The organism is Wenzhouxiangella sp. XN201 (genome assembly GCF_011008905.1).
In the GTDB taxonomy this organism is placed as follows: domain Bacteria; phylum Pseudomonadota; class Gammaproteobacteria; order Xanthomonadales; family Wenzhouxiangellaceae; genus Wenzhouxiangella.
In genome coordinates this window covers 1279750-1337420 of sequence record NZ_JAAIVI010000017.1, presented here as the reverse complement: position 1 = coordinate 1337420, position 57671 = coordinate 1279750, and the positions used below count along the sequence as shown (strand labels likewise).

Sequence of the window (57671 nt, the reverse complement as noted above, 5' to 3'; positions counted from 1 at the left end):
TCGGGCTGAAACTGCTACCCACCTCGACCCTGCATCATCAGCGCATGGGCGAGATCATCATCGCCGTGCTGCTGCTGCAAGATATCATTGCGATCGCGCTGATCCTGTTCATCCAGGGCTTTGCGGGCAGCGCCGACCCCTTGTTCGACGTTGCCGTGCTGCTGATCAGCGCGCCGTTGCTGTTCCTGCTGTCATTTGGCATTGCACGCTACGCGCTCATGCCGCTGATGCGGCGCTTCGATCGCATCCAGGAATATATTTTCCTGCTGACCATCGGCTGGTGTCTGGCAATTGCCTATATCGGGCACCTGCTCGGCTTGTCCTATGAGATCGCTGCATTTCTGGCCGGCGTGAGCATTGCCACCAACCCGGTCTCGCGGTTTATCGCCGAGACCCTCAAGCCCTTGCGTGACTTTTTCCTGATCATCTTTTTCGTCGCACTCGGTGCCGGCTTCGACATGGGGATGTTGCCGCAGGTCGCACTTCCGGCCGCGGTGCTTGCAGCTGCCATGTTGCTGCTCAAACCCCTGGTGTTCGGTTGGGTGCTTTCTCGCCATCGCGAGCGGCCGAAAGTGGCGCGTGAAATCGGACTGCGACTGGGCCAGGTCAGCGAGTTCTCCCTGCTGGTCGCTGTCGTCGGCTTGCAGAGTGGGCTGATGACCGAAGAAGCCTCCTACATCATCCAGGCCGCTACGGTCTTCACCTTCATGGTGTCCAGCTACTGGATCGTCATGCGCGTACCGACGCCGGTAGCCACGAGTGACGCCCTTCGCAAGGACTGAAGCGACCGGCCGTCATTAATGCCGCCAATCCTTACCTGTTCGAAACGGTATCCGCCGCATTCAGCACGAGTTGCCAGGCCGACTCGACGTGGCGGCGCTCGACCCGGGTCTGTCCGGGCACGATACGCAAGACGTAGCGACCGTCAAGGCGCGTGTGCGTGAGATACAGCTCACCACCGTCCTGGATTTCGGCCAGCAGGGCCTGGTTGGCTTTTTCGATCGTCGCCTCGTCGTGAGTGCCGGGCGGCAACCAGCGGAAGCATACGCAGTTGAGCGGTGCCGGCGCGAGGCGTTCGAAAGCCGGGTGGGCGTCGAGGGTTTCGGCCAGCCATCGTCCGTACTCGATATGCCGGCGCAGCATCGTCTGCAGACCTTCCAGCCCGAATGAACGCATCACGAACCACAGCTTCAGTGCACGGAAACGGCGTCCGAGCTGGATGCCCCAATCGCGATAATTACGCACGTGCTCGTCGGCCCGGGTCTTCAGATATTCGGGCTGAATCTCGAAGGTCCGCACCAGGGACTCGACGTTGCGCACGAAGTAAGCCGTGCAATCGAAATTGGTGGCCATCCACTTGTGCGGGTTGACGACAAAGGAATCGACGTGCTCGGCGGAACCCAGCATCCAGCGACATTCCGGCAGCAGCAGTGCCGTTCCGGCGTAGGCCGCGTCGACGTGCAGCCAGATGCCCTGATCGGCACAGATCTCGCCGATCGCCTCGATCGGGTCGATGGCAGTGGAGCTGGTCGTGCCCAGTGCGGCGATCACACACAGCGGCGTGACGCCTTCGGCCCGGTCGGCGGCTATCCGCTCGGCCAGTGCATCGGCACGCATGGCAAAGTCGCCATCAACCGCGATTTTCCTGAGCGCCGCCGAACCAAACCCGGCAATCCGGACGTCCTTCTCGATCGACGAGTGCGCCTCGGTCGAACAGTAAATGGCGAAGCGCCGGTCACCCTGCCCGGCGAAGCCGCGATTGTTGACGGCAAATCCGGTCGCACGCTCGCGGGCACTCAGCAGGGCGCACAGGGTCGCCGTGGAGGCCGTGTCCTGGATCACCCCCTCGAATTCCGCCGGCAATCCCAGCCACTCGCGCAGCCAGCGCATCACGCGGCCTTCCAGCTCGGCCGCCGCTGGCGAGGTCTCCCAACTCATGCATTGTGCACCCAGTGTGGCGGTCAGCATTTCGGCCAGCACGGAAGCATACGAACTGTTGGCCGGGAAGTAGGCCATGAACATCGGATGCTGCCAATGCGTCATGCCCGGCAGAATGATCTCGCGGAAGTCTTCGAGAATGGTGTCCATGCTCTCACCGGCTTCCGGGCCACTGGCTGGCAGCCGCCCGGCGATTTCACCGGGTGCGACGCTGGCCTTGACCGGACGGTCTTCTATGGATTCGACATAGTCCGCCATCCAGTCGACCAGGGCATGAGCCTGACGACGAAACTCCTTGCTATTCATATTGGCTGAGTCCGTATTGCGGTTTCGGCTACGATGCAGCGGCGCGACGCCACCATGGCTGTCGTGCCAGACGCGGCTGGCCGGTCCGAAGATAGTGCACAACGTCGGGATCGACCGCCACTGCCCAGATCAGCTCGGCCGAACGCGGGGTGCCGCAGAACAGGATGCGATCGCCCATGGCCAGCGGCAAGTCTTCGTCCGGCAGCAGGATCGCCTCCTCGTCACGACCAATCATCAGCACCAGAGCATCCAGCTGCTCACTGCGATTGTGGGGATCGCGCGTGAGCATGCCCACCGTTATTGCCTCGCCCGTCTCGATCGCGGCGGCAATCGGGGGCGTGCGTTTGTCACTGACACGACTGCTCCAGAACTGCAGTCGTCCCTCGCCGATGCGATCGCCGATACGCTGCAGACACTCTTGCAGCCAGCCATCATCCTGTTGCATTGCGCCGGACATGAACTCTGGCACCAGGGGCGCCTCCAGCGCCGGGCGAATGGCCGAGGACACCATGCGGCTGACCGAGCTGGCCAGTTGCGTGCCAGCCTCCTCGAACAGGGTCCGGTTGTGCAGGTGGTTCTCACGCGCAATGACCAGCAAATCCGGATTGATCATGCGCGCGGTCATGATGGTCGACAGATTCTCCGTGTCGCTGTCGTGAGCGGCGACCAGGCCGACTGCCGTTTCGACGCCCGCCGCCTCGAGTGTGGCGCCCTCGGAACTGCGTCCAACCACGCTGCCTTCCGGCCAATTGTCCTCCGACGCTTGTTCGGCGATCAGCCGGCAGTCGATACCGGACTGCTGCAGTTGCGCGGCGAGTAAGTGGGCATAGTCGTCCTGGCCGCAAATCAGCCAGGTGCCTGCGACATCACTGCCCGGATCCCAGCGCTTGGGAGCACCGGCTTCGGTCAATCGTTCGTAGAGACGGTAGGCTTCGGGACGCGTGATCGCCAGACTGATTCGACGCACGAACTCCTCGGCCGGCCGGATCACGAAATCCGTGTCGAACGACGCCAGGTTGCTGGCGGTCTCCTCGCTTTGCGCACGCGCCACGACATCCATCTGGGGATTGAATAGTCGCCCGGTCAGGGCGATCTGCAGGTTGGTTTCATCGCTGTCGGTCAGTGCAATGAGGCCAGAACACCAGCGATCTCGAAGCCCCGCCTCGACCAGGTTGTCCGGAATGGATGCGTCGAGCTGCAGGCCCGGCACCTGGACCCAGTAATCGCGCAGTTGCAGATCCCGGATGGCCAGCCTGGATTGGTCGATAACGACCACCCGGCGGCCATTGCGAACCAGGTTGTCGGTCAGGATTCGGCCGCTTCCACCGTATCCGCAGATCAGATAGAACGGTTCGCCAATCGAGCCAATCGCCCGCCTGAGCCGGCGCCGGGACAGGGCCGCACCAAAGGCATCATCCCGGGCCAGGGTGACCAGGCTACCAATGGCATACAGCCAGGCGAAGACCGTCATGTAGATGCAGACGATCGTCCACATTCGCTGGGCATCGCTGAACTCGGCCGGGATCTCGCCGAAACCGATGGTGCTGCCGGTATAGCTGACGACATAGAAAGCGTGCAGGAAATTCATGGTCCACGGCTCACCGCTCTCGTCATAACCGGGAACAAGCGTGAAGCCGACAGTGGCGATCGCATAGGCGCTGATCAGGACGATCAGCGGCGCCCGCATGCGTTCGAGCAACAGCGACAGCGGCGTGTTCACGTCAGCGCCGGAAGCGGCTGGTCTCGATAAGCACCACCACGGTGGATACGATGTTGGCCAGCAACGCGCCGCCCGACAGCGAGACGATGCTCGCCATCACCGCCGGCGTCAGCCCGACATCGGCGACATGAACGGCCACACCCCAGACCACCGCGGCGGCCAGCAGCTGGAGATCGGCAACCAGGCTGGACGCCAGCAGCACGGCTCCGATGTGCGTGCGCTCGCCGAGCTTCATCACGGTAGCGATCAGGCTGACGACAATCGCGGCAAACAGCTCATAGGCGTTGTGATGGTCGGGATTGTCCATTTCGCCGAGGAAAAAACCGAAGTTCAACGTCAGGGCGAGCAGGATGAAGAATGCGAAAATGACTTTTTCTGGATTCATGTCCTTGTCTCCGACCAACGGGCCCGTAAAGCCCGCACGTTAGCTGACCCTCCGAAGCGGGTCAATTCAGTCGCGGCCGCTTCTCCAGATCGAAATCAACAGCCACACACCCCCGAGCGCCGCGCCAACGAAGCCCAGAAAACCGAACAGCGGTAGCCCGAAGGCCTCTTTCTCGCCCTGGACGTTCATGACGATGGCCGAGCCGATGATGAGCGCCGCGGTCACGATACCCAGCGTCAGCCGGCTGGCCGCCTCATCAAGCTGGTTGCCGACTTCCTTGAGCGAGCGGATATCGACATGCACCTCGATACGACCTTTACTGGCATTGCGCAACAGTCGGCTAAGGTCGGCCGGCAGGTCGCCCAGGAGGCGCAGGGTCTGCGCCACGCTTTTGCGCATGCGTCGCGCCAGGTTGGCGGGCGAATAGTGGCGTCGCAACACTTCCTCGATGATGGGCGCAGCCTCGCCGGCCATGTCGAAGTCCGGATCCAGGCGACGTCCCATGCCCTCGAGCGTAATGAAAGCCTTGAGCATCAGCACCAGGTCGGCCGGCAAAACCAGGTGATGCTGGCGCAGCACGGCCGTGATGTCGCCGATCATCGCCGACAGATCGAGCTGCTGCAGCGGCACGCCGTGATAATGGTCGATAAATTCCTCAACGTCTTCGCGCAATTTCTCCTCGTCAACCTTGTCGTCCTCGCTCCACTCGAGCAGGATAGCCGCCGCGCTCTCGGCATCGCGGGAAACCAGGCCGTGCAGCAACTCGGCAACCTCGTGACGGCGCTGCTCCGAGAGCCGCCCGACCATGCCGAAGTCGAGCAGACCGATGCGATTGTCGGACAGATACAGGATATTGCCGGGATGCGGATCGGCGTGGAAAAAGCCTTCCTCGAGGATCATCAGCAAAATCGCCCGAGTGCCGCGCACGGCGATTTCATGCCGGTCGAGACCGGCCTCGTCGACCGCTTCCAGATCCCGGCCGGGGATCCCTTCCAGGCAGGCCTGTACGTTCAGGCGCTCACCGGTGAATTCCCAGAAGACCTCGGGGATCACGATGCCGGAATCCGGCTCGAGCGTTTCGGCAATGCGTTCGGCATTACGGCACTCGGCGACAAAGTCCAGTTCCAGACGCAGGGACCGGGCGAAATGCCGGACCAGCAAGCGAGGTCGGTAATGGCGCAGTTCGCTCGCCTCCGACTCGAGAATTTCCGCCAGGCGTCGGAGCAGACGCAAGTCCGCGTCGATGATCGAATTGATGCCGGGCCGGCGAACCTTCAACGCCACAGAAGTTCCGTCCTCGAGCCAGGCACGATGCACCTGGGCAAGTGAAGCTGCCGCCAGCGGCTCCCGCTCGACGCGCTCGAAAACTTCGCCGGGTGGCGCCCCGAGTTCCTCGGTCAGTTGCGCCTCGATCTTCTCCCACTCGACGGCCGGGGCATGATCCTGGAGCTTGCCGAACTCGTCCAGCCATTCCGGCCCGAACAGGTCGACACGCGTGGCCAACACCTGCCCGAGCTTGATGAAGGTCGGACCCAGTTCCTCGAGTACGCGGCGAACGCGCTCGGGGGGCTTGAGCTGGGCCAGTTCCTCGCCCTCCTTCCAGTGCAGCACCTTGCCGGCACGCTGCAAGGCACCCGCCATGCCAACACGCTGCACGATGTCGCCAAAACCGTAGCGGATCAGGACCGAAGCGATGTCCTGCATTCGACCGATATCGCGAGCTGCACTCAGTGCCTGCCAGAGCATTCTTTCCCTCCGTTGGAAGTCAGCACCTAGTGTACCCCGCCACTCATTCTGCAAGCTTGAGCACGTGCCTGAGTCGACCGTGCAAGGCGTGCCCCGCAAAACCTGAATCACCAACGCGCGGCGGGTTAGAATCGAGCCAATGCGTTCGTTGATCCAAATTCCTCTCGTCGCCGCGTCAGCACTGGTCCTGTTCGGCTGTGCCGCCACGCCGCCAGAGCGCCAGGACAACCTGTGCGAAATCTTCGAGCAGGAACCGGGCTGGTACGACGACGCCTACACAAGCGAGCGTCGCTGGGGCATCCCCATCAATATCCAGATGGCCATCGTCCAGCGCGAATCTTCCTTTCGGGCGCGCGTGCGACCTGCACGCACAAAGCTGCTGGGCTTCATCCCGTGGCGACGGCCTTCCTCGGCCGCCGGGTATGCCCAGGCACAGGATCCGGCCTGGCAGGACTACCTGGCCACGACCGGGCGATCACGCCTGTTCGCCAGCCGTGCGGACATGAGCGACGCGCTCGATTTTATCGGTTGGTACAACTACACCAGCCACCAGCGTCTGGGTATCGCTCGTGACGATCCCTACAACCTTTACCTGGCCTACCACGAGGGACACACCGGGTATCGCCGCGGCAGTTGGCGCGGCAAGCCCAAGGTGCAGCAGACCGCCCGCCAGGTGTCCGAACGGGCCGAGCGTTACGGACGGCAGTTGCCGGCCTGCGAAGATCAATTCCGCTGCGCTGCCTGGTGGAAGATCTGGCCCTTTTGCAGCTAGTGTCTAACGGCAGCCCCAGGCCAGACTACTCCCCCGGCTGCGGCCGCGACTTGTAGCGCTGATAGAGGCGGCGCTGTCGGTCGCGTGAGAAGTCATACTCCTCGCCGTCGATCCAGGCCCGTGTGATCTGCGTGGTCGCCTCCAGCGGCGAGCCGCTTGCGGCAAAGAAGGTCGCGCGCTTGCCCGCCTCCAGCGTGCCGAGTTGATCGCCCACGCCGATGATCTCCGCTGGCCACTGCGTCACCGACTTGAGCGCCGCCTCGCGATCCAGTCCGAAAGCCACCGCCATGCCGGCCTGAAAGGGAATGTGGCGGGCATTACCGGCGGTAAAGCCCGAGCCGCCATCGGTCATGGCAAAGCGCACGCCGGCTTCGTGGAGCGCCGCTGCGGCCACGTAGGCGGCATCGTAGGGCTCCCAGCCGCGCTGCGGCATGACGTGCGCGCCGGTCAGAATGACCGGCACATCGGCTGTCGCCAGACGCTCGGCCAGGTGCTGCAAATCCGGACCGCCAACCAGTACGACATCCTCGAAGCCCTGATGCTCGGCCCAGTCCAGCGCCGCGTGCATGTCGCGCTCGCGATCGGCGTGCAGGAACAGGCGGCCTTCACCTTCGATCAACGGCAACAGAGCAGCAAGCTGATCGTTGGGTGCCGGCTCGGGCGCACCCCCGTCGCGATGCGCACTCATGGCACGACCCCAGGCCCGGGCCGCGTCGAGAGTCTGGTCGATCAAGGCCAGATCTTCGTCTTCTTCATCATCGGCGGCGCCGCGTGGAAAGGCGATATGCATGCCCGCCGGTGCGTGCAAGGTCATGTCCTCCCAGTTCCACCCTGCCAGTCCGATCACCGCCGAGGAACCGCGGATCAAGCCCCCGCGCGGCACGACATGCGCGGTAAGCAAGCCGCCGGTCACATTCGGCGCAAACAGCATGGAGTCGTGATTGATGCCGATTTCCGCACGGATGGCGGCGTTGATCTGCCCGGTTTCGGTGGTGTCGTCGGTTCCGGCCACGCTGCCGATCTCGGTCAGGCCAAGCACGGTACCGGCATGTACCATCCCGGGGTAGAGATGCAGGCCGGACAGATCGATGATGCGTGCGTTCCCGGGCAGTTGGAGGTCGTCGCCGATCGCCGTGATTCGGCCATCTTCAACCAACACGGCTGCGTCCGCCATGGTTGGGCCGCTGACCGGATGCACGGTGGCACCAATATAGGCCACCGGTTCGGCCCGGGTCGTGAGGGCTGCGAGCAGCAGACAGGTGGCAAGCAGGATTCTTGTCGGCATCATGATCAGGCGCCTCCCAGCAGTTTACGCAGCACGTTCATTCCACGATCCGGATCTGGATCGGGATCCGACTCCGCTTCCGGAACGTCCGCATCCGGACTTTCCGGCTTTTCCTCGGCCTCGTCCTCTTCGTCTGCTTCTGATTCGGCACGCACCAGGGCGATCAGGCGCTGGCGTTCGTCTTCCCAGCGCTCGCGCGCCTCGAGGTCGCGCTGGCGGTCGAAGTAGCGCCGGCCGTCGATCCAGGTCTGATCGACACGACTGGTTACCGAAAGCGGCGATCCGTTCCAGATGACGATATCGGCATCCAGACCCTCGGCCAGGCGTCCGATACGCTCCGACAGGCCGAGTTGCCGGGCCGGATTGGCGGTGACCAGCTTGAGCGCCTCGTGCTCTTCCATGCCGCCATAGCGGACGGTCTTTGCAGCTTCCACGTTCATCCGCCGCGCCAGCTCGGGGTTGTCGGAATTGAGGCTGGTGAGCACGCCACGCTCGTGCATCAACGCGGCATTGTAGGGAATCGCGTCTCGCGCTTCGTACTTGAAGCCGTACCAGTCCGAGAACGTCGACCCGCCGGCACCGTGCTCGGCCATTTCGTCGGCCACCTTGTAACCTTCCAGCACGTGGTGCAGGGCCTTGATCCGGAAGCCATGGCGTTCGGCTGTCCTGAGCAGGGCAATGAACTCATCGGCCCGATAGCCGTGCGAGTGGACATCGATCTCACCTTCCAGGATGTCGACCAGAACATCCATCTCCAGGCTTGGCCGCGGCGGTACGCGGTCACGTCCCGACGGTTCAGCATGCTGTTCGGCATACTCTCGCGCCGTCTGGAACTTCTCGTCGATGATCTGGTTGACGCCCTGGCGGGAGTTCGGATAGCGCGGCGTATCCGGCTGCCAGTTGCTCTGCTTGGGATTCTCGCCGAGGGCAAACTTGATCACCCCGGGTTGGCCATCGATGATCATGTCGTCGGGGTCGGCGCCCCAGCGCAGCTTGACGATCACGTTCTGCCCGCCGATGGCATTGGCCGAGCCGTGCATCAGGTGCATGGTGGTCAGGCCACCGGCCATCTGTCGGTAAATGTTGATCGAATCCGCGTTGATCACATCACCGATATGCACCATCGCGGTGCTGATCAGGGACGATTCGTTGATCCCGCCGGTAATGGCCGCGTGAGAATGGGCATCGATCAGCCCCGGCGTGACGTGCCGGCCGCTCGCATCGATCTCGACCGCAGCGCGAGGCGCCCGGAGGTCCTCGCCGATGCGCTCGATCCGGCCACGGTGGATCAGCAGGTCGGCCTGCTCCAGGATTCCGGCCTCGTCGGCAGTCCACAGCGTGGCGTTCCGGATCAAGACATGCTCGGGCTGATCGGGGATGGCACTGTTCCAGGCTTCGATATCGTAGGCGGCCGCCGGGCCCGCCAGGGTCAGGACCGCCGCGAGGGTCAGGATCTTAATCATGTGTTTCATGCCGTCTCCTCAGTTTCGTCGGGTTCGCCCGTCCGTTGCCCGCGCACATCGAATTCACCCTGGGGGCTGGATCCGCTGCCCTTGCCGCGCTCGTCCTCGATCTCCAGGAAGAAGGTGATCGCACCGGGCATGCCCAGGCGCGCGCCGTCGATGCGCACGTCGAGGCGGCTGCCGGACACACGCGCTTCGGCCAGTGGCACTTTGCTGCCCATTATTTCGAAATTCCCTGACAGGCTCGGCGCCTTGCCGCTGAGCTCGAGCACGGCATCAAGATTACCCATACCAGACGTGGCCAATATGAGCTCCCAGGTTCCGGCCGGCTCAATCTCGGGCGGCTCGAGTTCCCTGAGCACATGCTGTCGCCCGTCGATCCAGACCTCGCGCAGGGCCGGTGACTCCACCAGCAGCTCCCCTTCGACCAGCAGGAAATTGGCCATGTAGCCCGGCGCCAGGCGGCCAGCCCGGTCGTCGATGCCGAGCAATTCGGCGGGAACGGTCGTCAAAGCGGCCAGCGCCCGGTCCGGATCGAGGCCGCGCTCGGTGGCCTTGAACAGGTTGGCATGGAGGGCCTCCGGACTGGAATGCGGGTGGCTGGTGAAAGCGACCTCCAGGCCGGAAGCCATCACCCGCCCGGGATTCTCCGGCGCCAGGTGCCAGTGCCGCAACTCTGGCAGGCTGATGTCGCGTTCGTGTTCATCGACATCCGGCGCATCAGGGAAATCCAGCGGCAGAATCTGCACGAGACCGGTCTCGGCCAGGCGCTCGAGGCGCTGATACTCGCGACCGTGCCCCACCAGCCAGGGCCGCAGCTCGAACTCCGCCGCCACGCTGGCCGCACGCAGGCTGTCGAGCATGTCGGCCGATTCGACGATCAGCTGCGAATCACCGGTGAAGAGTGGTTCGAGTGCGTCCAGATCCTCGAGGAACGCCGGCCGCGACTGCTCGGGGTTTCGCTGCCAGGCAGCCCGTGCCCGGGCCTGCCAGCGCGCATCCAGGAATGTTTGCCTGAGCAGGGCCATGGCGCCCATCTGCGAGTTGGGAAAACTCCGTCCATTGGTGGTTGCCTGAAGCGAGGCGAACTGGAAGCGGTCGGGGTCGAGCATGTTGGCTGCCAGGCCGCCGTCGCCGAGATTGACCAGGGCACCCTGCCCCCGCAGCAACCCATCTTCGGGCGCCAGTACCGCGGTGGTGAAACCGGCGCGGCGTAGCGCCTCGATGCGCTCACCCGGCCAGAGGTCATGGCTGATCCTGCGTTCCGGCGTCACTAGCGGGTGGGGATACTGCCCCGGTCTGAGGGTTTCTTCCTCGCCGCCTTCCTCTCCGTCGTCACCGTCGTCCTCGCGCGCCATCGGAACCGGTACGTAGGCGTCAATCAAGCCCGGGTAGATGCGTACTTCGGCGATTTCTGGGTCGAATTCATGGACACGGGCATCGGGCGGGATCTCGACCTCCGCACCAACCGCTTCGATCACACCGTCGCGAACGACCAGCGTGGCGTTTTCCACCGACTCGCCCGGCGCAGTCACCGCGGTGACGCCGGTAATGGCGTGTACGCCCGGTACCGGCTGGCGCAGATCCGGCTCCACAGCCAGGCCCGAGGCCGCCCACAGCAGGCATGCCGAGCACAACAGGAATCTGATCAAAACGGATTCTCCCCGATAGACAAAGCGCCTACCCTAAACGGGGTTGAGAAAAGCGGCAAGGGTCAAAGGTCATGGATGGCCTGCGGATTACCCAAGCGCAAGCCCGTGTGCTGCAGCGATGGTAGATTGGTGATCACAAGCACCCAACAAAGAACAAAAATGCAGAATATTTCGGCCCGCATGGCACACCGTCTGGTCTGGCTGATCGCGCTGCTGCCGGCCGGGCTGTTCCTGTTCACGGTAAGCCCCGGCGACCTGAATTCGACTGGCGCGGTCCTTCAAACCGCCGGCCGGCTGACCGGTGTGGCCGGTCTGTCCCTTCTGCTGGTTGCAGCCATTCTCAGCGCCCGGGTGCCCGGCTTCGACCGCCCCTTCGGCGGCCTGACGCGACTGTGGCGCACCCACCACCGGCTCGGCGCCTGCTCGCTGATCCTGCTGCTGCTCCACCCGTTGCTGCTGGCCTTTGCAGCCGCCGGTGATGGCGTTTCCTCGGCCGCGATGTTGCTGTTCCCGCCCCTGTCCGACCACGCGACCTGGAGTGGCTGGATCGCCCTCATCCTGATGATGGTCTTTCTGGCACCGAGCTTTTCGTTTTTCGGCCGGCCGCGCTACGAGCGCTGGAAAAGGTTGCATCGCCTGTCCGGCCCTGCCGTGGTCCTGGCCCTGGCCCACAATTTCTGGCTGTCGCGCGCCTTCCCGCCCTGGCTGGATATCACCCTGTGGAGTTTGCTGGCCCTGCTGGCCGTAGGCGCCGTGGCCTGGCGCTTCGCATTTTCGCGACATGCCGGTCGGCGTGCATATACGGTGCAGGCGGTCGAGCCGGTCACCAACAACGTCGTCGAGCTGGCGCTGGCCCCACTCGGTCGGCGACTCGAGCACGAAGCGGGCAATTTCGTCTACCTGACCCTCTACGATCAGACCCTGGCAATCGGTCGCGGTGAGGAACATCCATACACCATCTCCTCGGCGCCAGGTGAGGATCGAATGCGAATCGCCATCAAGGCTCTGGGTGATGCCAGCCGGGCCGTGCAGTCGCTCAAGCTCGGCGGCCGCGCCACCGTCGAAGGCCCCTACGGTCGCTTCTTCGTCTCGCCCGACCGGGTCGTGCGTCCTGAGATCTGGGTCGCCGGCGGGATCGGCATCACGCCCTTCCTGGCGCGCATGCGACACCTGCGGCAGACCGAGCAAGGCGCTGACGCCTGCCTGATCTACTGCGTACAGGACGAAGCGCGTGAAATTTTTGCCGGCGAGCTGCGGGATCTGGCGCAGGCGATCGAGGGCTTCGAACTGAACCTGCATTACTTCTATCGGGAAGGACCCCTTTCGTACGAGTATCTCGAGCAAGTCTGCCCCGACCTGGCCGAGCGCGAGATCTACATCTGCGGACCGGGCCCGCTCAACCGCCTGGTTCGCGACCACGCCAACAGGGCCGGCATTCCCGAATCACGTATCCACACCGAGGAGTTCGAATTGCTATGAAGAAATTCGTCTATTCAGTGTTTATCGCTTTCTGGGCCAGCGTAACGACCATCGCCATCCTGAATGGCGTGGCACCCGAAGCCAGCGCCGATATTGAGTCTGCCGAAAGCGCCTACACCCTGGCCGAAGTGGCCGAACACGACACGCTCGACGACTGCTGGATGGCCATCGAAGGCCAGGTCTACGATTTCAGCGACTATATCGAGCAACACCCGACACCACCGGCCGTGCTCGAACCCTGGTGCGGAAAGGAAGCCACCGAAGGCATGCGCACCAAGGGCTACGGTCGGGATCACTCCGATCGGGCCTGGCAGATGGCCAAAGCCTACCGCGTCGGCAGACTGGCCGACTGAGCGGGTTACGACACAACTATTCGTGCGACCGCCAGCCCAAGGCGGCGATCGACCGGTCAATTGAAGCGCTTCAGGCCTTCCTGGGCATAGAACTCCGCCAGGGCCTTCATTTCCTCATCACTGAGATCCATTTCCGGCTGCATCTTTTCCGGCTGCCAGCGCTTGTCGGCTTTGTAGTACTCGAACTGCTCGATCAGGTAGTGCTTCCATTGGCCCGCCAGGATACCGGCATCGTCAAGCGCCAGACTGCCACCGTCGCTGTGGCAACGTTCGCAATTGGCTTCATGAATTGAAGCGCCCTTTGCGGCCAATTCCCCGTCGACTTCCTGTTGTGCTGGCTTGAAGGGCTTGGCCGCAAAATAGGCCGCCACCTCGATCTGTTCATCCTCCGACAGATTAGACGCGATGACACAGTGATCCTCTGCGTCGACATCACTTTCCTGTTCGAAGTAGTCGGCCTCGCACGGACGTGCCTCCCCGCCGAACACGGCCAGCTGGTTTTCAAGGAAATAGTCAGATGCACCGGCAATCGTCGGCACCTCGGCCTCATCGCTGATGCCATTATCGTTATGGCATACGACACAATCACTGGCTGCATCCGGCGTACCGGCCATTGCGCCCTGGGCTCCGGCAAGCAAAAGGAACCCCAGGGCCAACGTTCCGGAATACTTGGTTGTCTTGTTCATGTGACCTCCTGCATGTGGTAGAAAACACTACTCGTACTGGTTAGAACGTGCCAGGTCCCGACCGTTCCAGAATCCGCTCATCTAAACTGATATCGCAACAGCACACTGACGACATGAATCGTGCCGCCCGGAGTCTGTTCGCCCAGGCTCAGCAGGGTTGGCACCGTGTCCGGCGCGACCTCGTCGCGGAAGAAATCATCCTCTGTCAGCTTGCCAACCAGGTAACCCAGACGCAGGTTGAGACTGTCTCCAAGCTCACGCTCTGCCGAAGCTTCCAGCGTTATCCGGTTGGTCTTCAGAGTTGGAAATTCTGGCGCCGAACCGCGCTTGTCGACCTGGATATCACCATCGGCCGACGAGTAGGAAAAATCGAGCCTACCCCGGATCCACTTGCCCGGGAGCTCGCCAAAATTAACTCCGAGGCCAGCAGTACGGGACTGATCGCTTTGATCGGCCTGCCAGGGCGCCCCCTCAATATTGTCCGCACCTAGAATTCGCCCGTCGAGCGATTCGCGTGCAACAAACGCGTGCAGAACGACGTGTTCGGCCAAAGTCGCCGACACATCCAATCCGTAACTTTCGGCGCGCGCGTCACTGAGGCCGATCAGCGTATCGGAAAACTCCTCATCGGCGAACTCGGCGAAAACACCGGCAGCCAGATTGCTGCGCAATGCGAAATCCGCCACCAAGCGAAGCATATCCCGCTGCTTCTCGGCAAAGTGAAACCGGCGCAGATCGGGATTTACCAGTGGACCAAGGCGCGCCGGATCGAGATCATTATCACGCTCCTCGCGGCTGATTTCCGCATTCACATTCAGGCGCGAAAAGGGCGTTGCCCGAAGCTTGAGCGAATAGAGTTCGGTGTCAGTTCTCTCGACCTCCTGCAGAGTCCGGTCCATCGTCTTGTGTGTTGCCGATGCAGTCAACTTGAAGTCCCGCAGCACGCGATAGTCGACCGTTGCGTTGATGCTGGTGCGCTCAAAGCTGTACGGTTCAAAGTCGCGTTCGTCTGCAACAAACGTATCCGAAACAACCTGAACGAAGGAGTCGGTCGGTGTAGCGTTGTCCCGCTCGTCGTACTTGAATTGCACCTTGGTGCGCAGCCTGTCTGTCAGGTTACTGGTCACCCGCAGATTCGCCAGGCGTGTATCGACACGCCCGTCGAGGCTGGTCCTTGGCATATCTGGGCTTGCCAGTTGCGTATTCAGTGTCGGCATCAGAAACTGTTCGTTCTGTTCGCTTCGCCCAACGGCGACTTGCCCCGCAAACATCAACCACCTGGATTGGTGCCAGGATCCCGACAGCATGAATTGGTGAAACTGGTTTTCCGGTGGCTGTGCCAATTCGCCCTGGTCGGCAAAGTTGATTCCGGTAAAGGGATTCTGCCAGCGGACCGACTGATTACCGTTGTCGAACCGCGAAAGTTGATAAGCTGCTTCCAGCTGCCAGCGATCCTTCACAAAACCGATCGCCGCGTCGACCCGCGTGGTTTCATAATCCACCGGAATTGCCAATTCGGCTGCTCGAAAAATGAAGCTCGCGCCCTTGATCAGGTTGCCGTCTTTGCGAGTCTGCTGCACATCGACGCGATAACGCCAGGGACTATTCCGGCTCAATTCCAGGCCCAGTTTCAGGGTCTTGCGTTTGTGCCCGATATCCACGCCACGTAGACTGCCGGCAAGCGCCGTCATTTCATCCGTAGTACCGCCGTGCACCCAGTCGATCGGCAGCGTCTGCTGTGCAGAACCTGCCCCCTCAAAAATCGTCCGGGTATCGTTCGCGCGCAAGTACTGGATTTCGTCGTAGTCGAGACTCAGACTGTAGCGGCCCTGCTTTCCACCCTCGACCGACAGGGTGCGGCTGTCGAGACCGAGCCGCTCGCCGTATATGTCCAGGTAGCGTGCATCCTCACTGCGATAGCGCAGGTCGACGCCTGCGGCCGCGAACAAACCCTCCTGTTCCAGCCCACGATAATTGCCGAATTCGAACAGCTCATCGGAAACATAGCCGAGACCGAATAGCACGGAGCCGCTCAGGCCATAGAAAAATGGGCAATCCTCACAGACCCACGCGCTGGTGTCAGGGCCCGTAGACTCAGCACCCTCTTCCGAAGACCCGTTCCGATCCTGGCCCCAAACCGGCGCACCCAGCGTGAGCAGAGCGAGCAGAGCGCCGACCCTGATATCAAGGCTCCGATAGCATCGACTGTTCGTCATGACTCGGCCTCCACTTTCTGTCTACCGGTTCAGAATGGCCCCTGAGGGATGATTGGATCCGTGTACCTGGGAATGACAACTCATGCAGCTGCCCGACAGCAGAAAGGTGGACGGCCGCCCGGACGGCAGGTCGTCGCCCGTACGCCCGATACTCGGGTGGCCCATCCGCGAGTGGCATTGCTGACACAACAGCGGCGCCCGTCGCGTCAACATGGCCGGGTTGTTCGATCCGTGTGCCTGGTGGCAAAGCGTGCAGTCCTCGGCGACCGGATCATGCTCCCAAAGGAACGGCCCGCGCAGCTCCGCGTGACACTGAAAGCAGTTCTGGTTGATCGTCGGACTGGTCAGCATGGCCTCATTGAGCCCGCCGTGGGGCTCATGACAGTCTGTGCAGCCCATCTCGCCAAAGCGGATGGGATGCCCATAGGCGCGATGGACTTCGGCGCGCTGCTGGACGTGGCAGTCGAGGCAGACTTGAGGCTGAGTCGAAGTGACCATTACCGGATCGCGGCGCGTATGCACGGTATGGCAGTCGGTACAAGCGACGTCCTGTGACTCATGCAAGCCTCCTTCCCAATCGTGCTGCTGCCCACTGTGGCAACCCAGGCACGTCTCGTTCTCGCGCCCTTGCGACCACGGGGAATTCGGCCCGAAGGCAGGCATCGGCGGCCGTTCCTGACCAAAGCGCACACGGCCGGCATGGTCGCCGCCGGGACCATGACAGGCCTCGCACTGATTGCCACCAAAAGGCGTCCGGTCATCGGCCCTGACAGCGTGGGGGCCTTCGAAGATCACCATCAGATGAGCGCTTTCCTCGTCGCCGTGGCAGCTCAGGCAGCTATCCGCGCCCTCACTGGTATAGGCGGGCATCGTCTCCCCTTCGTCACTTGCTTCATCTGCCGCCCCGACCGGACCGAACATGGCCAGCCCGGCCACACCCGCCATCACGAGGCCGCCGGCAAGGGCGAGCTCAACAATTTTTCGGCGATTCAGCAATCCCAGTCTCCCGAATTTTGATCGTATGCCCCTTTCCAGCATCCGACGTGCCGGCACCGGGCCGGCACGTCGGCAGACACGATCCGTGCGCTAATCGTCCAGACCGTGTGCTTCGGCAACCGGCACGAATCCCTCAACGCCGTGGCAGAAGCTGCAATTCTCCGGGCCGGCCATATCGATTCGTGCCTGGGTATCCGGATCCGAGAACGGGTCCGGGTTCATCAGGAACGCGTTGCCGAAGGAGATCGGGCTGTCGCTGCGCACCGACATGTGACTCATCGCAATCTCGGAATCATGGCAAGACGAACAAACTGCGGCCGTAGCACTGGCGTTGTTGTCGTCGGTCGGATCCGAAGCGGCGAAATCATCCGGGGCATACGCAGATGCACCGAAGCGACTTCCGGCGATCACCGTGGCATTTGAACTCAGCGTGGTCGCCAGCACATTTTCGCCCAACGGCAAATTGTAGGTGCCGTCGGTGTGGCAGGCGAGACAGTCGGACGGCGACCTCGGATAGCCGACCTGGCTGAAGTCGTGCGGCCTCGTACCGAAACCGTATGCGACGTACGGCATTTCGCGTTTGGAACTGCCGTGAATCGCATGGATCATGTACTTGAAGTCGATCGTACGATCCTCGAGAAAATCCGCGGCCTCGAGATTTTCACCATTGAGCACCCCGTCCGGATCCACCGGCCGCCTGAACAGATCGGTTGCATTGGGATTATGGCAAGCCGCGCAGGCCTGCGGATTGTCCGTGCGGTTGTTGCCATGGAACGCCAGCCCGTCATTCTCGCCGTGACAGTTCTGGCACTTTGCCATATCCACCACCATGCGGCGCGGCTGCGCTTCTGCATCGTTGATGGCGAAGGCCGCGGTCGCCGCGGTTACCGGCACCTGATCATCGTAACTGCCGTCGAAATCGAAGTCAGCGGCCGGGTGGCCTTCCATCACCACCGTTCCCGAGCCGAGCCCTTCGGTCGTCATCGGAATGATCAGCGGTGTGTTAGTCGCAAAAGTATCGACTGTGTAGGTGCCGTCACCGTTGTCGGTCACCCCTGCGGGCAGGATGCCGCTGCCGTTCGACAGCGAAATGCTGGCCGGCGTCGATACCGGCCGACCGGTCACCGATGTGCCTGCATTGTCAGCCACGTTGGTGTAGTCCGAATTGGGCCAGGCGATATCCATGTTGATGCTGGTCCCGCTGCCCGTGAACTCCGGATCGCTGGCCAGGTCGTAGGGCCTGTCGTCGTTGGTCGGGTCGGTGATCGAGAAGGTCACGACCGGTGACTGCCCTTCCCCGGTATTGGCGACATCCAGGATGTTGTACTGGAAGCGCCGTGCCGCGACCTGAGAATCGATCACATGGTAGGCAAGGTTACCCTGAAGGAATCCGCTGTCGGAATGGCAGGCCACGCAGGTCTCGTTGGGCTGGGCCAGGCCGATATGATTGCGATTGGCATTAGTCAGGCCGGTTTCATCGAATGCCAGGTTATCGTGGCACGAGGCACAGACTTCGGCGGTCGCCCGATTGTCGACCCAGTCAGCCTGCGGCGTCTCGGGATTGTCGGGATCGTGGCAGGTGGTGCAGTTCCGAACATCCTGGGGAAACGCGACATGGCTGAAGTTCTGCGGCGGAGAACCGAATCTCTCGCAGCCGAACCCGCAGATTTCGTAGGGTTCGGTGAGATTCTCACCGAAGTGGATCTTGTGGACCATGACCGAGAAATCCAGGGTATTACCCGTCCCACCGTCGAGTGAGTCAGGCTGGTGACAGGTCACGCAATAGCTGACATGCTGTCGCGGACCGCCGTGAAAGGCGAACTCCTCGGTTCCGTGACAACTTGCGCAGGCCTCCTGCGTGATGATGTGGCGTTGTGCGATATCTGTCGTTTCGCCCGTCGAGGGTTGCACGTCGAAGGTCGCGTCGCTGCCGGCAACGCTTGCTCCGAATACGACCGCATTGCGGATCTCCATGCCGACGCGATGGGTCAGCGTCGGCTCGAACAACACATCGGAGATGCTCTCCAGATCCTGATCGAAGGTAAATCTGTAATTGCCGTCGCCGGTATCTTCCAGGGTTCCGTCAGAATAGGTCGTGCCTTGAACCGCCGGCACCCCTTCGTCCTCTCCGCGTATATACGTCCCCCAGTTTCTGGTCTTGCCATTGCTGCCCGGGATCAGTTTGCTGACCGTGAAGCTGAAAGCGACGTTTTCACCCTGCTCGAGCCCGTCGATACCGATGCCGTACTCATCAACTACCCGGAACTCGATGATGGGAGCGTCGTTGAGATCCGCTCCCGTGATGACCGGAAACAGTTTCTCCGGCGGCGGTCGTGTTTTTATGTCGTGAGACTGGAGAGCCCCACCGACGGCCACCGGCGTTTTGGCGTAATCAGCCAACACCCCGGGCGGCAGGGGCTCGAAAAACCTTGAATAATCCTCGTTATCCTTATCCTTATCAGAGCCGAAAGACTGAGGCAACAGGAGAACACTCAATACGACTCCAGCAAAGAGCGTGCCCATCAGGCACAGTGTCCTCAATTTCGCATGGCAACTCATGTCGGACCTCCTTTATCGGACCGATTGTGTTTTTACTGCCTCTACATGGTCTCGGGTAATGTGTGAGCGATTCCTTTGTGGCAGTCGATGCAGGTCTTGCCCGTCTGTTCGCGGTACTCGACTGAATGCCTGCGCCGGGCAGTACGATCCTGCAGTTCTTCGGACATGGCCGTGTAGCTGTGACAGTCACGGCATTCACGAGAATTATTGGCCTGCATGCGCTCCCAGACGCGCTCGGCCAGTTCAAGCTTGTGCGAGTCGAACTTTTCCTGAGTATCGAGCTTGCCCATGAAGTGCCTGGGCACTTCCACCATCGTTGCCCGGATCTTTGCGTACATCTTGGGGCCGAAGCTCTTGGGCACGTGACAGTCCGCGCAGATGGCGCGAACTCCGCTGGAATTCGAGTAGTGAGTGCTTTCTGCGTAGTCCGGATAGACGTACGCTTCCATCTCGTGACAGGAAGTGCAGAATTCGAGGGAGCTGGTCTCGGCAACGACCACGTGAAATCCTTGCCAGGCAATCGCACCAACGACAACTCCGGCGAGCAGCAGAATGCCTACGCCGAATCGGGAGCTGGGTCGATTGAATGCGCGCCAGGATCGACGCAGGAAGCCGGGCCGGTCTTTGGTCCCGTTCGAATCGCTCGACATACACACCTCCTCAGCTTGGCACGCCTCGGTGAGCTGTGTGATCGGTCTCGTGGCCGTCTTCTTGGCCCGCAAGATCGGGCAACTCAAACCGAGGCTTTTCGGCCTTCGTTAGCACGATAGCATGGTGTTTAGCCGGCCTCACTTGACGTAGGTCAATAAGCCAGGCTTTGACCGCCGAAAGGGATGTGAGCGGACAAATTACCTTCGGTTGAGGACTCGAGGGTGGCTACAAATCCTTGCGCGCGACAGGCATGGTCATGCAGCGGCAACCGCCGCCACCGCGAGAGAGCTCGGCACCGCCGATGGTCACGACCACCCGTTCGTCCGGGCCGATCGCGCGATCGCCCTCGATCAGTTCCGGCGCGTCGATGACATTGAAACCGGCGGCCGACAGCGCCTCGACGGTATAGCGATTGTGGCGGTAGCCGAGGATCTGCCCCGGGCCGAAGGCAAAGAAGTTGGCGCCACTCGACCACTGCTCGCGCTCCTGCTGAAACTCCACGTCGCCGCCGCAATTGATCGGCGCCAGCTCGACCCCGAGCGCCGACAGCGCACTCAGTACATCGCGGTATTCTGTAATGTTCGCCTGCGGTCCACCGTTGAAGGCGCAATGATAGGCTCGCGAACGGTTGGGCCCGGTAATCAGGGGCGGAAAGACCACGCACTTGTCGTGATCGACCATGGTGAAGATCATGTCCAGGTGAATCGTCGCCCGGGTCTTGGGAATCTCGACCACGATAAAGTTGCTGATCGGCCCCTGCGAGGCGATCGAGCGCATCAGCTGGTCGACGCCGGCCACCGAGGTGCGTTCGCTGTAGCCGATAACCGCCAGGTCCTTGCGGATCACCAGCAGGTCACCGCCCTCAATGGTGACTTCCGAATTGCGGTTGTCCGTGCCGTCAAAGTAGAAGCCGCCGGAATGAATCTCGGGGTGGTATTTGAATACCGCCTTGAGCAAAAGCGCCTCGGCCATGCGCGCCCGGTAGGCCATCGAACCGATGATGATGCGGTCGTTGACGCACATCGTCGCGTCACGCGTAAAGAAGGTGTTTGGCAGGGGCGGAATAGCGTAGCGCGAGGGGCTGAGAAACTTCTCCAGGCTGGTCGGCTTCTTGGGCGTGCCCTCCACGAGTTGCCGGGCCAGATCCTTGGCTGACAGATCGAGCAGTTCGTCGCGCACTTCCGGCGAGTCGAACAGTTCACACAGCGCTTGAACCAGTGCTTCACACACGCGCCCGTCTTCGAGCACCTCGATCAGCAGATCCCTGAACTCGATGGTACGACTGACTTTCTGGAGCACGCCCTTGAGCTCGCGGTGCTCGCCGGTGGCCAACTCGAGGTTGAGAATGTCATCGTAGAGCACCTCGGCCGCCGTCTGTGGCGTCATGTTCTCGATTTCCTGGCCCGGGGAATGCACGACCACGGTCTTGAGCGGGCCGATTTCAGAATTGACGTTGATATCGATCGACATGAGTGCTCTGCCTGATTTCGGTGATTGGCGCGGCCGCTCACCTGTCGGCCGGAAGAAGGGCGAATTATACCTTCGCGGCAAGCCCGGGCAGAGAGTTGCATCCACCAGCAGGGCCTGCGAGTATTCCCCCACCCGACCCAACTGAGCATTTCAGCATGACCGACAAGGAGCTGGCGGCCTTTCCCGGACTGAGCCGCAATCAACTGTTATGGATTGCCGGCAGCCTGCTGGTGGCCGGCTGGCTTGTCTGGCTGTTGGGGCCAGTGCTGACACCGTTTTTCATCAGCATCCTGATCGCCTACATCGTCAATCCCCTGGTGGGCTGGCTCGAGGGATTCAAGCTGCGCCGCGACCTTGCGGTCAGCATCGTGTTCCTGCTGGCTTTGCTGCTGCTCGGTCTGGTGCTGCTGGTGATCATCCCGGTGCTCGTGCGCGAGTCCGCCGACTTTTTCGCCCGCCTGCCGGGCTACGTCGAATCCTTCCGCCAGACCGCACTGCCGTGGATCGAGGCTCAGCTCGGCATCGAACTGAACTTGCAAGGCCTGGACGTGGAGCGCGCCCGCGGCCTGATCCAGGAGTATTTCTCCAACATCGCTGGTGCCGCCGGCAATGTGCTCAGCGTCATGACCCAGTCGGGCGGACGCTTTCTGGTCTGGCTCAGCTCGATGGTGCTGGTGCCCCTGGTGACCTTCTACCTGTTGCGCGACTGGCGGCTGCTGATGGATACGCTGCGCGACATACTGCCGCGCAACATCGAACCGGTCGTAGTCCGACTCGTCGGCGACTGTGACGAAGCCCTGGGCGGCTTCCTGCGCGGGCAACTGATGGTGATGGTCAGCCTCGGCATCATCTATGCCCTGGGCCTGTGGATCGTCGGCCTGAATAACGCCATCGCCATCGGCATGATCGCCGGCCTGGTCAGCTTCGTCCCCTACCTTGGCGCGATTATCGGCATCCTGCTGGCCGGCACCACCGCCGTCATCCAGGATTTCAGCCTGGTGTTCCTGCTATCGGTGGCGATCGTGTTCGTCGTCGGGCAACTGATCGAAAGTTTCGTGCTGACGCCAAAGCTGGTCGGTGACCGCATCGGACTGCACCCGGTGCTCGTCATCTTCGCGGTCATGGCCGGTGGACAGCTGTTCGGTTTTGCCGGTGTCCTGCTGGCTCTGCCGGTCGCCGCAGCCGGCACGGTGATCGTTCGCTACGCCTACCTCAACTACAAACAGAGCGAAATCTATCACGCCAGTCAGCCGGCAGAGTGACCGTGGCCCCTGCGTCTTGCACCAACTTCGGGGAGTACGGTCAAGGAATCCTGGTGGATGCGTGAATGAATATGGTGCCCGGAGCCGGACTCGAACCGGCACGGAGTTTCCTCCGAGGGATTTTAAGTCCCTATTTTCGGCCTATTATCGGGTTACACGAAACCCGATGGAGCTTGCAAACGCAGGCAGTTAGGGCTATTCTGCGTCCCATGCGTTTGTATGTAATTCGACTGAGTTGGGTTACATATGGGTTACACGGCAAATCAAGGGACGCGGAATCCGATGAAGATCACCAACACCACAGTCAACAAACTGACCCCGCCCGAGTCCGGGTACAGGCTCGAATGGGATAGCGATTTACGCGGCTTCGGAGTCCGCGTCACGGCAGCCGGCGCGAAGTCCTACATTGCCCAGGCGAAGGTGAACGGCAAGACCAGGCGGGTCACTCTAGGAAGGCACGGCACGATCACTGCCGACAAGGCCCGCAATAAGGCCAAGATCAAATTAGGCCGCATGGCTGATGGAACAGACCTGTCCGCAGAGAAACAGCACCAGAAGGCACTGAGCGTCACTCTGCGAGAGGTGGCGGAGGACTACAAAGAAAACCGCCGCACGGCGAAGGGGCTGCCCCTGAAAGACTCCACCAAAGCCGACATAGAGAAACACCTGTGCGGCATTTTCTCGGACTGGCAGAAGCGGCCCATCGTCAAGATCAACCGAGAGCTGGTACAGCGCCGCTACTCGGAACACTGCAAGCGATCAGTCGCGCAAGCGAATCAGGCGATGCGCGTCCTACGCGCCCTCATCAATTACGCCGCCGCCAAGTACCGCGATCCCGAAGGCAACCCCATCATTCTCGACAACCCGGTGAAGGTGCTGCGGGATGCGTCCATTCTGCGAGGCGTGAAAGCCCGGACGAATGCCGTCCCGCTAGAGAAAGTCGGCGGCTGGTGGTCTGCCGTCCAAACGATGCGAAATGACCCCGCCCTCACGACCGTGAGCAAATCCGCCGCCGACCTGATTGCCCTACTCGCCCTCACAGGTCTGAGAGTTGGCGAGGCCCGATCCCTGAAATGGTCGCAAATCGACCTAGACGGCGAAAGCCTGGAACTGACCGACACCAAGAACCGGGAGAGCGTCACCTTGCCGCTATCCGGCCCCGCCGCCGCCATCATCCGAGAGCGCGGCAATGACGCCGGCTATGTTTTCCCGGCCCGGTCGGGCAAGGGGCATATCAACGATGTACGCGGCCAGCTAGAGCGGCTGGCAGAGGAAACCGGAATCACGGTCACGGCCCACGACATACGCCGCACCTTCCGCGCTGTCGCAGCCGCCTGTAACGTCGAATTGTGGCGCACCAAAGCACTGATGAACCATAAGCAGAACCACGACGTGACGTTGGCGAACTACACCGACCTTTCGGACGTGCGCTATCTGAAACCCGAAGCCGACCGGATAGCGGCATACTTCGAGGACCAGCGCCGCGTGTTCGAGGCCGATAACGTGGTGAGCATGGAGGGCAAGCGGGCATGAGCGACAACAGACACGATGAAAAGCTGTGGAAACGCGTCGAAGAATGGCGGGAGCGACTAGCCGACTGTGAGAACTACCCTGTCCTTTCTGCGCTGAAAGAATCTTGGGCAGTTCTACAGGAGGACCAGCCCGAATTTATGAAGAAGATTCACCGGGGCCGAATGTCCCACAACCCCATTGTTGCCCTAATGTTTTGTATTGAAACCGGGGAGTACCCAGCGCCAGAACTACTGCTTACGATGCTTGATTGCTATCGAGAATACATGAATGAAGAGGGCGACTTGGAACGACTATTCTTTGGCCGCCCAAAACAGAAGGTCGGCAACTATGCGAGACAAGAAGCCAAAGAGAACCTAGATATTGTAATCAAGGCGAGATTTAACAAGCACCTCAAAGATGGGCTTCCCAGGAAAGACGCGGCAGAGAGGGTCGTCAATGAACTTGGCTTGACCGTTGATGCCGATTCAATTCTTAGAAAGCTCCGGGGTTTTAACGGCTTCATGCAAACGACCCAACCGAAGGGCTAGTAGAGACAAGGATTTTCAAATGTCCAATGAAGAGCACAATGAGAAACTTTGGGATCGGTTGACGTACTGGCGTGAGCGACTAGAAAACCGTGAAGATTATCCAACCCTTGAAAGCCTGGAGCATTCGTGGCGATATGGTCATCAGCAAGACATAGATGATGGCTGGTACAAGCGAGACGATCAACCGTCCGACAATCCAATAAGCGCGGTTATGTTTTTCATCGAGATGGGCTTTTACCCGCCCCCGGAGTATATGCTCACGATGCTTGATTGCTTTGAGGCTTATAAGCGGGGAGCTGGCGACCTTGAAGAGCTGTTCTTTGGAAAGCCAAAACAACGAAGTGGAAACTACGCGGAGCGCAAGGCCAAGAGACTACGCGATTTTCGTATCAGTTGGGAGTTCTCGCGTCTACTGAAGAACGGCATATCCCGAAAGGAGGCTGCGGAGAGGATTGTTAATGACCTCGAATTGGATATAGATGCTGATTCAGTCTTGCGAATGCTCCGAGGCTTTAATGGATTTGGCACAGCTCAGAAACCGGAAAAATAAAGCCATTTTTATTCCTCGTATTGACTAGTCATATTTGGTGAAATCCTGTCCTAAGCAAACACGCTAGGACAGGAAATGACCAACACAACCTTTCTCGACACCATCGAAGCCGCCCGTTATCTCGGGCTACAAAAGACCACCCTTGAAGCATGGCGCAGCCGTGGCAAAGGCCCGCAGTTTGTAAAGCTGGGCCGAGCCGTCCGGTATCGCCGGCCCGATCTTGATGCCTGGATTGAAAGCCGCATCCGTCACAACACCATCGGCGGCGATGCGGCATGAAGTATCCAGAAAAACGAAGCCCGGCGCGTAGGAGGCGACCGGGCAACGAAGGGCTTTCACGTCTCGGCAGACGATGCGCTAATCCTACCACCCCGCGCCATTGCTCGCCATACCGCCCTGCACACTTCGCTGTGTGGCGGCAGAGGGGGCGCTGATGGGTAAGAACACAAACAACAAGGGGCGGCGCAAGACGGGCCGATTTACTCGGCTTCCCGAAGAGGTACTGCGTACCCGGAAGTACGCCTCACTGAGTGCGTATGCCGTCAAGCTGCTAGTTGACCTGGCCCGTCAATACAACGGCTTCAATAACGGCGACCTGTGCGCCGCCTTCTCGCTCATGAAGGGCAACGGCTGGCGTAGCAAGGGAACGCTGTCAGAGGCCGCGAGAGAGCTTCAGAGAGCCGGCTTCATAGAGCAGACCAGGACAGGCGGACGCAATGCCGGCCCGCACCTGTGGGCGCTCACTTGGGAGCCGATCCACGAATGCACAGACAAAGCTGGTCGCAGCAAGATCGACGTTAAGCCCACACAGATTCCGAGTCGCCTTTACCGAGACGAAAAACAGGAAGGCAGTTCGCTATCTGGGTCTGCCAGTTCGCAATACGGGTCAGCAGCATGACCACCAGACCCACATACAGAACTGACAGTTCGCAATACGGGTCTGAAACCGCCTTTTTTGACCCCCCACCAGTTCGGAATACGGGCACCTATGTAGTTAGCCATATAGGGGCGGTACTGCGGGGGCTTATCTACGCATCGAAAAAAGGCTCGAAACAGCGCGCGGCCCCAAACGAGCAATCCAATCGCACGAGGAATCCATCATGAGCAACCGCAAAGAACAGAACGCGCCAGCCGATCAGGCATGGCAACCCGACGAGCTGGCCGGCTTCCGTGTTGGCGACCTGGTACGGCTGCCAAGTGTAGCCGGTGCCCTGGAAGTGGTGGGAGTGAACCTGCCCAGCACTCTGGTACTACGCACGCCAAGCGGCCAAACGATCAAAGCCGGATACAAGGCTGTATCCCGCGCCAGTCTGAGACAGATAGCCAACCGGAGGAAGAACCCATGAGAGAACCTGAAATCTGTATGACGTTTCCGCAATCGCCCGGAGTGCAGGCCCAACTTGCCGAAGGGATCAAGGAGGCCATCGAGAAAGAGCAGAGCATCATCGTGGCGGCCTGGTGCCCTGAGACTGGCTTCATAGTCGCCTGCCATGTTGCGGAAGGCCGGCCATGCTACTGGGAATCGGCAGGCCCGATCACTGAACGGCAGGCTGATCAGTTTGCCGAGTCTCTGAAAGACAGCAACGCACGGTGCCGGGTACTGATGTGAGCCGGGCCGAGCGACAGCGCCGGTATCGGCAGCGTAAGGCTTTAGGGCTGAAGGTCTACCGCGTGGCCTTAGACGACTACCAGGTAAAGCAACTCGAAAAAGCCGGCCTGCTGACCGAACGCGCGAAAGAGGATCAGGAGTGTATGGCCGATGAGTTAGGCGATGCCATCGAGCTATTGCTTGCCAAGGCACAGGGGCGCGACACAAGGCCCCACTTCTGGCAAGGATGGCACGGCCCCGCCTCGATGGCCCCGCCGCGTTACAAGCCGCCAAAAAATGTCACGGTGAACACGCTATGGAAACCCAAGTGATGCGTTACGCGTCTACGGTTTTAGCGATACCGTATGAGATAATAGATACCATCGGAAAACTGCAATCGAACAGCCCGCCGCGCGTGATGCCCGGCGGGTTTTTTCGTGCGCGGATTCCTGCGACGGCCAAAGCCGGGCAGCGCGATGCTGACTGGTGGAAGCCCGAGCGCCCCGGTGATGGTGCCTGCGTGATGTTGGTATCAAAGCTGGCCGGGAAGATCGGAAGATCAGAAGATCAGGCCCGAACCCTGCTAACGCCGCCCGCGCGATGCTGGCCGGTTTTTGTTTGCGGCAATTGCAACTCAAACCGAAAGGAAAAGAACATGAGTACTACCACTGTACAGACTGAACAGCTCATCAAGGCTGTCGAGACTTCGCTTGATGATGCTGTGAATCGCTATGAAGATCGGCTCGACGGGCTTGATGCCAAGTTCCAAGAGTTCGAGCAGAATGCACTGACCAAGGTAACGGGCAAGCACTACGGCGCACCCCGCACCCCCGGCGATATTGTCAGCAAGTCCGAGCGACTGGCGCAATTGAAGGACGGCCAAAAGACGACCGGGCGCATTACCCTGGACGACTTCAACGTCAAGACCCTGACCAGCCTGCAAGGCTCGACGGCTAGCCCAGAGGCCGGGATCGACGTTATCCCGTCCGAGGCTGCCGGCCTGTTTGGTATTGGTCGCCGGAACCTGTCGCTGCTGGATGTTATCCCGCGCGTCGCAACCGCAAGCAATGCTGTCCGGTATACGCGCGTCAACAACTTCTCCAACGCCGCCGCCGTTCAGGCTGGTGAAGGCGCGACGAAGGCCGAACAAACCCTGGATGTTGAGAGCAAGGAAGCGCAGATCGCGACCGTCGCTGTTATCCAGAAGGTGAGCCGGCAGGTTATGGACGATGTGGGCTGGCTCCAGGGTGCGCTGAACAACCTGTTCCAGTACACCCTTCGCGCCAAACTGGAAGCTGAGCTGATCGCCGGTAACGGTAGCGGCTTCAACATTTCCGGCTTCACCCAGGAAGGCCAGGCGGTCGGCGGTTCAAGCGGACTGGAACACCCGGACCAGATCGGTGATGCGATTGCCGATATGCAGTCTGATGGATACCCGGTCGATTATCTGATCGTGAATCCTTCGGACTTCCAGACGTGGCGACGTGAGCGGTCTAGCTCCGACAATCTGTATGTGTCGGGTAGCTGGGCACAGCCCAACCCGCCCGTACTCTGGAACGTGCCGGCAATTCTGTCTCCGAGCATTTCGAGCGGATCGGTGGTCTTGGCCAACAATGGCGCACACGCGCTGTTGGATCGCCAAGCGCCGACCGTGGAGATGTTCGAGCAAGATGGAACGAACGTCGAAGAAAACCTGATTAGCATTCGGGCAGAACTTCGCGCCGGTCTTGCGGTAATGGATCAGGCAGGCGTCCGCGTGCTGTCACTGGTCTAAGAGCAAGAAGGCCAGCGGTTATTAGTCATGTCCGCTTCTCGCCGGCCCGCCGGAGCCGGTGGCCTGAGATCCGGTAGACCCGTTTGGGCACAAGCCAGCGAGCGCGGCTGGTGGTTGAAACTGCGCTGCTGTTTCCGGTCAGCACTATCAAAACCGGATTGATTTGGGGTGAGGTATGGCACGACCCGAGTACAGCAAGCTATACAAGCGCCGGGCATGGCGTCGGAAATCGAGAGCGCAGTTACAGCGAGAGCCGCTGTGCTGCGACTGCCTGGAGCGCGGTCTAGTGGTGCCTGCCGAGCATGCCGACCATATCGTGCCGCATCGTGGCGACCCTGATTTGTTTTGGAGCGGTGCCCTGGCTTCCAGGTGCGCCCCTTGTCATTCGATCAAGACCGCACGCGAGCAAGGCAAGACAGCCAAGCGGCATGTTTCGACTGACGGAGCGCCGGAAGGATGGGACTGACCCCATGGGTACCCCAATTTCTGGACACCTTTTTTCAGCGGGATACGTCCGCATCCAGCAGCTGTGAGTTACCTGGACATTTTTTGCTCAACTGGAGGAATTATGGGACAGCGAGGCCCCAAGAGCGCCAACGAGCTAGCCGTAGCACCCGCCGAACCCCTGGACAATGCCAGATCACGCCCGGTTCCACCCAAAGGATTCGACAAGCCGGAGGCTGAGATTTGGCGGCGAATCGTGGCCGCCATGCCTTCGGGCTGGTTCAAGCGGGAGCATCTCGAATTGTTGGCCCGATACTGTCAGCACCAGGTTCGAGCGGAGCGGTTCAATCGCTGGGCGAATGCCACGACCGGCGAAACCCTGAATGATGGATTCAGCCTGGAGGACTTCGACCGGCTTTGCCGCATGGCTGAACGCGAGAGCCGCGCCAGTCTCGCCTTGGCCCGTTCGATGCGGATCACGCACCAAGCGCAATTACGAGCCGAGACAGCGGCCACCAAACGCCGGAGCCGGCCCGATATACCGGATACCTGGAACGGCGATCAAACGCCGCCGTGGGAGTGATGATGGCGAAACGACGATTTTACCCACAGCCGCCAATCCCGCTAAATCCGAACGCTATGCAGATTTACAAGCGCATCATTCGGCAACTCGACAACCTGCCCGGCTGGAAGGTAGACAAGGCCGCAACCATCGCCAAACTTGCCTACCGGCGCGATGTTGGAACCGCTGACGGAATAGAACTGGCACTGCTGACCCGAGAAGCCGACAAGCTGCGCGTCACTGTCTGAGGTGAACACCAATCGCCGCCGCGTTTCCCGTCTGCTGGCCGACCTGGAGGCCGCCGGAGTCCACCTCACGACCGATGGCCTCACGATCCGGGTCGAAGGTGCCGACGATTGGCCGTGGCTGCCCGGCTGGATAGAGCGCAACAAGCCCGACCTCATCCCCCTATTGCGCCGCCCACAACGCCACAGACCGCAAAACCCGGCCTGACCCCCGCCTGACGGCTAAAACGCCGCTGACGGCCAGCCGTTCGAGCAATCAGGCGCACTTGCGCCCGCTGCCTGCCCTGGCGTATTCTCGGAACCCTAAGACCGATAGCGGCCGCCACCCCGTCAGCGTGGCGTGTTCGTTTCAATGGCGGGACGAGAGCCGGAAATACAACACCCGCCTGCGGGAAATACCGGACGGCCTCTATCGGGGCTTAGTGAGTCCCGCCACCCTTAATGGTGGCGATCACCTAGAACCGATAGGAGTACAGACCATGAGCGATAACACCGTTTCCGATATTCCCGACCGCACCGATCCGCGCCGCACGATTACCAGCAGGGCGGCTGCCTTGTCCATTTGGGCAGACACACAACGCCAGCGAGCGCCGGAACTGGAGTGGCAGCGATTCGACGAACTCATCGAGGAACTGAAAGCCGCAGTACCCGGAACCGGCCCGGTCAAGGATGAAACCGCATACTGGCGCGCTCACAGCATCCTTGAAATGATGGTGACTGCCTTCACTCACGGCGAAGTAGACAGATCGCCGGATGCCTATGTGCTGGAAGCCGCCATTGCCGAACTGGATAAGGGGATCGAGTTCTAGCCGGTCAGCACAACCCGCACCCGAGACAGCCCGGCCACAGCGCCGGGCTTTTTCATGCGGACAGTTCTGAGTAGTGGAAAGCCTTACCCCAAAACTAAGGCGCAAATTATTCAGGGGCAGAATGCCTTAAGCCAGTAGAGAGAAAGCCCGATCGTTCCCAGCGAAGCAAGGCCAACGAGAAACCAGACTTCAACTCGTTCAAAGATCGATCGCTTAAACTCTTCGCCACTCACCTTTTCCCTATAAAGCAGAACCGCGTCCAGTTGCTGACACTCAAAGTCGACTCGCTGACCTTTCGCGCGGTCGCTACCATCAAAGACGACTCGAATATCTGGAAAATCGCTAGCGTCTGCCGGCTCCAATGATTCAAGTATGGTGTCAACACATGAGCTGGCACGCTTAATTTTCTCGCGAAGAGCCAGAAATTCAAACTCGCGCACTCTTAGATCGATTGATCGATTCCATAGATATGCGAAGCCTGATACTACAATGCCCGCGAACAGGATTAGAGAAAGCCATTTTCCACCCTGGCCCTGCGGGACGCCAAGGAACGGGATATCCGCGTAATCGACGCCCACGATAAAGGCGGTTGAGGATAGAACGCCAAGCGTTGAGAATATGCGCTTAGCGGCAACAGTTGGCCTTGTTTCCCACTCCCTAAGGGGAGATATCAAGTCCTTGGGCTCAAGCTCGACACGATCAAGCTGATTCTTGCGCCCCCGAATAGTAGCGGCTATCTCTGGTGAAACTTTTACGATTTTCACGACAGCCCTCCAATCTGCGACCTAGACTAGTGCCGCAAACCATAGGCGATTGTTGCTCTGAATGAAAATCTCTTGAGGGGGCCGGCACGAAGCCGGCCCCCGGTGCCCGCCTGAGTCGGTCTTACCGGCCGCTGCCGTGCCTGGACTAATCGGGCTGGCGCTAGCGCGGTCGGCTACCGCCTGACAATTCCAACCAGCGCGACCCCATGATGCCGCCTTGCCCGATCCCTAGCAATCAGACAGCGGAGCGGCTGCCTGTAGGAAATTTCTTACCGCTACGGATCAATTCAGGTTCGACAGCGATAAACCTCAATCTCCACTTCGGTCACGCGGCCGAACATGTCGCTGTGCCTGTCCTGAGTGTGAATGATCTTGAAAGAGTCTCCGCCCTGCTCATGCGTCTCTCGCTTTACCGCTTCTTGGAGCGTCATGTCGGAATGAAACGCCATAGTCTGAGCGCCCGTAACGTATTCGCAATCAGACGCATCTGTGACGCTCCTGACCTGCTGCTCTTCGGGGCTAAGCGGGGGCGGACCGCTAGTAGCGCAAGCTGCGAGCGCGAATGAAGCGGCTAGAACTGCAGTAACTCCCTTCATGGCTAGTCCCTCTCTTGATCGTGAAAATGGCGGGAACAGTCATGTCCCCATTTGACATGGTGCCGCCAGAGGCCCGCAGGGGCAATCAGACGATACCCTGCTGACGTGTAGGAAATTCGCCATCTTGGCTGCCCTGGCTGCCGTGTAACCCATGTAACCCGGCCTGAAAACCCTCAAATGGGTTACACAAGGGTTACATGCCGAACGCCCTACCCCATCTCCATGCGGCCCTAAACCGCTAGAAACCCTGCACTTATTGGTGCCCGGAGCCGGACTCGAACCGGCACGACCTTTCGGTCGAGGGATTTTAAGTCCCTTGCGTCTACCAATTTCGCCATCCGGGCAAACGCGATCAGCAATCGACTGATCATTGGATACTATCAGAGGCTTGGCGCGCCCGGACGATCAGTTCGCCGGGCTGTCGAAGCGATCGCAGAACAGCAGGCTTTGGTCATCAGGAACAAGGGTTTCCACCGCCACTGACTGGGGTGGGCTGGGCCCGACCAGATGGATGCGAGCATGGCCGGATCGCGGCGCAAAGTCGCTGATCAATTCGAAGTTTCGCACCTGCCCCCAATCCAGTGCTTCATCGGAAGTCTGGAATTGCAGTCGGCAGGAATCAACCACCGAACTGCTCCAACCACCTTCCGGTGAAGCGAGACCATCGATGCGCGAGCCATCCACACCGGGCAGAACGAAACGGTTGATGCCCCGGTCGATATCGTGATTTACAAGTGCATATCGGTACACGTAACGGTCGTCGCTCAATTGCTCGACACGAACGGCAAGCCTGGCGTGACCTTGCGGCATTCCCTCCGGACATCCGGCATCAGGCGTGGAAGAAGCGACTTCGAAGCGTTCATGGTGCTCGAGGGATTGCTCACTTCCTTCGTAAACCCAGAGATTGATGGCCGAGCCTTGCTCGAAGCTGCTCAGAAGATCGAAAGTCCAGCCATCGCCTACCATTTGTGGGTCGATTTCAACGTATCCCATACTGTTCGAAATGTCGGCATCACATTGCACCAGATACCAGGCGTCGATGAAGTAGCGCGCCCCCTGGTTCGACAGCTCTGATTCGTCGACCAGCAAGCGGTTTTCGTATTCTCCGGAATCGTGGTCCTGCATGCCGTCGCCGTTTTGGTCAAAAAAGGAGTTGGTGCTGGAGAATCCACCCTGGCTGGCCACGATCTCTCCGCGCGGGCCCATCGCCGAGTTCATGTCATTGGTCGAGGCGCCGTAGACGTCTTCACAACCCGGCCCCAGCACGTCGCCGTTGTTGCTATTGACCTCGAAATAGTCACAGATCAGATCGCAGTTGAGATTGACGGTATTGAAAGCATGCTTCGCGCCGGAAACACCGAGCTGTTCGATCCGGCCTTCGTGCAGGCGATACAGGCTCCACACCAGGTAGGGATGCTGGTCATTGGGCGCATAGGGGTAGACCGCATTCTCTTCGAACTTGGCGATCCACGGTACGTCGGCTTCGCCGAGGTTCTTCAGCCAGGCCGAGGGCGCCAGCTTGACCCGACCGGAGTCCCGTCCCTGGTATTGCACGCCGTCGATGCCTGTCAGGGCGATATCGGCGCGATGGCCGTCCTGCGGCCAGTATGGCCGCCCTTCGCAGGCCGCGGCACCGCGCGATGTCAGCACCTGTTCGACCGGTTCAAAATCAGCAACATCCAGCACCAGCCGTGCCGAGCCCAGCACCTGGCCGGCCAGGGCCGGGTAGCCGATTCGCCGCGCCAGGGCCGGCGTGGCGACGACATCGGCATGGTCGATGACCAGTTCGCGCCCCTCCGGCGCCAGGTTGGTATGCAGGTGGGTCAGCTCAAGCAGTACATCGCCGCCGGCGACGGCGGCTGCGATGCTCGGCCGGCGCGTATCCGCTCCGGCCGACAGCGTCAATTCCTCGAGGGACAACCAGGCGCCGTCATACCCAAGCGACAGGTCGGAGGTGAAGTACAGGCGGCCACCGGAGAATCTACCGAAGCGGGCGCTCGAAAGGTGCGCCCGGAACTCGCCGCGGAGTCTTGAGTGGTGGAGGTGGCGTTCACCGAGCACCTGCATTCCGGCGCGAACTTCGACGCCGAAGTCCTTCAGGTAATCGGCGCGCAGTTCAAGCGCGATTCGGCCACCGTCGCTCCGGTACTCCCCGAAATCGGCGGCCAGAAGCGGGGCAGACAACATCGAGAGGGTGCCAAACAGCAGCCCGATGGGTCGGAGCAGGTAGCGATCACTAAGCGCTCGGGCGTGCTTGGGCATGGCGCTGATCGGCCAATGGTGCAGGAAACTGCAAGCATACACGCCGCGGGAATGGAATATCTGATCCACCTTGCATACCATGTTGCCTGTCCGGCTTCGGGAGGAAGCGAGCATTTCCAACACCCACGCCATTATCGTACTGACCGTGGTCCTGGTGACTCTAATTGGACTCGGCCTGGTCGAGTCGTTTGTGCACGGCCGCGTCCTGAAACGTCTGCCGGTACGGATACACGTCAACGGCACCCGCGGCAAGACCAGCGTCGTTCGGCTGATTGCCGCAGGTCTGCGCGCTGGCGGTTTGCGTGTATGCTCGAAAACGACCGGCTCCTTCGCCGCTGTCACTGACCCCGACGGCGATGACTTTCCCCTCCACCGTCCCGATCAGCCCAACATCATCGAACAGATGCGGGTGATGCGACGTCTGGTCGCATTCGAGCCGGAGGTTGTGGTCGTTGAATGCATGGCTTTGCAGCCGCACTACCAGGAGCTGTCGGAACGCCAGATGGTGCAGTCCACGCACGGCGTGATCACCAATGCCCGCGCCGATCACCTCGACATCATGGGGCCGGCGTCATCCGATGTGGCACTGGCACTGGCCGGAACGGTGCCCTGGAACGCCCGCCTGTTCACGGCCGAACACACCCACCTCGAGACCTTCCGCATGGCCTGCGAGGACCGCAACAGCGAGTTGCTGGCAACCACCAGCGAAGATGCTGCGGCCATCAGCCAGGCCGACCTGGCCGGCTTTCGCTATGCCGAGCACGCCGAGAATGTCGCCCTGGCCCTGAACGTGTGCAAAGCCCTGGGCGTCGAACGTGATGTGGCACTGCGCGGCATGCAGCAACTCAGCCCCGAAGTCGGTGCAACTCGCGTACAGACGCTGGAATTTTTCGGTCGCGACATCGTCTTCGTCAACGCCTTCGCCGCCAATGATCCCGATTCGACCGAGATGATCTGGGAGAAGGTAGTCGAACATCATGGCCGGGATCGCTTCAAGCTGGCGGTGGTCAATTGCCGCTTCGATCGTCCGCAACGATCGCAGCAGCTGGCCGAGGTGGCAGCTCGCTGGACGCCGGCCGATCACTACGTGCTGATCGGCAGCGGCACCCTGCTTTTTGCCCGGGCGGCGGTCCGGGCCGGCATCAAACCCGGTCGCATGACCGTGGCCGAAGGACTCGAATCCGCCGAAACCTTTGAAACCGTTCTCGAACACGCCGAGGGCAATGCCCTGATCGTCGGCATGTGCAACGTGCACGGTGGCGGCGCCGAGCTGGCGCGCCAGTTCAACAACCGATCCATTCGGAGCCAACCCCTATGATCGTGCTCAACCTGCTGGCCGTGTCGATCGGCATCGGCCTGCTCGTCACCCTGCTACTGGTCGAGGTCTTCGGCCTGGCCGCCGGCGGACTGGTCGTGCCGGGCTACATCGCCCTGAAACTCCTGCAACCCTGGAGCGTGGCGATGACGATCCTGGCCGCTTACCTGGCCTATATCGCAGTGCGCACCCTGTCGAGCTTCATGGTGGTCTACGGGCGGCGGAAGACCGCCCTGATGATCCTGTTCGGCTACCTTGCCGGCAGCCTGATCGACCTGGGCATGGGCGGCGTACTCAGCTTTCCCACCGGCGAGACCGCAACCGGCAGCTCCACCCAATTCCGGTTCTTCGAACTGAGCGTGATCGGCTACATCATTCCCGGCCTGATCGCCATCTGGTTCGAGCGCCAGGGTGTCGTCCGGACCCTGGTGGGCATGGTCGTCTCGGCCGTTCTGGTGCGGCTGATCCTGGTTCTGATCATGCCCGAAGTGCTGATGAGCTGGGAGGCCGAACAATCGTTCAATCGCGCCGATCTTGCAACCGTCCTCGAGGAGATGCTGCGATGAGAGCCCGGCCGCAAAAACTCTACTGGCGCCCGTCGTCGATCCCCACACCCGCGTTGTTGCTGCTGGCCCTGGCTGCAGTGGCCGCCCTTTTGGTGGTCGAGACTTTCACGCGCCAGGAAGCCTCCGACTACTACAGCGAGATGCTCGATGCTTCGCGCCTGGTGCAGCAAAGTATCGAGGTCCTGCGCCCGATTCGCGGGCGGGTCGAACCGATCAATCCCGATGTCGACCCGCTTCGCTCCGGCCTGATCGGCATCGCCTCGTCACCACTGACCAGCAACAGTGGCGACCTGGAATCAAAGCAGGCAACGATCAACCCGAACTGGGCCGCGGTGGTCATTCGCCTGCTGGCCGAGGCCGGCGTCGAACCCGGTGACCGCGTTGGCGTGGCCGTTTCGGGTTCGTTTCCGGCACTGAATCTGGCCGTCTATACCGCCCTCCAGTCGATGGGAGTCGAAGCGACCACCGTCGTTTCCGGCTCGGCTTCGCAATGGGGGGCCAATATCCCCGGCTTCGCCTGGCTCGACATCACCCGCGAACTTCGGGACGCGCAACTGATCGACATCAAGGCCGATGCCGTCACCCTTGGCGGCATCGAGGATCGGGGTGTAGGTCTCGACCGACGCGCCATCGAAATGATTACCGAGAGCGCGCAGCAGGCGGGTATCGAATTGATCGTTCCCGACAGCTACGAGGAGGCCGTCGCCGAGCGCATTCGCATTTACAACCAGGGCGGCTCCGACAAACCGTTGGCTGCGTTGATCAACGTTGGCGGGGGAACCGCGACCACCGGCCCGAACATCATCGACCACTTTTTCGGCAGTGGCCTCAATCGCACCGCGCCTTCCGCTGCTTTTCGGGTGCCCTCGGTGATGGGGCATTTCCTGCAGCAGGAAATTCCGGTGATCAATTTTTCCGGCATTCGCAACCTGGCCACCCAGTACGGCCTGCCCTATCCGCCCGAGCGGATGGAGAGCATTGGCACCGGCGGTGTCTACCGCGCCGAATCCTATCGCCGCTGGCTGGCCGCCTTGATGATCGTCTTGCTGCTGGGCCTGACGGCCCTGATCATGCGATCGGCCAATATTGCCCTGGTCACCGGTCGCAGGGGAAGTCGATCCGACACGATGAAACCCAAGGTCTGACCGAAGGCGCGGCCGCAGATACGACCAAGCCGGCACTAGGCCGGCTCGAGACGCGTCAAAGATGGAGGCCAGGCCCGGAATCGAACCGAGGTAAACGGCTTTGCAGGCCGCTGCATAACCACTCTGCCACCTGGCCGGAAGCGAACTGGATTGTACCCCATCCCGACCCCATCACGGAACGGGGGTAAAACGCAAAAGGCCCGGGAAACCCGGGCCTTGCGTCGAATCCTGGAGCGGGAAACCGGACTCGAACCGGCGACCCCAACCTTGGCAAGGTTGTGCTCTACCAACTGAGCTATTCCCGCGAAGGATTGAGCATTTTAGTCAGTCCGGGCGAAGAGTCAACCCCTTTCGTCCGATTTGCCTGCGAACATCGCGGCAGGCGGTATTTTACCGATTCGGCTTGCGTCTGGCGTGAAAACTGTCAAAATAACGCGGTTTTCACAATTCCAGAGGATTGCATGGCAAAGGACGAACATATCGAGATGGAGGGCAAGGTGCTCGAAACCCTGCCCAACACGATGTTCCGGGTCGAACTCGACAACGGTCACGTGATCACCGCCCATATTTCGGGCCGCATGCGCAAGCACTACATCCGCATCCTGACCGGCGACCGCGTGCGCGTCGAGATGACGCCCTACGATCTGAGCAAGGGCCGCATCACCTACCGCATGAAGTAACCCGGCCGTCTATTCGGCGACCGGCTCCGCCGCGGCCCGGCTGCGGCAGGACAGTTCCAGACCACTGCCGTCCTCGCGCGCAATAACCTCGACTTCCCCACCTTCGGACAGTTCGCCGAACAGCAGCTCGTCGGCCAGCGGCCGCTTGATGTGCTCCTGGATGATGCGCTTCATCGGCCGCGCGCCCATCTTCTCGTCGAATCCGTGCTCGGCCAGCCAGGCCCGTGCGTCGCGGCTGATCTCAACCGTGACGCCCTTGTCGGCCAGCTGATTCTCGAGTTCCATCAGGAACTTGTCGACCACCTTCATGACCACGTCCAGCGGTAGCGGACGGAACTGGATGATGGCATCGAGGCGGTTGCGGAATTCCGGCGAGAACTGCTTGCGGATGGCTTCCATGCCGTCACTGCTGTGATCGGCCGGCACGAAACCGATTCCGCGACGACTCATCAGCTGCGCCCCGGCATTGGTGGTCATCACCAGGATGACGTTGCGGAAGTCGGCCGTACGCCCGTTGGCGTCGGTAAGCTTGCCGTGATCCATGATCTGCAGCAGCAAGTTGTAGACATCCGGGTGTGCCTTTTCGATCTCGTCGAGTAGCAGCACCGAATGCGGGGTCTGGGTAACCGTCTCGGTCAGCAGGCCACCGCGATCAAAGCCGACATAGCCCGGCGGCGCCCCGACCAGGCGCGAGACCGAGTGCGCTTCCATGTACTCGGACATGTCGAAGCGGATCAGCTCGATACCCAGGGTCATGGCCAGCTGACGCGTGACTTCGGTCTTGCCGACACCGGTGGGCCCGGCGAACAGGAAATTGCCGATCGGCCGCTCGACCTCGGCCAGGCCCGAGCGCGACATCTTGATCGCCGATGAAAGGGTCGAAATCGCCTCGTCCTGGCCGAAGACCACCATCTGCAGATCACGCTCGAGTGTCTTGAGGGCGTCGCGATCCGAGCGCGAGACCTGTCGCGGCGGGATGCGCGCCATCCTGGCGATCACTTCCTCGATCTCGGTCACACCGATCTGCTCGACACGCTCGTCTTCGGGTTTGAGCCGTTCGCGTGCGCCGGCCTCGTCGATCACGTCGATCGCCTTGTCCGGCAGGTGGCGGTCATTGATATGCCGCGACGACAGGGTAGCGGCCGCTTCCAGCGCCTCGGGGGTGTAGCTCACGCCATGGTGTTCCTCGAAACGGTACTTGAGGCCATTGAGGATCTCGATGGTCTCGCCGACCGAGGGCTCGACGATATCGATCTTCTGAAAACGCCGAGCCAGCGCGCGGTCTTTCTCGAACACCCCCCGATACTCCTCGAAAGTGGTCGAGCCAATACAGCGCAGGTCACCGTTGGCCAGCACCGGCTTGATCAGGTTGGACGCGTCCATCACGCCGCCGGATGCGGCGCCGGCGCCGATGATTGTGTGAATCTCGTCGATGAACAGCACCGCCTTCTCGCGGCTCTTCAATTCGCCGAGCACCGCCTTGAGGCGCTTCTCGAAGTCGCCGCGGTACTTGGTGCCGGCCAGCAGCGCGCCCAGGTCCAGCGCCCAGATCTCGGCATCATGGAGCACCTCGGGCACTTCCTCGCGCACGATGCGCAGCGCCAGACCTTCGGCCAGCGCGGTCTTGCCGACGCCGGACTCGCCCACGTAGAGTGGATTGTTCTTGCGGCGGCGGCACAGGATCTGGATGGTGCGCTCGACCTCCAGCGCCCGACCGATCAGCGGATCGATCCGGTCGGCCTTCGCCCGCTCGTTGAGATTGGTGGCATAGCTGGCCAGCGCCGACTTTTCTTCCTCGGCGGCGGCCTCGGCACCCTGCTCCGCTTCCACGCCGGATTGTGCTCCGGCATCGTCGGTCCGGGCAATGCCGTGCGAGAGGTAGTTGACCACGTCCAGTCGCGCCAGGTCCTGCTTTCCGAGCAGGTAGACGGCATGCGAGTCCTTTTCGCTGAAGATGGCCACGAGCACGTTCGCGCCAAGCACTTCCTTTTTCTCGGCCGACTGCACGTGGTAGAGGGCGCGCTGAAGTACACGCTGGAAACCGATGGTCGGCTGGGTATCGCGTTGATCACCCTCCGACAGCACCGGCACGGCCTCGCTGAGGACCTGCACCAGCTCGTGGCCGAGCAACTGGATGTCGACGCTGCACGCCATCAGGACCTCGCGCGCCGAGTCATTGTCGAGCAGCGCCAGCAGCAGATGCTCGACGGTCAGGAACTCGTGGCGCTTGCTGCGGGCCGTGTGATAGGCCTGCGAGATCGAGAGTTCAAGTTCCTTGCTGAACATTTCGGCACCCCTGCGCTTGCGGTAAATGATTGTTCATCGAATACATACTGGTAAATTCGCTAGTAAGACCAGAATCAGGGCGGATGATTCCTGCCCGTTCAGCCATCGGTCTCCTCCAGCGTACACTGCAGCGGGTGCTCGTGCTCGCGGGCGTAATCGTTGACCATCACGACCTTGGTCTCGGCAATCTCGTAGGTATAAACCCCGGCCACTCCGCGCCCGCGGGTATGCACATGCAGCATGACGCTCGTGGCCTTGTCGCGCGACAGGCTGAAAAAACGCTGCAGAACCTCGACCACGAACTCCATGGGCGTAAAGTCGTCGTTGAGGATGACAACCTTGTAGAGCGGCGGTTTTCGTACCTTCGGCCGCGCTTCCTGTAATGCCAGGCCTTCGCCGCCGCCCGGGTCGGAATGCTGTTCCTTTTCGCTCATCGAATGCCTGAGTGGGTGACCTTGTTCATTCTCATCATACTGCGGCAGCCGTATGGGCTTTTCAAGCGCCCGAGCGCATGTTGCCGGGGACACAGACAGGTGCGCCAATAGCAGCGTATATTCAAGAATATTAATAACTTTGCAATTGTAGGCGGAAACTGCCACGCTCGGCACAACAACCATGGCAAAAGCCGAGTGAAATTAAGGGGTTGTTGTGCAAATTCGGATCAAGATTATGGCGATTGCCCCCTTACTGGCTCTGCTGCTGGTAAACACCTTGCATGCGCAGCAATCACGGCAAGCGACCCACATCGCCAGCGCAGTCTATCTGGGCGATGTCCCGACGATCGTCGCCGATGAGTACGGCCTGTTTGCCGATCAGGGTATTCAGGTCGAGGTCACGCATCACGACTCGGGTGTAACGAGCATGGCGAAGCTGCGCGCCGGCGAGGCGGATTTCGCGCTGATGGCGCTCACACCCCTGGTGCTCGACCGTTTGGCCGACGAGAATCCCGGCGGCCCCGACGACCCGGTCGTTCTCGCCAGCCTGGTGCACTCCATGGGCCTGCTACAGATCGTCACCACCAGCGAATCCGGCATTCGGCAACCGGCCGACTTCCGCGGACGAAGAATCGCCGTCGACCGCGGGACGAACTCGGAATTCGTGTGGTGGCTCTACGAGCAGTATCACGGCATCGACCGTGCCTCGATCGAGCTGGTCGACCTGTCATTTGCGGACATGTCCGACGCACTGATCGCCGGCCGCATCGACGCGGCCGTATTGGTGGAACCCCGGGTATCGACACTCGATGCCCGGCTGAAAGAGGATTCAAGACCCCAGGCGGTCCATTTTCATGTCAATAACCTGTATATCGGAAAATGGATCCTCGTGACCACGCGCCACACCGTGGAAAATCGTCCTGATCTCAGCCGCAATATGCTCGCAGCCTACCAGGCGGCGATCGATTTCGTCGATCGAGAACCGAATGACGCCATTGCCGCCTTCAACCGGCGAATGGGTGTGGCCGAAGGTCTCCTGGCCGGCCACTGGGACGCACTCGACTACAACCTCACCCTCGACTGGGGGCTGATTGCCGATTTCCAAAAACAGTTTCTCTGGGCCCAGGCGGTTGGTTACGACAACGCTGGCGGGCCATTGCGAATACTCGACCTGATCGAAGCCGGCCCGCTTCGGGACGTCCGACCCGATGCAGTGGGCATCCCCGGCACCGATACACAGGACCGGACTCCGTGAATCTGTACCGGCTCTCGCGATTGAGCATCGTGGCCTGTGTGGCAGGCATGGTGTTGCTACTGACCCTGAGCGTATACAGCGGCCGCCAGATGCTCGACAAGCAGGACGCGATCGATGAACTCCTGCAATTACACGAACGCATCAACGAATTTTCCGCCGCCAGCGACAATCTGGTCCTTTTCGGTGCGGATCCGGGCCTTTGGCGTGCCTACCGTGCCGAGGGCATGGCAATCCAGCAGGAACTGGAACAACTGGGTGAAGGTCATTCCGAGGCGCGCAAGGCGGCACAACGTCTGGGTCAACTGATCCATTCCGTCGATATGGCGCTGGGCGCCATCGATACCGGCAGTGACCCAACCCAGATCGACCGCGATGTCCAGGCGCTCGATGTACCCGTCCGCAGCCGAATCGTCATGCACCATGTCGCCGGACAGGGCATCGCACTCGACACCGCACTCGACAGCGCACTGAGCCAGCGCCAGGATGTGATCGCACGCGAGGCGGCATGGATCGGCGCCACCCTGGCCGGCGCGGCATTGATCTTCGGCGCCTTGTGCGTTATCGCCTTCGGTCTGATCCACCGCCGTGTTGCCCAGCCCGTACGATCGCTCTCCAACACGCTCGAACGGCTGCGTGAGGGCGAAACCGACGCCCGTGCACCGGTGACCAGCAATGACGAGCTGGGGCGACTGGCCGAGATGCTCAATAAGGCGCTGGACGAACGCGATGCCGCCGACACCCAACTGCTCGAACGGCAGAAGACGCTGCAAGCCGCGCTGGACAAACTCGCCGACACCCGCGATCGACTGATCCGGGCCCAGTCGATCGCCAGCATCGGCAGCTGGGACCTCCATCTCGCAACCGGACAGCTCGAGTGGAGCGACGAGGTGTTCGAGATCTCGGGCCTGCGCCGCGAGGACTTCGACGGCACGCTGGAGAGCTTCTTTGGGGGCGTTCATCCCGAGGACCAGGGCTGGCTGCGCCGAAGCCTGGCCGCCTGGGTGGAGAAGGGTGGAGAGTTCGATGCCGAACACCGCATCGTAAGACCCGACGGCGAAGTTCGCTGGGTACGGGAACAGGCCCGCATTATCCCCGATCAGGATGGTCGAATGGCCTTGACGACCGGCACAGTCCAGGACATTACAGCCCAACGACAGATGGACGAGCGCCTGCGGCAGTTCCAGCAACTCCTTGAAGGCACCGAAGATCTCTGTGCCATCGTCGATGACAATTATCGCTATCTGTGGATCAATCAGGCTTATGCCGACCGGTATGGTGTCAGTCCGCAAGCGATCCGGAATCGTCCAATCGTGGATGTGCTCGGACAGCGGCTTTTCGAAGGTTCTCTCCGGCCGCGTCTCGACCGCGTCCTGGCCGGGGAGTCATTGCGCTACGAAGCGATACGCGACTTTCCCGGAATTGGAAAACGGAACATGCTGGCCCGCTGGTATCCGATCGATGTTCCCGGGCAATCGAGTCGCCGCGTGGGCGCGGTTATCACCGATGTAACCGAAATACGACAGGCAGAAGCTGACCTCGAAAAACAGGGACGATTGCTCGATATGGCCGGTCGTGCAGCCCGCTTTGGCGCCTGGTCGGTCGATCTGGAAACCCATGTCGTGGCATGGTCCGACATGGTTGCCGAAATCCACGGCATGCCTCACGGATTTTCGCCCTCGCTGGAAGAGGGTATCCGCTTTTATGCCCCCGAATTCCGTGAGCGCGTCAGCGAACTTTTCAAAGCCTGTGCCGAGCGCGGCGAGCCGTACGACGAAGAACTTCAGATCATTGACGCAAACGGTGAACGCCGCTGGGTACGGGCCGTGGGCGAGCCGGACTACGACGAAAACCAGAACATCATACGGGTCCAGGGTGCCTTTCAGGATATCTCCGAGCGAAAGGCGCTCGAGCACGAAAGCCGCAATCTGACCGATCGGCTGGCGGCCATGCTCGAAGCCATTACCGACGGCTTTGTAGCAGTCGACGAACAATGGCGATACACCTACGTCAATGCCACCGCCGCCTGGATCCTGGGCAAGTCGCGGGAAGAGTTGATCGGTACGAGCATCTGGGATCAGTTCCCGGAACTGGTCGGAAGCCGTATGGAGCGTGCCCTGGTCACTGCCATGGAAGAGCGCATCTCCAATTCGGCCGAAGAGTTTTTCGAGCCCCTGGACATCTGGTTCGACATGCATGCCTATCCCTGGGAGGAAGGTGTGGCCGTGTTCTTCCGCGACGTCACCGAACATCACCAGATGCTCGAGCAGCTTCGGGCGCAGGAAGCGGCATTGCGCGTATCCCGTGACGAACTGAATTCCGCGCTGAATACGCGTCAGATCCTGATCAACTCCCTGCCCGCCCATATCGCGATGCTGGATGCTGATGGTGTGATCATCGATGTCAACGACCAGTGGCGGCACTTCGGTGAAAACAACCAGTTCGACAACGGCTCCGATTTTGGCATCGGCACGAATTACATCGGGTTGTGCGAAGCTGCCAGAGGCGAGTGTTCGGAAGAAGCGGCAACCGTGGCGGACGGCCTGAGAGATGTGCTCGTGGGGAAGCGAGAAACCTTCGCCCTTGAATATCCATGCCATTCCCCCGATCAGAAACGCTGGTTCCGTGTGATGTTCAGTCGCTTGTCATCGGAGGGAGCCGCTGCCGGGGGCGCCGTCGCCATGCATATCGACGTCACCGAACGCAAACTTGCCGAACGGGAGCTCAGCCGGCTCGCCTACCAGGATCCACTGACCGGATTGCTCTCGCGCAATGGCTTCGCACAACGCCTGGGCAAGCGATTCAATCAAAGTGCATGGCCCGCCGGCGCCGTGGTCGCCATGCTGGACGTCGTGAAGCAACACGACATCAACGAAGCTCACGGCTATACCACCGGTGACCGGATACTGGTCGAACTCGGTCGGCGCCTGAAGCGTCAGGCGGGGCGTCGCGGTCTGGTTGCTCGCATCGGCGGTGACGAGTTTGTCGTTTACCTCCCGCGCAGCACGAAAATGGACCTCGAAACGCAGCTCGGCAGTCTGATCAAGGCAGTCAACCAGCCCTTTCATCCGGACGACAGCGACAGCGGTATCGATATCGACGTGGGTCTGCGCATGGGCTACACCGTGCTTGGCGATGAACAGCGTCGACCGGAAGACCTGGTGCACGAGGCCGAGCTGGCGCTGTACGAAAACCGTGAGGCGTCGACGGCCCGGGAACCCTGGGTCGCATTCACCCCCGAGTTGAACAAGCAGACGCGTGAGCGGATCCAATTGACCAGTGAACTGCGACGTGCACTCGAAGCGGACGAATTCGAGCTGCACTTTCAGCCCAAGGTCAACCTTGCAGACGGCCGTATGATTTCAGCCGAGGCCCTGATTCGCTGGCAACACCCGGAGCACGGCCTGTTGCCGCCCGGCTTGTTCATTCCGGTAGCCGAGCAGAGCCAGCTCATCGGGCCAATCGGCGACTGGGTCCTGCGGGCGGCCTGCAGGCAACTGCGCGAATGGCAGACTTCGGATCTCGCGGCAGTGGGCCTGGCGGTCAACGTCTCGCAAGTCCAGTTCATGCTCGGCGACTTTCCTGAAAAGGTTCACGCGGCGCTGCAGGAATTCGGTGTCGACCCCTCTCACCTGACGCTCGAGATCACCGAGTCGGTGTTCGAACGTCAGTCAGAGCGATTGCTGACCGAAATCCGTGAGCTGAAAGAACTGGGTGTGCGAATGTCCCTGGACGACTTCGGCACCGGTTATTCCTCGCTGCTGTACCTGCAACGCTATCCCTTCGACGAGATCAAGATCGACCGGGGCTTTGTCCACCACGTCCTCGATGACCGCTACAGTCACAACGTCGTGCGGACCGTCATGAATCTGGCTGCCGCCCTGGACGCCGAGCCGGTGGCCGAGGGTGTCGAGTCCAGGCAGGTGGCCGACGCTCTGCTCGAGATGGGTTGTCAGGTCGGACAGGGTTACTACTTCAGCATGCCGCTGGCGGCCGAGGACTTTCGCTGGCTGCTCCAGCGGGGCGGCAACCTGCCTCTGAGTTCGAACTCGCGCGCCCACTGAATGGCGCCGAGCAACCGACAGGAATAATGGCGATGAGCAAGAAAGACTGGCACCTGACAAAGCGGAAGACCGGCATTCCCGGCCTGGACCGGCTCACGAACGGCGGCTTGCCCGAGGGACAAGCGACCCTGGTTCTCGGGCAGCCCGGTTCCGGCAAGACGGTACTCGGCCTGCAGATACTGGCCACTGCTGTCGCGCAAGGCGACGGCGGTGTATTCGTCACCTTCGAAGAGTCGCTGGGGCAACTGAAACGCAGTGCCGATTCGTTTCGCTGGGGCAGCGCCCTGATCGAATCGGATGCATGGTCGATCATCGACGCACGCACGCCCATCGGCGCCGAAGTCGCCGGTGATTTCGATATCGACGCCCTCCTGGCAGCGATTTCATCGCAGGCGGATCGCTTCGATAACCCCTGGATCGTGGTCGACGGTATCGATCAATTGCTGCAACACCAGCCCGATCCGATTGTTGCCGCCAATCAGGTGCGGCAGATCAACGAGTACTGCGAAAAGCACGGCTGGACCCTGCTGCTCAGCGGCAAGGTCGGAGACCGGGGCTTGTCTCCCCGCCATCTGGAAGGCATCGAGTATCTGCTGCCGACGACGCTGCTGCTGACAGCGACGGTCGTCGATCGTCGCCAGAACCGCCACCTGCGCGTGGCCAAGTATCGGGGATCGGCCCATGTGACCGATGTTGTTCCCCTGATCATGGATGACGATGGTATTCAGTTGCCTTACCAGGCGACTCCCGCTGAAAAACCGGCAACTGCCGGAACGGAACGCGTCAGCACCGGTATCGACCGCCTCGACCAGTTACTCGGTGGCGGGCCCTACCGGGGCTCGAGCACGCTGATCTCAGGCCGCCCCGGCACTGCAAAAAGCACGCTGGCGGCCAGTTTTGCGGCGGCGGCGGCCGAACGCGACGAACGCACCCTGTATGTGAGCTTCGACGAGATCGAAGCACCCTATGTGCGCAACCTGGCATCGGTGGGCATCCACCTGCAGCCGCACATCGACGCCGGCCGGATTCGCTTTTGCGCCCGTTCGGCATGGTCGGCCCTGATCAGCGAGCACTTCCTTCGCATCCAGCGCCTGATCGAGGAATTCGAACCGCACTGCCTGGTCATCGACCCGGTTTCGGCCCTGCTGAAGTCCGCCGGTTCCGAGGGCCACCGAACTGCGATTGAGCGCTTGCTTGCGGTAGCACGCGGCCGGGGAATCACAACAATCCTCACTTCGCTTAGCGGTGAGGGCGACCCCGAGGGGGAAACCACCCTGGTGCATGTCTCGACCATTGCCGATACCTGGATCGTGCTCGACTACAACGTGCGCGCCGGCGAACGCAATCGCTCACTCTCCATCGTGAAATCACGCGGGACGGCCCACTCCAACCAGCAGCGCGAACTGGTGCTTTCGAATGACGGCGTCAGCCTGGCCGACGTGTACGAGTACGGCACACAGGTGCTGATGGGCACCGCTCGGGCGCAGAAGGAAAGCGAGGACCGGGCGGAGAAACGGCGGATCGCGACAGAGCGAGTGCAGCACCACCAGGATCTGGAACGCCGAATCGAACAGACCCGCAGCGAACTGGATCGCCTGAAAGCCGAACTCAAGCTGCAGGAGCAGGCATCCGATGAGGCTGAACAGTTGGATCGCACTCACACCGAACAGATGAAACGGCGGCGGGAACCCGATCGTGGCCGTGACGAGAAAGGAGATGACAAGTGAACGCCGAAAGCAGACAAGGCGAATCGGCCGTACCCGCACTGACGCTGCTGGTCACCGGCAACGCACCGCGATCACGCCGGGCGCGGGCAAATTTGACCCGGGCCTTGAAAGCGCTGGATCAGGAATCCATCAAGCCGCTGGAGATCGACCTGCTCGCCCATCCGGAGCAGTCGGTGAGTTATTCGGTCTTCGCAACGCCCGCACTGTTGATGATGCACGATAACGGGGAGGTTTCGGTGCTCTACGGCGACCTGTCCAACGAACGCAAGCTGCTCGCCTTCCTGGGCGACATCGGTGAGGAATAGGCGCTTGTCGCAGCCAGCGCCCGGCGACTGCCGTTGATGCGCAGCCGCCGGGCGTCGATCAGGCGCCTGCGGCGTTGTCGAACTGGTCTTCCTCGGTCGAACCCGACAGCGCGCCAAGCGAGGAATCACCCCCGCTGATCGCCTGGGTCAGTTCGTCGAAATAGCCGGTCCCCACCTCGCGCTGGTGGCGGGTGGCCGTGTAGCCCTGCGATTCGGCCGCGAACTCGGCCTGTTGCAGCTCGACGTAGGCTGACATCTGGCGTTCCTTGTAGCCGCGGGCGAGCTGGAACATGCCGTGGTTGAGTGCATGGAAACCGGCCAGGGTGATGAACTGGAACTTGTAGCCCATCGCACCCAGTTCCTTCTGGAAGCTGGCGATTTCGGTATCGGACAGATTCTTGCGCCAGTTAAAGCTGGGCGAGCAGTTGTAGGCCAGCAGCTTGTCGGGATACTCCGCCCGAATGGCTTCCGCGAACTGCTTCGCCTCGCCCAGGTCGGGCTTGGAGGTTTCACACCACAGCAGGTCGGCATAAGGAGCGTAGGCCAGACCGCGGGCAATCGCCTGGTCGATGCCGGCGTCGGTGCGGTAGAAGCCCTCGGCCGTGCGCTCGCCGGTAATGAAACGGTGGTCGACCTCATCGATGTCGGAGGTCACCAGGCCGGCACCCATGGCGTCGGTACGCGCAATGATGATGGTCGGAACATTGGCGATATCGGCAGCCAGTCGCGCTGCTATGAGTTTCTGCACCGCCTCCTTGGTGGGCACCAGCACCTTGCCGCCCATGTGACCGCACTTCTTGGCCGAGGCGAGCTGATCCTCGAAATGCACCCCGGCGGCACCGGCATCGATCATGTCCTTCATCAACTCGTGGGCATTGAGGACGCCGCCGAAGCCGGCCTCGGCATCGGCCACGATCGGTGCGAACCAGTCGATGTCGCCCTTGCCCTCGGCCGACTGGATCTGGTCGGCGCGCAGGAAAGTGTTGTTGATGCGACGAACCACCGACGGCACCGAATTGGCCGGGTACAGGGACTGGTCGGGGTACATCTGGCCGGCGATATTGGCATCGGCCGCGACCTGCCAGCCAGAAAGGTAGATGGCCTTCAGGCCGGCACGCACCTGCTGCATGGCCTGGTTGCCGGTCAGGGCGCCGAGCGCATTGACGAAGTCCTCCTCGTGCATCAGCTTCCAGAGCTTTTCGGCCCCCATGCGGGCCAGGGTGTGCTCGATGGTGACACTGCCGCGAAGTCGCAGTACTTCGTTTGCGTCGTAGGGGCGCTTCACGCCCTTCCAGCGCGGGTTCTCCAGCCAGTCGCGTTCCATTTCGATGATCGGTTGGACATCCTTGTTCATGCGGTCGTGCTCCGGTGTGGTTTCAGTTCAGGGATTCCCTACAAGCCGCGCGTAACCCGGCAGGGTGAGAAATTCGACAAAATCGTCGCTGGCGGTGGCCTCGCCGATCAGTTCGGCAGCCGCAAGGTACTGACCGTCGTCGAAGGCCTTTTCGCCGACGTCGGCGCGGATCTTTTCCAGTTCCTCGGCCTGCCAGCGGCGGATCAGCTCAAGATCGATGTCGCGGCCGTCCTCGAGCACGCCGCGATCATGCCGCGCCCACTGCCATAACTGCGCCCGGGCGATTTCGGCAGTGGCCGCGTCCTCCATCAGGTGATTGATCGGTACGCAGCCCTGCCCGTCCAGCCAGGCGGCCATGTAGCGGATCGCCACATTGATATTGCCGCGCAGGCCGGCCTCCGTGATTGTGCCCTTGCACGGCGCCACCAGATCTGCGGCGCTGACCGAGACGTCTTCACGCAATCTGTGGAGTTGGTTCGGCTTGTCACCGAGCTGCCGGTCGAAAACCTCCCGCGCGAGCTGAATCAAGCCCGGGTGCGCTACCCAGGTGCCGTCGTGACCGTCACCGGCCTCGCGCTCCTTGTCCTCACGCACCTTCTGCAGGGCGGCCTCGTTGGCGGCCTCATCGCCCTTGATCGGGATCTGGGCGGCCATGCCGCCCATGGCGAAGGCACCACGACGGTGGCAAGTCCGGATCAGGAGCTGCGAGTAGGCGCGGAGGAACGGCACGGTCATGGTGACCTGCGCCCGGTCCGGAAGTACTTTGTCAGAATGCGCCCGGAAACATTTGATATAACTGAAAATATAATCCCAGCGTCCGCAATTAAGCCCGACGATCCGGCTCTTCAGGGCATGCAGAATCTCGTCCATCTCGAACACCGCCGGGAGGGTCTCGATCAGCACCGTGACCTTGATCGTGCCGGGCTCGAGTTCGAGCGCGCCCTCGATGTCGGTCAGCACCTGCTCCCACAGTTCGGCCTCGTGGCGGCTCTCGAGCTTCGGCAGGTACAGGTAAGGTCCGCTGCCGTGGTCGATCAGGGTGCGGGCATTGTTGTAGACGTAGACGGCCGCGTCGAAGATCCCTCCGGGCACGGCCTGACCGCTGACCTGCACGTGCTTTTCGTCCAGATGCCAGCCGCGCGGCCGGACGATCAGTACGGCCGGATCCGGATCGAGCTGGTAGTGCTTACCGTTGTCGGCGGTGAAGTCGATGCTGCGTCGCACGGCATCGTACAGGTTGACCTGGCCGTCGATCATGTTGGCCCAGGTCGGCGTCGAGGAATCCTCGAAGTCAGCCATGAAGACCTTGGCGCCGGAGTTGAGCGCATTGATGATCATCTTGCGATCGACCGGCCCGGTGATCTCCACGCGGCGGTCCCGCAGGTCCTTCGGAATCGGCGCGACCTTCCAGTCGGATTCCCGGATACTTCGCGTCTCCTCCGGAAAATCGGGCAGCTGGCCTGCGTCGAACCCCTTCTGACGGGCCCGTCGCTGCTGCAGGAGTTCGTCGACGCGGCCACGATGACGCTTGGACAAGCGAACCAGCAAGCGTGAAAGCCCGCTGGAAAACAGCGGCCGTGCCGCCTTGGGCAAGGCCTGCGTGAATTCAAGCTCGCCGTCGCCGGCCAGTTCCGGTGTGGGATGACGCTGTGACTCCCGGTTCATGACGCTCCATTCCGTAACGTATGTTCACCAAGAGCCTAGGTGGCCCAACATCATTAAGCAAATTAAATCTTTTGATTTTCTTTATTTGTTTCTGTAATACTTAACGCTTCACACTGAACATTTCACACTTTCAAATGCCCTATAAAGGCAACCTGCTCAAGCACCTGCGAGCTTTTATCCAGACCGCCCGCACCGGCAGCGTTTCGGCCGCTGCCGAGCGGCTGTTCCTGAGCCAGCCCTCGATTAGCCAGCAAATTCGCGCGCTGGAAGACGAACTGGAACGCCCGCTGTTCGAGCGTCACGGCCCCCGCTTGCAGCTCACGCCGGCGGGCAAGGCCCTGCTGGAGATGGCACGCCCCCTGGTCGACCGCCTCGACGCCCTCCCCGACGAGTTCCAGCGCCGCTACGGCTCGCTCGATACCGGCGAAATCCGGATTGCCGCAGGCGAATCGACCATTCTTCACCTGCTGCCGTCCCTGTTGATGCGCTTCCGGCGCAAGCACCCCGGCATTTTCGTGCACCTGCACAACGTCACCGGGGCGGACGGCCTGGGCATGATCCGCGACGATGAGGTCGACTTTGCCGTCGGCTCGATGCTCGAGGTGCCCGATGACATCGACTACCGCCCGATCTGGCACTTCAATCCGGCGCTGATCATGAGCCGCGATCACGCGTTGGCACGCCGGCGCAATATCGAGCTGACCGACATCAGCCCGCACGGCCTGATCCTGCCACCGCGGCGCCTGAGTACCTACGAGCTGGTCGACCGGGTCTTCCAGCAGCACGGCCTGCCCTTCCGGGTCAACCTGGAAGTCGGCGGCTGGGAGGTGATCAAGCGCTACGTCGCCCTGGGCATGGGAATATCGATTGTCACCAGCATCTGCCTGACCGAAACCGACCGCCAGCAGCTGGCAGTGCGGGACCTGAGCCGCTACTTCCCCCGCCGCTCCTACGGGGTGGTGCTGCGCCGGGGCGCCTACCTTTCACCGCAGGCGGAGCGGTTTATCGATTTGATGAGCCCCGATTTGTTCGGGGAGTGACTGTGGCTTCGACGGGGCGAGATTGGGAGTTGCCGCGGGTGGTGCCCGGAGAAATGCGTCCCTGGATGGCGAACGACGTCGATGGTGTGTCGAGTCCGGGTGGCTTCATGTGCCGGAACGACCAAGTTGGTTGGCTGTTCACTTCAAGCATCCAGAATCGGCGCCCGAGCTTCCCAAAGACGGAGAAGTTCGGAGAAGACCTCCGCGCCATCCAGAAACGCATTTCTCCGGACACCACCCGCTCTGACAGGCTTGGTGGCCCTTCTTGTGTGCAGTCTCCTCCAACCTGTCAAGGCGGGGAGTGGTGGCTGCGATTCGAAAAATCGGGGCGCGGGTGTGCCACAGCAATCACCAGCCATCAGCCTGAAGTGCGGGTGTTGAAGCCGCCACACCGCCGACAAGACTCAACCGCAATCTCGCTGGCACCCAAACGACTCCACGCAAGACGAGCCCACGAGGCCGCACGCCCCGCATTTTCCGAATCGCAGCCACCACTTCCCGCCCCGGCCACCTTAAACTCCTCCCACAAACCCGCCCTCGCAAAAAATCAACCGCAACCCCATATCGACAAGCATGAGTGATCTGATCATGGTGGCCATGTCCGGCGGGGTGGATTCGTCCACCGTGGCCTGGCTGTTGAAGCAGCAGGGCAAACCCATCGCCGGCATGTTCATGAAGAACTGGGAAGAAGAAGACACCGTCAGCGGCTGTTCGGCCGAGGACGATGCCGCCGATGCGCGCAGGGTCGCCGAAATACTGGGCATCGACTTCCACGGCCGCAACTTTGCCGCCGAGTACTGGGACGAAGTGTTCGAGCAGTTTCTGGCCGAACTCAGGGCCGGCCGCACCCCCAATCCCGACATCCTGTGCAACCGCGAGATCAAGTTTCGCACCTTCGTCGAGCATGCGCGGGACCTGGGCGCGGCACACATCGCCACCGGGCACTACGCCCGTCGCCGAGATAACGACGATGGCACGGTTTCGCTGCTGAAGGGTATCGATTCGAACAAGGATCAGAGCTATTTTCTCTATGCCCTCGACCAGGAACAGTTGCAGCACGCACTTTTCCCGCTCGGCGAACTGACCAAGCCCGAAGTGCGTGATCTGGCCGCCCAGGCCGACCTGCCGGTGGCCGCCAAAAAGGACTCGACCGGCATCTGCTTTATCGGCGAGCGCAACTTCGACCGCTTTATCGCCAATTACCTGGACGCCGAACCGGGCGAGATCCGCACCTCCGACGGTACCGTGATCGGCACCCACCAAGGCCTGATCCATTACACGCTCGGCCAGCGCAAGGGGCTCAACATCGGCGGGCTCAAGGACTTCCCGGAAGCGCCCTGGTACGTGACCTACAAGGATATCGAGCACAACGTGCTCTACGCCGAGCAACAGACCGATCACCCGACCCTGATGTCGACAAGCCTGGAAGCAAGCGATCTGAACTGGATCCGCCGCCAGCCCGAGGCGGGCGAAAGGCTGCACGCCAAGGTGCGCTACCGCCAGCCCGATCAGGCCTGCCGCGTCGAGGCGATCGATCAAGCAAGACTTCAACTGGTGTTTGACAAACCCCAGCGCGCGGTCACGCCCGGCCAGGCGGTTGTCCTATATCATGGCGATGAGTGCCTGGGCGGCGGCACGATAACCACTGGAAACGCACCGCTGCCCGATCAATTGACGAACGCGAAAACACAGGAAGCGATCCACTCATGAGAGACGCCACCATCGCCTTTGCCGGCATGCTGCAGGCCAGCGAACTGGTCCGCCAGATTGCCACCTCCGGAAACTGCTCCGGCCAGGCGGCACAGGCAAGCATCGCCAGTGTTTTCAGCCGCGACCCCGAGTCGACCGAAGACGTCTACGGCGGCCTCGGCGGCGTACGCATGGGGCTGCGCGTTCTGACCGAACTATTCAGCGCACGCACTGACCACGAAAGCCTGCAGCCGCTCAACTATGCACTCGGTCTGGCCAAGCTCGGCCGCGCCATCTCGCGCGACCGCAAGCGTCAGCAGGCCATCGGCAAGGAACTCGACCTGGTCGCGAAAGCCTGGCAAGACGCCGGCGAGACCGTCGACGACAGCGTCACCTCGCAACTGGCCGACATCTACCAACATCAGGTCTCAACTCTGGATTTCCGGCTCTCGGTCAGCGGCAAGCCCGAATATCTCAAGCAACAGGAAAAGGTCGCTTTCGTGCGCGCCCTGCTGCTTGCCGGGCTGCGTTCGGCCTTTCTGTGGCGTCAGGTCGGTGGCCGGCAGTGGCGGCTCGTTTTCCAGCGGCGCAAGATGCTCGAGCAGGCCCAGGCCTTGCTGACGGCCTGATTCCGGCCCTTGCCGGCCACGGTGCCGGCATCGAGCGCGTGATAAAATCATCGTTTGGCATCCGGGAGGCCGCAGCAAAGCGGTACATGCCCCGGCTTACCCGTTTAGAAACTGGAGGAGAGTCCCATGCGTGACGAGCTCGGCTGTCTCGATCGCTTCAAGGCCAATGGCAAGGAATATGGCTTTTACAGCCTGCCCAAGCTGGCCGAACAACACGAGCAGGTGAGGAAGCTGCCCTTCTCGCTTCGCATCCTGCTGGAAAACCTGATGCGGCACGAGGACGGCAGGAACATCACTGCCGACGATGTCGCCGCCCTGGCCAACTGGGATCCCAAAGCTGACCCGAGCAGGGAAATTTCCTTCACGCCCGCCCGTGTAGTGCTGCAGGACTTCACTGGTGTGCCGGCGATTGTCGACCTGGCCGCCATGCGCGAGGCCATGAAAGAACTCGGCGGCAAGGCCGACCGCATCAATCCGCTCTCCCCGGCCGAACTCGTCATCGATCACTCGATCCAGGTCGACAGCTACGGCCAGGCCAATTCACTCGACCTCAACAACGAGATCGAATTCAAGCGCAACAAGGAACGCTATGCCTTCCTGCGCTGGGGCCAGGGTGCCTTCGACAACTTCAAGGTCGTCCCGCCCAACACCGGCATCGTGCACCAGGTCAACCTGGAACATCTTTCGCGCGTCGTTTTCGATGGCGAAGTCGATGGCCAGCCCATGGCCTGGCCCGATACCCTGGTCGGTACCGATTCGCATACCACCATGATCAATGGCCTCGGCATTCTTGGCTGGGGCGTGGGCGGCATCGAAGCCGAGGCGGCCATGCTGGGTCAGCCGATCTCCATGCTGATTCCGCAGGTCATCGGCTTCAAGCTCACCGGCAAGCTGCCGGAGGGCACGACAGCCACCGACCTGGTGCTGACCATCACCGAGATGCTGCGCGAGAAGGGCGTGGTCGGCAAATTCGTCGAGTTCTTCGGCAACGGCCTGTCGCACCTGCCGCTGGCCGACCGGGCCACGATCGGCAACATGTCGCCGGAGTTCGGCTCCACCTGCGCCATCTTCCCGATCGACCAGGAAACCATTCGCTACCTCGAGCTTTCCGGTCGCAGCAAGGAACGCCTGGAACTGGTAGAAACCTATGCACGGGCCCAGGATTTCTGGCGCGACGATGAAGATCCCGACCCGGTATACAGTGACGTGCTCGAACTCGACCTGGGAGACGTCGTCCCCAGCCTTGCCGGCCCCAAGCGGCCGCAGGATCGGGTCTTGCTGAGCAAGGCCAAGAACGCCTTCCTGGCCCAACTCTCCGAAATGACCAAAAGCCGCGATTCCAACAACGGTTCCGAAGTAGGACGCTTCAATGATGAAGGCGGTCGTACCGCGGTGGGTGCGACCGAGATCCCGGGCGCTGCCGAAGTCGATTACAAGGATCAGACCTTCATTCTCAAGGACGGCGCGGTGGTAATCGCCGCCATCACCTCCTGTACCAACACGTCCAATCCGGCGGTCATGCTCGGCGCAGGGATCCTGGCGCGCAATGCCCGCGAGAAGGGGCTGACAGTCAAGCCCTGGGTCAAGACCTCGCTGGCGCCGGGCTCGAAAGTGGTCACCGATTACCTGGAAAAATCAGGCCTGGACGACGACCTGGAAGCGCTCGGTTTCTATACCGTCGGCTATGGCTGCACGACCTGCATCGGCAACTCCGGACCGTTGCCCGAACCGATCGACCAGGCCGTGCGTGAACACGAGATGGTGGTCTGTTCGGTGCTCTCCGGCAACCGCAATTTCGAGGGCCGCATTCATCCGGAAGTCAAGATGAACTACCTGGCTTCCCCGCCCCTGGTCGTGGCCTATGCCATCGCCGGCCGGATGGATCTCGACCTGGTCGAGGAACCGCTGGGCGAGGATCCCGACGGCAACCCGGTCTACCTCAAGGACGTCTGGCCGGACGCGCGCGAGATCCAGGACTTCATCCAGTCCAACGTCACTTCAGAAATGTTCTCGAGCAACTACAAGAGCGTGTTCGAAGGCGACGAGCTCTGGAACAGCATGGACACGCCCACCGGCGAGATGTTCGAGTGGGACGACGACTCCACCTATGTGCGCAACCCGCCCTACTTCGAGGGCATGACCATGGACCCCGACGCCATCGGCGACATCAAGGGCGCTCGGGTCCTGGCCAAGCTGGGCGACTCGGTTACTACCGACCACATTTCCCCGGCCGGCGCCATCAAGCCGGACTCCCCGGCGGGCCGCTATCTGCAGGAGCAGGGCATCAAGCCCGTCGATTTCAACTCCTACGGCTCACGCCGCGGCAACCACGAAGTCATGATGCGGGGCACGTTTGCCAATGTGCGCATCAAAAACCAGATTGCCGAAGGCACCGAGGGCGGTTTCACCACCTACTTCCCCGACAGCGAAGTGATGCCGATTTACGATGCGGCCGTGAAGTACCAGGAAGATGGCACCCCGCTGGTCGTCATCGCCGGGAAGGAATACGGTTCGGGCTCGTCGCGTGACTGGGCAGCCAAGGGCACGCGCCTGCTCGGCGTCAAGGCCGTGATCGCCGCAAGTTTCGAACGGATTCACCGTTCCAACCTGATCGGCATGGGCGTGTTGCCGTTGACCTTTGCCGAAGGCGAGGATGCCGACAGCCTGGGCCTCGACGGCACCGAGACTTTCGATATCACCGGGCTCGAGGACGGCTCCGAAAAGGAAGTCGAGGTGAAGGCCACACACCCCGAAGGCAAGGAAACCACCTTCAAGGCCCGTGTGCGCCTGGATACGCCGAAGGAAATCGAGTACTACAAGCACGGCGGCATCCTGCACTACGTGCTGCGGGATATGGCCAAGGCAGCCTGAGGATTGTGTCAAGTTGCGGGAGGGGCGACGGGCATCGTTCGAGTTCATACGAAATC

Annotated in this window: 49 protein-coding genes and 3 tRNA genes (1 of these 52 running past the window's edge); 30 read left to right on the top strand and 22 right to left on the bottom strand. The window is 61.3% G+C overall.

Going from position 1 to position 57671, the window contains the following annotated elements; translation table 11 throughout:
• A protein-coding gene (locus tag G4Y73_RS06510; RefSeq protein ID WP_164230625.1) for a cation:proton antiporter crosses the window boundary here: on the top strand, positions 1-782 show its 3' portion. It extends 388 nt beyond the left edge of the window; 782 of the gene's 1170 nt are visible here — the last part of the coding sequence; its start codon lies off the left edge, out of view; it ends in the stop codon at positions 780-782.
• A 31-nt stretch (positions 783-813) separates the two neighbouring features.
• Here G4Y73_RS06510 and G4Y73_RS06505 read toward each other — a convergent pair whose 3' ends face one another.
• The 4 genes from G4Y73_RS06505 to G4Y73_RS06490 all read right to left on the bottom strand — a co-directional run bounded on the left by G4Y73_RS06505 (position 814) and on the right by G4Y73_RS06490 (position 6095).
• Positions 814-2244, bottom strand: coding sequence for a pyridoxal-dependent decarboxylase (locus tag G4Y73_RS06505; protein ID WP_164230623.1), 1431 nt, complete (start codon positions 2242-2244; stop codon positions 814-816).
• Positions 2245-2272: 28 nt separating this feature from the next.
• Positions 2273-3964: an NAD-binding protein gene (locus G4Y73_RS06500; protein WP_164230621.1), complete on the bottom strand. Its 1692-nt coding sequence runs from the start codon at positions 3962-3964 to the stop codon at positions 2273-2275.
• Position 3965: 1 nt separating this feature from the next.
• Positions 3966-4349, bottom strand: a complete 384-nt coding sequence (locus G4Y73_RS06495; RefSeq protein ID WP_164230619.1) for a DUF6394 family protein — start codon at positions 4347-4349, stop codon at positions 3966-3968.
• 66 nt (positions 4350-4415) lie between these two features.
• Positions 4416-6095, bottom strand: coding sequence for an AarF/UbiB family protein (locus tag G4Y73_RS06490; protein ID WP_164230617.1), 1680 nt, complete (start codon positions 6093-6095; stop codon positions 4416-4418).
• A gap of 139 nt (positions 6096-6234) precedes the next feature.
• Between G4Y73_RS06490 and G4Y73_RS06485 the strand changes: the two genes are divergently transcribed.
• The gene (locus G4Y73_RS06485) at positions 6235-6867 is read left to right on the top strand and encodes a lysozyme-like domain containing protein (RefSeq protein WP_164230616.1); all 633 of its coding nucleotides are present in this window, start codon (positions 6235-6237) and stop codon (positions 6865-6867) included.
• Positions 6868-6892: 25 nt separating this feature from the next.
• Here G4Y73_RS06485 and G4Y73_RS06480 read toward each other — a convergent pair whose 3' ends face one another.
• Genes G4Y73_RS06480 through G4Y73_RS06470 form a run of 3 tightly spaced genes read right to left on the bottom strand, consistent with a single transcriptional unit; the run spans position 6893 to position 11267 of the window.
• Positions 6893-8155, bottom strand: coding sequence for an amidohydrolase family protein (locus tag G4Y73_RS06480; protein ID WP_164230614.1), 1263 nt, complete (start codon positions 8153-8155; stop codon positions 6893-6895).
• 2 nt (positions 8156-8157) lie between these two features.
• Entirely contained in the window at positions 8158-9624 is a 1467-nt protein-coding gene (locus tag G4Y73_RS06475; RefSeq protein WP_164230612.1) for an amidohydrolase family protein, read from the bottom strand.
• Complete coding sequence (locus tag G4Y73_RS06470) at positions 9621-11267, bottom strand: amidohydrolase family protein (protein WP_164230609.1); 1647 nt, start codon at positions 11265-11267, stop codon at positions 9621-9623. Before G4Y73_RS06470 ends, G4Y73_RS06475 begins: the two co-directional genes overlap by 4 nt.
• Before the next feature lie 159 nt (positions 11268-11426).
• Between G4Y73_RS06470 and G4Y73_RS06465 the strand changes: the two genes are divergently transcribed.
• Both G4Y73_RS06465 and G4Y73_RS06460 read left to right on the top strand, forming a co-directional pair.
• The gene (locus tag G4Y73_RS06465; protein WP_164230607.1) at positions 11427-12746 is read left to right on the top strand and encodes a ferric reductase-like transmembrane domain-containing protein; all 1320 of its coding nucleotides are present in this window, start codon (positions 11427-11429) and stop codon (positions 12744-12746) included.
• A complete protein-coding gene (locus G4Y73_RS06460) occupies positions 12743-13099 on the top strand; it encodes a cytochrome b5-like heme/steroid binding domain-containing protein (protein ID WP_164230605.1) in 357 nt (118 codons plus the stop codon). The genes G4Y73_RS06465 and G4Y73_RS06460 overlap by 4 nt, the downstream gene beginning before the upstream one ends.
• 56 nt (positions 13100-13155) lie before the next feature.
• Here the strand turns inward: G4Y73_RS06460 and G4Y73_RS06455 are convergent, their stop codons facing one another.
• The 6 genes from G4Y73_RS06455 to G4Y73_RS06430 form a co-directional block, all read right to left on the bottom strand.
• Positions 13156-13785: a c-type cytochrome gene (locus tag G4Y73_RS06455; protein ID WP_164230603.1), complete on the bottom strand. Its 630-nt coding sequence runs from the start codon at positions 13783-13785 to the stop codon at positions 13156-13158.
• Positions 13786-13862: 77 nt separating this feature from the next.
• A complete protein-coding gene (locus tag G4Y73_RS06450; RefSeq protein ID WP_164230601.1) occupies positions 13863-16001 on the bottom strand; it encodes an MtrB/PioB family decaheme-associated outer membrane protein in 2139 nt (712 codons plus the stop codon).
• Positions 16002-16022: 21 nt separating this feature from the next.
• Entirely contained in the window at positions 16023-16997 is a 975-nt protein-coding gene (locus tag G4Y73_RS06445) for a DmsE family decaheme c-type cytochrome (RefSeq protein WP_164230599.1), read from the bottom strand.
• 90 nt (positions 16998-17087) lie between these two features.
• Entirely contained in the window at positions 17088-19493 is a 2406-nt protein-coding gene (locus G4Y73_RS06440) for an OmcA/MtrC family decaheme c-type cytochrome (protein ID WP_164230597.1), read from the bottom strand.
• Positions 19494-19597: 104 nt separating this feature from the next.
• Positions 19598-20206 (bottom strand): NapC/NirT family cytochrome c, encoded by a 609-nt coding sequence (locus G4Y73_RS06435; protein ID WP_164230595.1) that lies wholly within the window; start codon positions 20204-20206, stop codon positions 19598-19600.
• A gap of 226 nt (positions 20207-20432) precedes the next feature.
• Positions 20433-21677, bottom strand: a complete 1245-nt coding sequence (locus tag G4Y73_RS06430) for an arginine deiminase family protein (RefSeq protein WP_164230593.1) — start codon at positions 21675-21677, stop codon at positions 20433-20435.
• A gap of 155 nt (positions 21678-21832) precedes the next feature.
• Here G4Y73_RS06430 and G4Y73_RS06425 point away from each other — a divergent pair, with 155 nt between their 5' ends.
• From G4Y73_RS06425 to G4Y73_RS06360, 14 genes are all read left to right on the top strand, one after another.
• Positions 21833-22939, top strand: a complete 1107-nt coding sequence (locus G4Y73_RS06425) for an AI-2E family transporter (protein WP_164230591.1) — start codon at positions 21833-21835, stop codon at positions 22937-22939.
• A 282-nt stretch (positions 22940-23221) separates the two neighbouring features.
• The gene (locus tag G4Y73_RS06420) at positions 23222-24472 is read left to right on the top strand and encodes a tyrosine-type recombinase/integrase (protein ID WP_164230589.1); all 1251 of its coding nucleotides are present in this window, start codon (positions 23222-23224) and stop codon (positions 24470-24472) included.
• On the top strand, positions 24469-24999 hold the full coding sequence (locus G4Y73_RS06415; protein WP_164230587.1) for a hypothetical protein: 531 nt from the start codon (positions 24469-24471) through the stop codon (positions 24997-24999). The genes G4Y73_RS06420 and G4Y73_RS06415 overlap by 4 nt, the downstream gene beginning before the upstream one ends.
• A 19-nt stretch (positions 25000-25018) precedes the next feature.
• Complete coding sequence (locus G4Y73_RS06410) at positions 25019-25549, top strand: hypothetical protein (RefSeq protein WP_164230585.1); 531 nt, start codon at positions 25019-25021, stop codon at positions 25547-25549.
• Between the two features lie 75 nt (positions 25550-25624).
• A complete protein-coding gene (locus G4Y73_RS06405; RefSeq protein ID WP_164230584.1) occupies positions 25625-25828 on the top strand; it encodes a helix-turn-helix domain-containing protein in 204 nt (67 codons plus the stop codon).
• 154 nt (positions 25829-25982) lie between these two features.
• Entirely contained in the window at positions 25983-26447 is a 465-nt protein-coding gene (locus G4Y73_RS06400) for a hypothetical protein (protein WP_205596500.1), read from the top strand.
• 202 nt (positions 26448-26649) lie between these two features.
• Positions 26650-26895 carry a hypothetical protein gene (locus tag G4Y73_RS06395; protein WP_164230581.1) on the top strand — a complete coding sequence of 82 codons (246 nt, stop codon included), beginning with the start codon at positions 26650-26652 and terminating at the stop codon, positions 26893-26895.
• The gene (locus tag G4Y73_RS06390; protein WP_164230579.1) at positions 26892-27158 is read left to right on the top strand and encodes a hypothetical protein; all 267 of its coding nucleotides are present in this window, start codon (positions 26892-26894) and stop codon (positions 27156-27158) included. The genes G4Y73_RS06395 and G4Y73_RS06390 overlap by 4 nt, the downstream gene beginning before the upstream one ends.
• Positions 27155-27469, top strand: coding sequence for a hypothetical protein (locus tag G4Y73_RS06385; RefSeq protein ID WP_164230577.1), 315 nt, complete (start codon positions 27155-27157; stop codon positions 27467-27469). Before G4Y73_RS06390 ends, G4Y73_RS06385 begins: the two co-directional genes overlap by 4 nt.
• The gene (locus G4Y73_RS06380) at positions 27454-28911 is read left to right on the top strand and encodes a phage major capsid protein (protein ID WP_164230575.1); all 1458 of its coding nucleotides are present in this window, start codon (positions 27454-27456) and stop codon (positions 28909-28911) included. Before G4Y73_RS06385 ends, G4Y73_RS06380 begins: the two co-directional genes overlap by 16 nt.
• A gap of 709 nt (positions 28912-29620) precedes the next feature.
• Positions 29621-29938, top strand: coding sequence for a hypothetical protein (locus G4Y73_RS06375; protein ID WP_164230573.1), 318 nt, complete (start codon positions 29621-29623; stop codon positions 29936-29938).
• 2 nt (positions 29939-29940) lie between these two features.
• Positions 29941-30165 (top strand): hypothetical protein, encoded by a 225-nt coding sequence (locus tag G4Y73_RS06370; protein ID WP_164230571.1) that lies wholly within the window; start codon positions 29941-29943, stop codon positions 30163-30165.
• Position 30166: 1 nt separating this feature from the next.
• Positions 30167-30370: a hypothetical protein gene (locus G4Y73_RS06365; protein WP_164230569.1), complete on the top strand. Its 204-nt coding sequence runs from the start codon at positions 30167-30169 to the stop codon at positions 30368-30370.
• A gap of 271 nt (positions 30371-30641) precedes the next feature.
• Entirely contained in the window at positions 30642-30971 is a 330-nt protein-coding gene (locus tag G4Y73_RS06360) for a hypothetical protein (protein WP_164230567.1), read from the top strand.
• 110 nt (positions 30972-31081) lie between these two features.
• On the opposite strand, the gene G4Y73_RS06355 is transcribed toward G4Y73_RS06360, so the two are convergent.
• The 3 genes from G4Y73_RS06355 to G4Y73_RS06345 all read right to left on the bottom strand — a co-directional run bounded on the left by G4Y73_RS06355 (position 31082) and on the right by G4Y73_RS06345 (position 34593).
• Positions 31082-31735 (bottom strand): hypothetical protein, encoded by a 654-nt coding sequence (locus G4Y73_RS06355; RefSeq protein WP_164230565.1) that lies wholly within the window; start codon positions 31733-31735, stop codon positions 31082-31084.
• An 853-nt stretch (positions 31736-32588) separates the two neighbouring features.
• Positions 32589-32675 (bottom strand) — tRNA-Leu (locus G4Y73_RS06350).
• A 61-nt stretch (positions 32676-32736) separates the two neighbouring features.
• Positions 32737-34593: a hypothetical protein gene (locus tag G4Y73_RS06345; RefSeq protein ID WP_164230563.1), complete on the bottom strand. Its 1857-nt coding sequence runs from the start codon at positions 34591-34593 to the stop codon at positions 32737-32739.
• Between the two features lie 79 nt (positions 34594-34672).
• Here G4Y73_RS06345 and pgsB point away from each other — a divergent pair, with 79 nt between their 5' ends.
• Genes pgsB through pgsW form a run of 3 tightly spaced genes read left to right on the top strand, consistent with a single transcriptional unit; the run spans position 34673 to position 37619 of the window.
• Positions 34673-35911, top strand: a complete 1239-nt coding sequence (gene pgsB, locus G4Y73_RS06340; protein ID WP_240451228.1) for a poly-gamma-glutamate synthase PgsB — start codon at positions 34673-34675, stop codon at positions 35909-35911.
• On the top strand, positions 35908-36474 hold the full coding sequence (pgsC, locus tag G4Y73_RS06335; RefSeq protein WP_164230561.1) for a poly-gamma-glutamate biosynthesis protein PgsC: 567 nt from the start codon (positions 35908-35910) through the stop codon (positions 36472-36474). Before pgsB ends, pgsC begins: the two co-directional genes overlap by 4 nt.
• Positions 36471-37619 carry a poly-gamma-glutamate system protein gene (gene pgsW, locus G4Y73_RS06330; RefSeq protein WP_164230559.1) on the top strand — a complete coding sequence of 383 codons (1149 nt, stop codon included), beginning with the start codon at positions 36471-36473 and terminating at the stop codon, positions 37617-37619. Before pgsC ends, pgsW begins: the two co-directional genes overlap by 4 nt.
• A 62-nt stretch (positions 37620-37681) precedes the next feature.
• On the opposite strand, the gene G4Y73_RS06325 is transcribed toward pgsW, so the two are convergent.
• Positions 37682-37755 (bottom strand) — tRNA-Cys (locus G4Y73_RS06325).
• Between the two features lie 93 nt (positions 37756-37848).
• Positions 37849-37924, bottom strand: a tRNA-Gly gene (locus tag G4Y73_RS06320).
• A gap of 156 nt (positions 37925-38080) precedes the next feature.
• Here G4Y73_RS06320 and infA point away from each other — a divergent pair.
• Positions 38081-38299, top strand: coding sequence for a translation initiation factor IF-1 (infA, locus tag G4Y73_RS06315; protein WP_164230557.1), 219 nt, complete (start codon positions 38081-38083; stop codon positions 38297-38299).
• A 9-nt stretch (positions 38300-38308) separates the two neighbouring features.
• Here infA and clpA read toward each other — a convergent pair whose 3' ends face one another.
• Together clpA and clpS are read right to left on the bottom strand one after the other, a co-directional pair.
• A complete protein-coding gene (gene clpA / locus G4Y73_RS06310) occupies positions 38309-40585 on the bottom strand; it encodes an ATP-dependent Clp protease ATP-binding subunit ClpA (protein ID WP_164230555.1) in 2277 nt (758 codons plus the stop codon).
• 98 nt (positions 40586-40683) lie between these two features.
• Entirely contained in the window at positions 40684-41019 is a 336-nt protein-coding gene (clpS, locus tag G4Y73_RS06305; RefSeq protein WP_164230553.1) for an ATP-dependent Clp protease adapter ClpS, read from the bottom strand.
• 235 nt (positions 41020-41254) lie between these two features.
• Here clpS and G4Y73_RS06300 point away from each other — a divergent pair, with 235 nt between their 5' ends.
• Genes G4Y73_RS06300 through G4Y73_RS06285 form a run of 4 tightly spaced genes read left to right on the top strand, consistent with a single transcriptional unit; the run spans position 41255 to position 48367 of the window.
• Positions 41255-42274, top strand: a complete 1020-nt coding sequence (locus G4Y73_RS06300) for an ABC transporter substrate-binding protein (RefSeq protein ID WP_164230550.1) — start codon at positions 41255-41257, stop codon at positions 42272-42274.
• Positions 42271-46335: an EAL domain-containing protein gene (locus tag G4Y73_RS06295; protein WP_164230542.1), complete on the top strand. Its 4065-nt coding sequence runs from the start codon at positions 42271-42273 to the stop codon at positions 46333-46335. The genes G4Y73_RS06300 and G4Y73_RS06295 overlap by 4 nt, the downstream gene beginning before the upstream one ends.
• 32 nt (positions 46336-46367) lie before the next feature.
• Positions 46368-48062, top strand: coding sequence for an ATPase domain-containing protein (locus G4Y73_RS06290; RefSeq protein WP_164230540.1), 1695 nt, complete (start codon positions 46368-46370; stop codon positions 48060-48062).
• Positions 48059-48367, top strand: a complete 309-nt coding sequence (locus tag G4Y73_RS06285) for a circadian clock KaiB family protein (RefSeq protein WP_164230538.1) — start codon at positions 48059-48061, stop codon at positions 48365-48367. Before G4Y73_RS06290 ends, G4Y73_RS06285 begins: the two co-directional genes overlap by 4 nt.
• 58 nt (positions 48368-48425) lie before the next feature.
• Here G4Y73_RS06285 and aceA read toward each other — a convergent pair whose 3' ends face one another.
• The gene (gene aceA, locus G4Y73_RS06280) at positions 48426-49721 is read right to left on the bottom strand and encodes an isocitrate lyase (protein WP_164230536.1); all 1296 of its coding nucleotides are present in this window, start codon (positions 49719-49721) and stop codon (positions 48426-48428) included.
• A 27-nt stretch (positions 49722-49748) separates the two neighbouring features.
• Positions 49749-51386, bottom strand: coding sequence for a malate synthase A (gene aceB, locus G4Y73_RS06275; RefSeq protein WP_164230534.1), 1638 nt, complete (start codon positions 51384-51386; stop codon positions 49749-49751).
• A 134-nt stretch (positions 51387-51520) separates the two neighbouring features.
• Here aceB and G4Y73_RS06270 point away from each other — a divergent pair, with 134 nt between their 5' ends.
• The 4 genes from G4Y73_RS06270 to acnA all read left to right on the top strand — a co-directional run bounded on the left by G4Y73_RS06270 (position 51521) and on the right by acnA (position 57615).
• A complete protein-coding gene (locus tag G4Y73_RS06270; protein WP_164230532.1) occupies positions 51521-52426 on the top strand; it encodes a LysR family transcriptional regulator in 906 nt (301 codons plus the stop codon).
• A 573-nt stretch (positions 52427-52999) separates the two neighbouring features.
• The gene (gene mnmA / locus G4Y73_RS06265) at positions 53000-54136 is read left to right on the top strand and encodes a tRNA 2-thiouridine(34) synthase MnmA (protein ID WP_164230530.1); all 1137 of its coding nucleotides are present in this window, start codon (positions 53000-53002) and stop codon (positions 54134-54136) included.
• The gene (gene hflD / locus G4Y73_RS06260) at positions 54133-54744 is read left to right on the top strand and encodes a high frequency lysogenization protein HflD (protein WP_164230528.1); all 612 of its coding nucleotides are present in this window, start codon (positions 54133-54135) and stop codon (positions 54742-54744) included. Before mnmA ends, hflD begins: the two co-directional genes overlap by 4 nt.
• Before the next feature lie 126 nt (positions 54745-54870).
• Positions 54871-57615 (top strand): aconitate hydratase AcnA, encoded by a 2745-nt coding sequence (acnA, locus tag G4Y73_RS06255; RefSeq protein ID WP_164230525.1) that lies wholly within the window; start codon positions 54871-54873, stop codon positions 57613-57615.
• Positions 57616-57671 lie beyond the last annotated feature (56 nt).

Coding starts and splice junctions, on each gene's coding strand:
- G4Y73_RS06505 (WP_164230623.1), bottom strand. CDS start 2,244: ATGAATAGCAAGGAGTTTCGTCGTCAGGCTCATGCCCTGGTCGACTGG.
- G4Y73_RS06495 (WP_164230619.1), bottom strand. CDS start 4,349: ATGAATCCAGAAAAAGTCATTTTCGCATTCTTCATCCTGCTCGCCCTG.
- G4Y73_RS06490 (WP_164230617.1), bottom strand. CDS start 6,095: ATGCTCTGGCAGGCACTGAGTGCAGCTCGCGATATCGGTCGAATGCAG.
- G4Y73_RS06485 (WP_164230616.1), top strand. CDS start 6,235: ATGCGTTCGTTGATCCAAATTCCTCTCGTCGCCGCGTCAGCACTGGTC.
- G4Y73_RS06480 (WP_164230614.1), bottom strand. CDS start 8,155: ATGATGCCGACAAGAATCCTGCTTGCCACCTGTCTGCTGCTCGCAGCC.
- G4Y73_RS06475 (WP_164230612.1), bottom strand. CDS start 9,624: ATGAAACACATGATTAAGATCCTGACCCTCGCGGCGGTCCTGACCCTG.
- G4Y73_RS06465 (WP_164230607.1), top strand. CDS start 11,427: ATGCAGAATATTTCGGCCCGCATGGCACACCGTCTGGTCTGGCTGATC.
- G4Y73_RS06460 (WP_164230605.1), top strand. CDS start 12,743: ATGAAGAAATTCGTCTATTCAGTGTTTATCGCTTTCTGGGCCAGCGTA.
- G4Y73_RS06455 (WP_164230603.1), bottom strand. CDS start 13,785: ATGAACAAGACAACCAAGTATTCCGGAACGTTGGCCCTGGGGTTCCTT.
- G4Y73_RS06450 (WP_164230601.1), bottom strand. CDS start 16,001: ATGACGAACAGTCGATGCTATCGGAGCCTTGATATCAGGGTCGGCGCT.
- G4Y73_RS06435 (WP_164230595.1), bottom strand. CDS start 20,206: ATGTCGAGCGATTCGAACGGGACCAAAGACCGGCCCGGCTTCCTGCGT.
- G4Y73_RS06430 (WP_164230593.1), bottom strand. CDS start 21,677: ATGTCGATCGATATCAACGTCAATTCTGAAATCGGCCCGCTCAAGACC.
- G4Y73_RS06425 (WP_164230591.1), top strand. CDS start 21,833: ATGACCGACAAGGAGCTGGCGGCCTTTCCCGGACTGAGCCGCAATCAA.
- G4Y73_RS06420 (WP_164230589.1), top strand. CDS start 23,222: ATGAAGATCACCAACACCACAGTCAACAAACTGACCCCGCCCGAGTCC.
- G4Y73_RS06415 (WP_164230587.1), top strand. CDS start 24,469: ATGAGCGACAACAGACACGATGAAAAGCTGTGGAAACGCGTCGAAGAA.
- G4Y73_RS06410 (WP_164230585.1), top strand. CDS start 25,019: ATGTCCAATGAAGAGCACAATGAGAAACTTTGGGATCGGTTGACGTAC.
- G4Y73_RS06405 (WP_164230584.1), top strand. CDS start 25,625: ATGACCAACACAACCTTTCTCGACACCATCGAAGCCGCCCGTTATCTC.
- G4Y73_RS06400 (WP_205596500.1), top strand. CDS start 25,983: ATGGGTAAGAACACAAACAACAAGGGGCGGCGCAAGACGGGCCGATTT.
- G4Y73_RS06395 (WP_164230581.1), top strand. CDS start 26,650: ATGAGCAACCGCAAAGAACAGAACGCGCCAGCCGATCAGGCATGGCAA.
- G4Y73_RS06390 (WP_164230579.1), top strand. CDS start 26,892: ATGAGAGAACCTGAAATCTGTATGACGTTTCCGCAATCGCCCGGAGTG.
- G4Y73_RS06380 (WP_164230575.1), top strand. CDS start 27,454: ATGGAAACCCAAGTGATGCGTTACGCGTCTACGGTTTTAGCGATACCG.
- G4Y73_RS06375 (WP_164230573.1), top strand. CDS start 29,621: ATGCCTTCGGGCTGGTTCAAGCGGGAGCATCTCGAATTGTTGGCCCGA.
- G4Y73_RS06370 (WP_164230571.1), top strand. CDS start 29,941: ATGGCGAAACGACGATTTTACCCACAGCCGCCAATCCCGCTAAATCCG.
- G4Y73_RS06360 (WP_164230567.1), top strand. CDS start 30,642: ATGAGCGATAACACCGTTTCCGATATTCCCGACCGCACCGATCCGCGC.
- G4Y73_RS06345 (WP_164230563.1), bottom strand. CDS start 34,593: ATGCCCAAGCACGCCCGAGCGCTTAGTGATCGCTACCTGCTCCGACCC.
- pgsB (WP_240451228.1), top strand. CDS start 34,673: ATGTTGCCTGTCCGGCTTCGGGAGGAAGCGAGCATTTCCAACACCCAC.
- pgsC (WP_164230561.1), top strand. CDS start 35,908: ATGATCGTGCTCAACCTGCTGGCCGTGTCGATCGGCATCGGCCTGCTC.
- pgsW (WP_164230559.1), top strand. CDS start 36,471: ATGAGAGCCCGGCCGCAAAAACTCTACTGGCGCCCGTCGTCGATCCCC.
- infA (WP_164230557.1), top strand. CDS start 38,081: ATGGCAAAGGACGAACATATCGAGATGGAGGGCAAGGTGCTCGAAACC.
- clpA (WP_164230555.1), bottom strand. CDS start 40,585: ATGTTCAGCAAGGAACTTGAACTCTCGATCTCGCAGGCCTATCACACG.
- clpS (WP_164230553.1), bottom strand. CDS start 41,019: ATGAGCGAAAAGGAACAGCATTCCGACCCGGGCGGCGGCGAAGGCCTG.
- G4Y73_RS06300 (WP_164230550.1), top strand. CDS start 41,255: ATGGCGATTGCCCCCTTACTGGCTCTGCTGCTGGTAAACACCTTGCAT.
- G4Y73_RS06290 (WP_164230540.1), top strand. CDS start 46,368: ATGAGCAAGAAAGACTGGCACCTGACAAAGCGGAAGACCGGCATTCCC.
- aceA (WP_164230536.1), bottom strand. CDS start 49,721: ATGAACAAGGATGTCCAACCGATCATCGAAATGGAACGCGACTGGCTG.
- aceB (WP_164230534.1), bottom strand. CDS start 51,386: ATGAACCGGGAGTCACAGCGTCATCCCACACCGGAACTGGCCGGCGAC.
- G4Y73_RS06270 (WP_164230532.1), top strand. CDS start 51,521: ATGCCCTATAAAGGCAACCTGCTCAAGCACCTGCGAGCTTTTATCCAG.
- mnmA (WP_164230530.1), top strand. CDS start 53,000: ATGAGTGATCTGATCATGGTGGCCATGTCCGGCGGGGTGGATTCGTCC.
- hflD (WP_164230528.1), top strand. CDS start 54,133: ATGAGAGACGCCACCATCGCCTTTGCCGGCATGCTGCAGGCCAGCGAA.
- acnA (WP_164230525.1), top strand. CDS start 54,871: ATGCGTGACGAGCTCGGCTGTCTCGATCGCTTCAAGGCCAATGGCAAG.